The organism is Phycisphaerales bacterium, assembly GCA_020852515.1.
Taxonomy (GTDB): domain Bacteria; phylum Planctomycetota; class Phycisphaerae; order Phycisphaerales; family UBA5793; genus UBA5793.
Genome location: JADZAS010000030.1, coordinates 170,065 through 226,584, shown reverse-complemented (window position 1 = coordinate 226,584; position 56,520 = coordinate 170,065). Strand labels below are relative to the sequence as shown.

Sequence of the window (56,520 nt, the reverse complement as noted above, 5' to 3'; positions counted from 1 at the left end):
ATATCGAACGTGCCGCCGCCGAGGTCAAAGACGGCGATCTTGGCGTTCTTCTTCTTCTCGAGACCGTACGCGAGCGCTGCTGCGGTCGGCTCGTTGATGATGCGCTCGACCTTGAGGCCGGCGATCTCGCCGGCGTCCTTGGTCGCCTGGCGCTGGCTGTCGTTGAAGTAGGCGGGCACGGTGATGACCGCGCGATCGACCTTCTCGCCGAGGTAGTCTTCGGCGGTCTTCTTGAGATCCTGGAGGATCATGGCCGAGACTTCGGGCGGGGTGAAGGTCTTGTCGCGGACCTTGACCTTGACGAGTTCATCGCCGCCGCCGAACACTTCGTAGGGCACCATCTTCTCTTCATTGTGCACTTCGTTGTGCCGGCGGCCCATGAAGCGCTTGATCGAGTAGATGGTGTTTTTGGGGTTGGTGACCTGCTGGTGCTTGGCAGGCTGGCCGACGAGGCGCTCGCCCTTGTCGGTGAACGCGACGATTGACGGCGTAATGCGGTTGCCCGAAGAGTTGATGAGAACCTTCGGCTGGCCGCCTTCCATGACGGCGACCACCGAGTTGGTCGTGCCGAGGTCGATGCCGATGATTTTTGACATGACGGAGTTCCTTCCGGGTGACTTTTCAAACTGTACGAGCGGTCCGGCGGCGCGGGCCGAGGGAATCCGCTTGGGGGCAAACCGCAACCGCGATGCCACGGCTGAGCCCGCGTGAGGAGCCGCCATCGGCCCTGGCGGGGTCAAGAACGCCGAAATGCGGCACACGATCACGGCAGCGTCTGCCAGAATGGCGGTTGACCCCCGGTTTGGGGCCGGGCGTGCCCTGCTTCGCCCCGGCGACGGGCTGGAACCGATAAGAATCCCCGCATCGGCCTCAGACTCACGGGCGGGCGTGCCGATGTTCGTAGAATCCTCCGCCCAGTCACCTTTACTTGCCGCCAGCGCGGCGTGGACGCCCAGACATGCTTCGATCCGATCAGGCGCACATCCGCCCGTTCCGCGTCATTCCCTCCTTGCCCGAAGCCCTCCAGCCGCTGCTGGACATCGCGCGCAACCTCTGGTGGACGTGGAATCCCGAGGCCATTGCGCTGTTCGTGCGCCTCGACCCCGAGCAGTGGCACATCCACGGGCACAACCCCGTCAAACTCCTCGGCCACGTCAGCCAGGATCGCCTCGAACAGGCGTCGCGCGATGAGAGCTTTCTGCACGAGATCTACCGCGTCTACAGCCAGCTCGATCAGCACGTCTCGTCGCACGGCTGGTTCTCCAATGCGCATGCCGACGTGCGCGATGCGAAGATCGCTTACTTCTCAGCCGAGTTCGGCCTGACCGAGTGCTTCCAGATCTACTCGGGCGGCCTGGGCATCCTCGCGGGCGACCATCTCAAGTCCGCCAGCGAACTGGGCATCCCGCTGGTCGGCGTCGGCCTGCTCTACCAGCACGGCTACTTCATGCAGTACCTCAACGCCGACGGCTGGCAGCAGGAGACGTATCCCGATCTCGATTTCGCCAACCAGCCCATCAATCGCGTGCGCGACACCAACGGCGACTGGGTGAAGATCACCGTGCGTCTGCCCGAGCGCGATGTGCGGGTGGCGGTGTGGAAATGCCAGGTCGGCCGCGTGCCGCTCTACCTGCTTGACACGAATCTTCCCGAGAACCGGACCGACGATCGGCAGATCACGCGCAACCTCTACGGCGGCGACGTGGAGATGCGCATCCAGCAGGAGATCATCCTGGGCATCGGCGGCATCCGCGCGCTGGCGGCGATCGGCATCGAACCCACCGTGTGCCACATCAACGAAGGCCACGCCGCGTTCCTCGCCCTCGAGCGCATCCGCCGGCTCATCGAGAGCACCGACATGAGCTTTGTCGAGGCTGCGGCGATGCAGTCGGCCGGCCACATCTTCACGACGCACACGCCCGTGCCCGCCGGCATCGACCGGTTCCACTCCTCGCTCATGCAGCGCTACTTCGGCGAGTACGTCGCGGGGCTGAAGCTCGACATGGAGGGCCTGCAGGCGCTGGGACGCGAGAACGTCTTCGACCGCAACGAGTACTTCTCGATGGCGGTGCTGGCGATCCGCACGTCGAACTACTGCAACGCGGTCTCCAAACTGCACGGCGAAGTCAGCCGGAGAATGTGGCGCAACGTCTGGCCTGCCGTACCCGAAGAGGAAGTGCCCATCGTGCACGTGACCAACGGCGTGCACTCGCGCTCGTGGCTGTCGCGCAACATGGCCGAATTGTTCAACCGCTACCTCGGCTACCGCTGGCAGAACGATCCGGCAGACTTCACGGTCTGGAGCCGCATCAACGACATCCCCGACGAAGAACTCTGGGCCATCCACAACCAGCGGCGCAGCAAGCTCGTCACCTGGGCCCGCGCCCGCGTGCGCGAGCAGTGCGAAGCGTACGGCCGGAGCATGCAGGAAACGGATCGAGCCGTGGCGGCGCTTGACCCCAATGCGCTGACGATCGGCTTTGCGCGGCGCTTTGCGACCTACAAGCGGGCCACGCTGCTCATGCGCGATCCGCAGCGTCTCAGCCGCCTGCTCGCCGACGCCAATCGGCCGATTCAGTTTCTCATCGCCGGCAAGGCGCATCCGGCCGACTCAGCGGGCAAAGAATTCATCCGCGAACTCGCGCGCTTCTCGCAGGGTTCGAGCGACCAGAGCGCGCGAATCGTGTTCCTCGAGAACTACGACATGAACGTGGCGCGCTACCTCGTCACGGGCTGCGACGTCTGGCTCAACACGCCGCGCCGAGGTCTCGAGGCATCGGGCACGAGCGGCATGAAGGCGGCGGTCAACGGCGTGGTCAACTGCTCCATTCTCGACGGCTGGTGGGACGAGGGCTATGAGCCGCAGGCGGGCTTCGCCATCGGCCGGCGCGAACGCTACGTGAGCGACGAGCAGGCCGACGCGATCGAGTCGGCGAGCCTGTACGATCTCTTTGAGGGGCACATCCTGCCCGAGTTCTACGATCGCGATTCGGCGGGCGTGCCGCGCCGCTGGGTGGCGCGGATGAAGCGGTGCATCCAGTCGCTGGCGCCGATGTTCAACACCAATCGCATGGTGCACGAGTACGCCGATCTGTTTTACGTGAGCAGTCACCTGCGCACCAAGCGCCTTGCCGCCGACAACATGGCCGGCGCTCGCGGGCTGGCGGCGCAGATCGAGCGCTACCGCCGGCTCTGGCAGCGCATCCGCATCGAATCGGTCGTCGCCGACACGCACCGCCCGCTGCCGGTCCGCGCGCCGATGCCCGTCGAGGTGATCGTGCGCCTCGATGAATTCGCTCCGCAGGAAGTGTGCGTGCAGATCTACACCGGCTCGGTCGCAGCCAGCGGCGATCTCGTCAACGGCGTGGCGGAAAACATGACCCACGCGGCCGACCTCGGCGACGGACGACACCGCTACACCGGCGAGATCGTGGCCCAGCAGTCGGGCCGGCGCGGCCTGGCCGTGCGCGTCATCCCGGCCGACGACCGCCTGCACACGCCCTTCATCCCCGGCCTGATCACCTGGGATGCGCAAGGCGCGACGACCAGCAGCGAGAGCGCCCCGCGCGCCGCGCAGGTCGCCGCGCATTGAGCCGCCGGCGACTTACGCCACTTGCACCGCGGGTGCCGTGGTCTGGAGGGAGGCTCTGCGACCGAAGGCCACGTCGATGCGCGGGTGAATGAACAGGCTGACTTGATTGTCAATGGCGCGCCGCGTGGCCTGCGCTCCCAGAGCGTCGCTTAGACCACGGCACCCTGGCGCTTGCGCCTTCGCCGCCCCGTTCGCTCAGTTCAGGCTCACCGGCATGAGCACGTAGGTGAAGTCGTTGCCCGCGCGGATCATGCCGGGCTTGGTCGGGGCCTTGAGTTCGAACACGATCTGGTCCGCGTGAATCACCTTGAGCGCATCGGTGATGAACGTCGGGTTGAAGCCTACTTCCACGTCGTCGCCTTCGTACTTGGCCAGCGGCACCTTGATCTCCGCTTCGCCCATCTCGGGCGCGCGGCTCGAAATCGTCAACCCGCCCTCGCGGAACGACAGCCGCACGCCCTTTGATTCTTCGTTGGTCAGCAGCGCCGCCCGGCGCACGGCCGAGGCGAGCGTGTCGAGTTCGAACGTCACCTTCTTGTCGAGGTCCTTGGGAATGACGTCTTCGTAGGGCGGGAAGGAGCCCTCCACGAGATTCGTCGCCAGCATGGCCTCGCGACCGTCCTGCCCGACGATGAAAATCGCCTGGCTGTCGGTGATGTAGGCGCTGACCTTGTCTTCCGGGCTGCCGGTGAGTTTCATGAGGTGGTTGAGCGCTTTGCTGGGGATGATGCACTGGCTCTCGTTCTTGTCGCCGATGCTCGAGCACGTGCCGCGCGCCACCGCCAGGCGCCGGCCGTCGGTCGCGACGAACTCGACCTTCTTGGCCTTGCGCTTCATGAGCACGCCGTTGATCGCGTAGCGCGAGTTCTCGCGGGCGGTGGCGAAGCGCGTGCGCTCAATGAGCGTGGTGATCTGTCCGGCGTCGATGGTGAAGTCCGGCTTGCCGATGTCGGCCGTCTCGGGCAGCGGCGGAAAGTCGCCCACGGGATAGCCGAACACCTTGAAGCGCGAATCCTGCCCGCGGATGCTCGCCACGTCGTCCTTGACCTCGATGGTCAGCGTCGGATCGACCGACTCGCGACAGATCTGGCTGAACTTGTCGGCGGGGATGAGCGCCTCGCCGTCTTCGTGGATGTCCACCTTCTCGGTGGAGAGGCGCAGGGCGGCCTCGAGGTCGGTTGCGGCGAGGGTGAGCGCCCCGTCGCCGGCGGAGAGTTTGATGCACGTGAGCACGGGCTTGGGCGTCCGCAGCGCCACCGCCGCAGTCACGATGTTGAGAGCCTCAACCAGAGCCGCCCGATCGCAGATCACCTTCATGGACATCCTCCCGTTTGTGTCTGGCCGTAGTCTATGCCGCGAGTTGGGCGGGGCAGGGGCGAAGGCGGCGAGGAGTCACGCCGCGCCGGGGCAGCGGCGATGAGGGATTCCGCCTTGTTTCGTCAAATCTCTGGCGGTTTCGAGTGATCCTGAGGTATACTGAACCAGAGACGGGCCGCACACCCGCCGCAGGACCGGGGACTCCGCCGGAGACCCCGATGACAACCCACTGCCGAGGAGGCCTGTGATGAACACGAGGACTCTGTTCATGTACGCGCTGGCGTTGCCGGCGACGGTTGTGCTGTCTGTGACTGCGAACACTTCGGCACAGGATGAGGGCGCGCTCGTCGGCTGGGGCCAGCAGGTGCTGCTGCCACAATCTGAGCTGACGGGAATCGAGCACATTGCCTCGGGAGGCTGGCACACCCTGGCGCTGCGCAGCGATGGTCGCGCCATCGCGTGGGGCGCCAACGGCGGCGGGCAATCGCTCGTGCCCGCGCACGCGCGGCGGTTCGTTCAACTGGCAGGCGGCGTGCGCCACAGCCTCGCGCTGGATGAGGATGGGATGATCCTGGCGTGGGGCGAGAACGCCGACGGCCAGTGCGATGTGCCGCCGCCGAACACAGACTTCATCGCGGTGGACGGTGGCGGAGGCACCTTCGACTATCACGGCCACAGCCTCGGCCTCAAGCGCGACCATTCCATCGTCGCCTGGGGATACAACGCCGATGGCCAGTGCGATGTGCCCGACCCCAACGAAGGCTTCATCGCAATTTCCGCCGGCGGCGGGCACAGCCTCGGCCTGCGCTCTGACGGATCGATCGCTGCGTGGGGACGCAATGATGACGGGCAGTGCAACGTGCCCGAACCCAACAGCGGCTACGTCGCCATCGCCGCCGGTGTGCGCCACAGCCTTGCCCTGAGAGCCGACGGCTCGATTGTCGCCTGGGGCGATCACTCCTGGAGTGTCCTTAGCACACCGCCGCCGAGCGGTCGGTTCGGCGCGATTGCAGCCGGCAGTTCCATGAGTATGGGCCTGAGAGAGGACGGTAGCGTGGTCGTGTGGGGTGCCGTGAGCCCGAGTGTGCACGAGGTTCCCGTTCCGAACGCGGGTTTCGTCGCCATCTCAGCGACCCGGTCGAGTTGCATCGGCCTCAAGTCCGATGGCTCCGTGGTGTGCTGGGGCATCCGGCGCGAGGGCGAGACGAATCTGAGTCCGGACAACTCCGGCTTCGTCGCCGTCTCCGCTCGCGATCAGCGCGAATTGGCGCTTCGCGTGACCGGCTCGATCGAAACCTGGAACCACACGCAACCCGCGCCGTCTCCGAACTCCGGCTATGTGGGCATCGCCGCGGGACTGCGCCACAGTCTGGCGCTGCGCGGCGACGGCACGACCGCCGCCTGGGGATCGGACAACACCTATGGCCAGACGACGCCGCCCGACCCGAACGCGAACTTCATCTCCATCGCGGCAGGCCGCTACCACAATCTCGGCCTGCGGCGCGACGGCACGCTTCAGGCGTGGGGCACCTACGGCTATGGCCTGCGCCAGATTCCCGAACCGAATCGCGACTTCACCGCCATCGACGCCGCGGGCAATCACAGCCTGGCTCTGCGCTCCGACGGCTCCATCGCCGCGTGGGGCGAAAATCGATTTGGCGAGACCAGCGTGCCGCCGCCCAACACCGGCTTCATTGCGATGTCGAGCAGCGATTACCACTGCCTCGGACTCAAGTCGGACGGCTCGATCGTGGCGTGGGGACTCAACGACGTGGGTCAGTGCGATGTGCCCGAACCCAATACCGGATTCGCGGCTGTTGCCGCCGGGGGTAGATTCAACGACGGGCATTATTTCAGCGCCGGACTCAAACGAGACGGCACGATCATTGTGTGGGGTTCCGACTTCTACCATGTTAGGAGCGTGCCCCCGCCCGACACACGTTACACCGGGCTCGCGGCGGGTGACTTCGTTCTCTACGCCATCCTCGGCCAGGCCCAGCACTGCCTGAGTCTCTCGGTGGAGAACCTCGTGGGCGGACAGGACGCCACCGTGCGGATCGCGCGCGGCACTCCGGGACAGCGCTGCATCACCGTCTACGGCTTCGCGCCCGGAGAGACGAACATCAACAGCGAACTCACTCTATTCTGCGCGCGATTCGGCATCCAGGGCGTGAATGTCAATCGCATCATCGGCGGGACGGAGCAACACTTCGACGCCCGCGGAGAGGTGGCCTTCAGCATCCCCGTGCCCCAAGGCCTGTCCGGCCGCCGGCTGCTCCTCCAGGCCGCGCAGCAGCAAACCTGCCCGGCAGAGTGCATTTCCAACTTGGTCGATGAGACGGTGCGATAACAGGCCAGTCGCTCAATTCCCCGTCAACTTCAACCGGATAAATCGCGGCCTTCCCAGGTCGGCGATCCAGAACGCATCCTCGAAATCCCACGAGTTCACGCTGTAGGAAATCAGCAGTTCGCCTGGCTTGCTCAGGTGCGGATGCGCGCTGGCGTTGTACGCGTAGATGTCCGGGTCCTGGTCCGTCTCGGGGCAGTGGTAGATCTCGATCATCGAGCCCCAAGGCCCCGTCGGGCTGTCGCCGATGCGGATGGCCACCTCGGGCGCGATCGTGTCCTTCTGGAACACCATGATGTACTTGCCGCTGGGCATCGGGGTCACGCTGTAGACGCCCGAAATGCGGCCGGTCATCGGGGCGCTGTTCGTGATGCCCTCGACCCACGCGCTGCCATCCCAGTAGCGCCAGGCGCTGATGTCGGCGAACTGCTCGGGCAGCACGCGCGCCACGATTGCCTTCTTCACGAACGGATCTTCGCGGGCGCCGTAGATGTAGATGTATCCATCCGGGTGCGGCGCTCCGGCGGCCTGGGTGTTGGACATGATGCACGACGGGAACTGGTACGGCCCGATGTCGCCGTTGGGCGGCGCGTACAGCGGCACCTTGCGCTGCACCTGATCCTCAAAGGGCGGCCGGCTGTCCTTGGGGATCGTGATCATCGTGATGCCCTGGTTGCTCGGCCAGCCGCCGCCCGGCGGCGGACGCAGGTGGATGCCGAAAACGTGCACCCAGTCGCCCAGCGCGAGGCCATCCATCAGCCAGAAGTAATCGCCCGGCTGGGCGTCGGGTGTGGTCGGAATGAACGCTGAGCGCGGATGGCCATTGCCGTCGTTGCGGACGTAGATGAAATCCGACCTGGCGGGATCGGGTTCGAGTCCATCGACATAGAGCATCGAGTTGTTGATGAACTCGTTGCCGGGCAGGCGCCGGCCGTCGGGCCCGACGTCGCCGATGATCGAATCGCCGAACGTGAAGAGTGTGCGCGGCTGCGGATCGAGCCCGGGCGCCTCGATGCCGTTGAGCGGGATCGAGATGCAGCCATCTGCGGCGTTCCAGCCGTGGTCGCGGTCGAGCAGTTGAATCCAGCCGGCGTCGCGCATCACGCGGAACGGCGGGCTTTGCGCCACACAGTTGCCGCTTGTTGCGAGCGCGGCGGAGAGTGCGAAGGCGGACGTGATCGAACGATGGATGCAGTCATAGCCCACAGGAAGACTCCTCTCGGCGATATGTACCCGCCGAGGTGCAGCGCGGTTCCATGACATATCCGGGGAATCGACCTCGAACTGGCGCGAAAATGGAGAAAGCCCGTGGATTCTACAGCCGCGGCCGCGACATCTCCGGATGCCCGGCAATGGCAAAGCGGAGCGGCCAGAGCGCTGCCTCGCCCGCGTAGGCCACACCGATGCGCGGCCCGGTGGCGACGGCCGCATCGCGCACCGGGCGGCCGGCTGCCAGATGCAGGTGCGCATCGTTGACCGCCCGGCCGTCGAAGGTGCGGTCGATCTTGAGCGCCTTGCAGAGTCTGCCCGGGCCGCCGGCGAGATCGGCGGGGCGCGGCGGTCCCTTGAGGCCGCGATTCGCCTGCGCGAGTTCGACTCCTTCGACGATTTCCGCGGCGCGGATGAGAGCCGCGCCGCCCGTGTCCGTCTCGCCGGCCACGACGTTGAGGCAGAAGTGCATGCCGTAGATGAAGTACACATACCAGTGCCCGCCGGGCAGATAGAGCGACTCATTGCGCACCGTGCGGCGGCCGTTCCACGCGTGGCTGGCGCGATCGGGCCCGCCGAGGTAGGCTTCGGTCTCGACGATGCGCGCAACGATGCGCGTGCCGTCTTCGAAGATGCGCACGATGAAACGGCCGAGCAGATCGCGCGCCACGACCGTCGCCTGCCGCCGGGCGAAGTCGGCGCGGAGCAGTTGGTGCTGCCGCGGCATGGCTCAGCGGGCCGGTCGAGCCGTTTCGAGGAGGACTTCGATGGTCGCCTCGCGGCCGTCGCGATTGATGGTGAGTTCGATGCGATCGCCGACATCATGGCGGTCGATGATGGCCTCGAGCGCGCGCCGGTTGGGCGTGGCCGTGCCGTCGATGGCGAGAATGATGTCGCCCGGATCCAGCCGCCCCTGCACGATCCGCGCCGGCTGCAGCCCGGCCTTGTCGGCCGGCGATTCGGGCAGTACGGTGACGATCATCACTCCCTCGATGCCCAGGCGCGCCGAAACGTATTCATCGAGATAGACGCCGAGGTAAGGCTTGATCTCCCGGCCGTGCGCGATGAGTTGAGGCACGACTTCGTTGATGACATCCACAGGCGTGGCAAAGCCGATGCCCAGGTTGGTGCGCGTCGGGCTGAAGATGGCGGTGTTGACGCCGATGAGCCGGCCCGCCGAATCGAGCAGCGGCCCGCCGGAGTTGCCGGGGTTGATGGCGGCGTCGGTCTGGATCATGTCTTGGAGCTCGCGGCCGTTCTCGCCGGGAATCTCGCGGTGCAGAGCGCTGATGATGCCCGTCGTCAGCGTCTGGTCGAGGCCGAACGGGTTGCCGATGGCGAAGACCGTCTGCCCGACCTGCAGGTTGGCCGACTCGCCGATGGGAATAGGCCGCAGCGACGACGCCGGCGCCGACATCTGCAATACGGCCAGGTCGTAGCGCTCTGACCATCCCACGAGGTCGGCCTGCCAGGACGTCTGGTCGGGGAGGGTCACGATGAGCTGATCGGCGCCGGCCACGACGTGGAGGTTGGTCAGCACGTGGCCGAGGTCATCCCAGATCACCCCCGAGCCGCTGCCGGCCGGGACCGACATCACGTCGCGCGTGATGCGGTCGCGGGCGAGCTGGGCGTTAGTGATGAACACGACCGAGGGCGAAGCGGCGTTGAAGATGTCGATGGTGGTCTTTTCGGCGTCGGCGAGGTCGCCGCGCGGCGTGATCTCGCGCGGTCTGGCGTTCATCGCGCGGATGGTCGGCCACACCTTGTCGATGGCGATGTAGCCGGCCATAACAAAGAGCATCACCGCCAGCAGGCCGTTGGACACGCCGCTCCGCTTGTTCTCTGCCACTGCTGGTCCTCTCTGGCCGCCGGGCGCCGCCGGGAGCATCTGATTATTCGCGGCCGGGCCGCGGCGGTTTCCCATTCACCCGCTGGAGTTCACCGGCTGCGCGGCCGGTGCGAGGTTCGGCGCGGCCGGTGCGGCTCATCGGCTTCATATGGCTCGGCGTGCAGCCGCTGCCCCAGCCGCTCGCAAAGCTCGCGAGGGCAGCCGATGTCGCCGATGACAATCTCGCCGATCCAGGACTGGGCGTCAAGTTCGAGAAAGCCCGATTTCACGCCCACCAGCGCGACCGTCACATCCGCCTGCACGCACGCCGCGGCGGCGCAGCCGCTCTGCGCGTCCAGCCCGCTGGGCACGTCGATGCTCAGCACCGGCGCGGGCGAATCATTTATCCAATCGATGAGCCGATCGAGCGGCGGACGCGGCGCCGAGCGGGCTCCCGTGCCCAGCAGGGCATCGACGATCAGATCGGGCGCGGCAACCGAGGCGGTGAACTGGTCCACGGCATCGCTGGTCGCCGCATGGGTCATCGGCAGTTCCATGCGCTCGCAGACGCGCAGGTTCATCGCCGCTTCTTCGGAAAGTTTCGTCGCGGCGCGATCGAAGGCGAGCAGGATCTCGGCACTTACGTGTTCATTGTGCAGGTGTCGCGCCAGGGCCAGCCCGTCGCCCCCGTTGTTGCCCGGGCCGCAACAGATGAGCACGCGCCGCCCGGCCGCAGGCGGAGGCAGCAGCCGCATCACCTCGACGGCTACGCTCCGAGCCGCGTTCTCCATGAGCACCGCGCCCGTCAGGCCGTAGTGCTCCACGGCGAGGCGGTCGAGTTGGCGAATAGCCTCGACGGTGAAGAGGTAGAGCTCTTCGTGCGGCTGGTCGCGCGAACCCTGGCTGTCGCTCTCTGATCGAGACGGGCTCATACGATGATGATAACGTCAGGATTCCCGCCGAACTGTCCCGAGCAAAGCAGCCCATGCCCTCGAACGCCGTCACGATCACCCTTGGCTGGATTCTGGCGATCGCGTGCATGGGGCTGGCGGCTTACTGGTCGATGGCGATGTGGATCATCCACCTGGCCAACACAGCCATGCCGCGCGTGCGGGCGGGTCTGAAGGCGAGCGTGCCCGAAGGCGGCTGGCCGCTGGTGAGCGTGGTCATCCCGGCGCACAACGAAGAGCAGTTCATCGAGCACGCGCTGCAGACCTTGCGCGCGAGCCGGTATCCAGCGCTGGAAATCATCATCGCCGCCGACCGGTGCACGGACGGCACTGCGGCGATCGTCAAGCGCCACACTCAGGAGTCGGCCGGCGCGGTGCGGTTGGTGGAAATCAGCCAGTGTCCGGCGGGCTGGTCGGGCAAGTGCCACGCCTCGTGGACGGGCGCCAAGGCGGCGCGCGGGCAGTGGCTGCTCTTCGCCGATGCGGATACGACGTTCCATCCGGACCTCATTCGCGCGGCGATGGGCGTCGCCACCGAGCATCGCCTCGACTTCCTCAGCCTGCTCGGAACCCTGACCTGCTCGCGCGACTTCGAACTCACGCACCAGCCCGTCGCGGCGATGTCGCTCATGAAGATGTTTCCGATCCACCGGGCCAATCGCAACGACCGCCCCGGCAGGCGGCCGTTCGCCAACGGACAGTTCATGCTCTTTCGCGCCTCGGTCTACGAGTCGATCGGCACGCACGAACACATTCGCGACGCCATTCTCGAGGACCTGCGCTTTGCTCGCCGGCTGGACTTCAAGGGGCATCGAATGGGGCTGGTGCTGGCGGAGGAACTCTTCACCGTGCGCATGTACGAGACGCCCGAGGAGTTCGAGCGCGGGTGGACGCGCATCTTCGTCGAGGCGGCCAATCGCAACGCGGCCCGGCTGCAGGGGCACGTCTGGCGGCTGCGGACCCTGGCGGCGGGTCCGGTGGTTCAGGCGGCGGCACTCGGGCTGGGTATGGCGCTGATGCGCAGCAACCCGCCGCTCGCGTGGAGCCTGGTGGGGCTTTCGCTGGCTGCGGCGGCAGTACAGGTGGCGGCGCTGGTCAGGGCGTATGGCATGCAGGGCGCGCCGCGGATGAGCATCTGGCGCTTCCCGCTGGGGTGCATGCACGTGGCGCGGATCTTCGCCGACGCCGCGGCCGACCTGAGAAAAGGCCGCACCATCGAATGGGCGTCGCTGACCTACCGCATCGAAGACCAGCCCGAGTAAAAAAAAGTACTGGGCGCCTTTTTGGTGAGCCGCTTGGTACTGCGGCGGCCTGCGCGCGGATTAACTCACCGGTCGAACAGGCGCATCACGGATGCCGGGAGGATGCGGCGGCGGATGACCTTCCACGGCCGACGCCAGCCCATCTCGCGATAGAGCGCCGCGTACCGGCTCCACATCTGCTCACCCACGAGTTCCATGCCGTGGCGCACCGAGAGGCGCAGCGCGTGGTTGAGGAGCCAGTCCGTCTGTCGGCGCAGGCGATCATCGGCGCCGGGCACATCGCGGTGCTTCTGCACGAGACGCAGATGATCGCTGAGCCATCGCTCCATGTTCGCAGCGCCCGTCAGGTTGCGCCGCTGGGCGGTTTCGAAGAGGCGCACCGTCAAAAGCGGATCCGCCGAAACGAGCAGCGGCCCGTGTTCGAGGGCCCGGCAGGCGAAGTCGCGGTCCTCGCCGACCTGGAATTCGCGATCGAAGCGCACGCCTGCTTCGAGCACGCGGCGGGCCACGCACAGGCCCGATGCGCCAAAGAACGCGACCGGTTCAAAGACGATGGCGCGATCGGTCATCGGGGCGTTGGTCCACGGGGAATGGGGCGCGTTGCACCGGGCCGCCTTGTGCGTCCCGGGATAGATCTCCATTCGCGCCGCGACCAGCAGCGCCGCCTCCGGGCAGGCCGCGAAGCGTTCGTGCACGACCGAACCGGAATGTGCAAACCACGTGTCATCGGCGTCGAGAAAGACAACCTGCCTGCCGACGTCGAGTTGCAGCGCTTGCTCGATGCCGCGATTGCGCGCGGCGGAGACGCCGGCGTTGGGCTGGTCGATCAGGATCACGCGCCCCGGGTCGGGCAACTCGGCGCGGCACTGCTCGATGCAATCGCGCGTCGCGTCGGTCGAGCCGTCGTTGACGACGATGATGGTCTTGATGCACGCATCGGCCAGCAGGCAGCCGATGGCGTTGGCCACGAACTCCTGCGCGTTGTAGGCCGGCACCACGGCGAGCAGCGCCCCGTCGGGGTGCGCCGTGATCGTCGGAGACTCGGCATGTTCAATGTTGGGCATGGACGGTGGGCCGGCGGGAGCCGATGAGGCGAAGGTGCTCCCATCTATAATGACATCCATGTCGCACGCGGGCCAGTGGGAAAGCGAGCCGTTTTTCATCGTCGGCACCGGCCGCAGCGGGACGACGCTGCTGCAGGCGATGCTCACGAGCCATTCGCGGCTGGGAATCCCGCCCGAGACCAAGTTTTTCCAGCGGCACGACCCGGCCCAGTTCGGCGGCGACCCGCTGCCCGCCGACCGCTTCGACGCCTGGCTGGGCGACTATTTCGCCTCGCAGGACTGGCTGGACCTGGGCCTGGAGCGGGCCGAAGTCGAGTCGACGATGCGCGCGGGCGATCGCAGCGCGCGGGCGCTGTTTCTGAGCATCCTCAGCGCATGGCGATCGCGAAGCGGCAAAGCGCGCATCGGCGAGAAGAGCCCGCTGCACTGCAGGTGCGTGCGGCGCATTCTCGAGGTGTTTCCGCAGGGCAAGATCATCCACATCTACCGCGACCCGCGCGATGTGGTCGCCTCCATGCGCGGCATGGAATGGACCACCGGATCCGTGCGCGACCAGGCGCGCAACTGGCGCAAGATCCTCGATGAGCATCTGCGGCTCAGTGCTGAACTGCCCGCCGCGTCATACACCGGCGTGCGATTCGAGACGCTGGTCGAGCAGCCGGAGGAGCAGTTGCGGCGCGTGTGCGCGTTTCTCGGCGAATCGTTTGAGCCCGAGATGCTGCGCTTCCACGAGCGCGGCTCGAGGGGGTTCCACGAGCGCGAGGCGGCGTGGAAAGGCGGCACGCAGCAGCCGCTCAGCGGCGCCTCGATCGGGCGATACCGCGGGCAACTTTCGCCGCGGCAGATCGCGCTGGTCGAGCGCCTCGCCGGGCCGATGATGGTGAGACTCGGCTACCAGCCGGTGTCGGGCTGGCGGCGGCATCATCCGCTCTGGATGACGGTGGATGCGGCGAGCCACGCGGTGCGCAAGACGCGGCGGAATCTGGGAGGGTGAAGCGATTCGTCGCGAAACCGCAAGCGGCGGCGCGCTGCGCTTACCAGTCGCTGCGCTTTTCGTAGCCGAAGCGCACGAGGGCGTCGCCGGCAATCGATTTGAATTTCTCTTTGAGCGCCGGCGTGAAGTGGTTCACCCAGTCGCCGGCAATGCCCTTGCGGTTGAATGACTGGTCATCGGCCTGGCCGGGCGCACGGCCGGTGGCGCGCTGGAATGAATGGCGCTGCACGATCCGGCGCAACTGCGCTGTGGAGAGGTTCACTTCGAAGTGGTCGCAGATGCCCTGGAAACCTTCGAGCGGGTCGCGCAGCAGGTCTTCGTAGCGCATGACAAGCCCCCACTTGACATCCCGACCAGCGAGCCAGCCGTCGATCCACTGCACGCGATCGGCGAGTTTTTCATCCATCCACCGCGATATGCCTTCCTCCACGTCCAGGCCGCGATACGCCGCGGCTGACTCGTGCCCGTACACGCCGCGCAGGAAGAAATAGCCGCTCACTGCCGCATCGCGCAGGTCGCGGAAGAGAATGACGTAGGGTCGCTGCAGCCCGTTGAGCAGCGCGAGGTGCTCGGGCGTCGGCCGGCTGTGCAGTTTGGTGACCGTGTAGCCCACCGGCGGCTGCCGGAGCGACTCGGGCCGCAGCGTGTGGTCGGTTTCGGTGATGTACGGCGGGGCCCACTCGCGGTAACCCGGGATGGATGCAACCATGCGGGCCAGCCAGGTGCTGCCGGACTTGGGCATGGCGGTGATGAAGAGGTTGCGGTGGGGGTGGTCGTGCACGACGGCGCCGACAAGGCCCTGCAGCCGCCGCAGCGGCTTGCCGCGGTACCAGGGCTGGCGGTCGGGAATCGCGTGTCCGGACACTGCGGGATCCTGGTTCACATCTTCGGTGGCCTGCATGCGCTTTCAGGATAGCGCGGCGCGGCGGCGCGGCACTTCGGCAAAGCCGCCCTAGCCATCCAGCGTAACCGCGCCGGGGTGGTGGCGGATGATCGGCTCGCCCTGGTCCCGCCAGACAATGACGACCACGTCGATGCGCAGCCGCCGGTCGAGCCAGCGCCGCTTTCGCGCGATCATCTGAGCGAGCCGGATCAGCCGGCGGCGCTTGTCGCGGTTGATGGCGAGTTCGCCTCGATAGACATCGCCCGTGCGCGTCTTGACCTCGACGAATACGACCGTGCGGTCGGCCGCTTCGCAGATGAGATCGATCTCGCCGGCGCCGAGGCGGACGTTGCGTTCGATGCAGCGCAGGCCCAGCGATGCAAGGTGAGCGGCGGCGAGGTCTTCGCCGCGCCGGCCGAGGTCATGGCGCGGATCGAGGCGGCCCCGAAGACGTAGCGAGCGCCAGCGCCCAGCGAGCCATGAGCCGAGCGCCATTACTCCGGCGCGGCCCAGCGCTGCATGGCGATGTCGAGCAGGAGGATGGCCATGTTGTCGAAATCGTCCATGTTGCCGCGCGCGAAGAGGTCTGCGAGATACTTCCTCTCCTCCTCGCGGTAGCGCTCGTCGTAGAGCTTCTTCTGGATTTCGAGTTGCACGTCGTAGAGCGAGCGGCCGGCGCCGTCGGAGTGATTCTCGACGTAGACCCAGATGGCGCGTCCGCCGCCGACGACGGGCCCGCCGTATTCGCCCGTTTGCAGCGTGCGGGCGATCGCATCAACCTGCGGCCAGGCGGTCAGGGCCGTGTCGGCCAGACCGCTGCTGAGCAGGGTCGGCTCCATGAGGCCGCCGCGGCTGGCGAGGATGGTGCTGTACTGCTCGGCGAGCGAACTGAAGAGGTAGCCGTCGGCGAGCGATTTCTCGATCTCGGCCCGCAGCGCCGCGTCATCGGCGGCCACGGCAAGCAGGCGCAGTTGGATCGAAGCCGGCGGATTGAACTCGGCCTGGTGGTCGCGGTAGTAGCGCTGCACATCGCGCCAGGAGATGATGACGCGTTTCTCGATCTCCGACTGGACCTTATAGCGGATGAGTTGCCGGCGGCGTTCGAGTTCGATGATTTCATCGACGCCCAGGCCCTTCTGCTCGCGGAAGCGCCGGTCAGCCGCCCCACGGCCGTTGTCACGCGTCAGGTCGCCTTCGAGTTGCTGAAGAAAATAGGTGAGGCCGACTCTTTCGTTTTCCGTCAAGGCCGATTGGGCTTCGGCGTAGATGAGTTCGTTCTTGATCAGTTCGGCGAGCCGGCGCTGGATGACGTCGTACGCGCCGATGATGAATTCCTCGCGCGTCTTGTCTCGGCCGAGGATGCGCAGTTCGTTTTCGATCGGTGCGAAGAATTCGGAAACGTAGATCGGCCGGCCGTTCACCTGCCCGACCAGACCCGCATGGCTGACGACGGCGGGTACGGTGTCAGACTGGTGATTCGGATCTGCCGCGGCATTGCCGGGCGCAGTACCGGCGGGCGTCGCTTCCGCTCCGACGGGCTGGGCGCCGTTTGGTCCGGTCGGGGCGCCGTTTGATTGGCCAGTGGTGGCGGGCGCCGGCCCGGCGTGCGTGGCGACCGCCTGCGGATCGTGGAACTGGCTGGCGGTGAGCGTCACTTTGGCTTTGGGCCGCGGCGGCTCATCCATCAGCCCTGTGGAATGCGAGATGCACCCGGCGGGCACGGCAGCCAGCAGGAGCGCCAGCACTGCGGCGCGAGCGGGCAGGGAACCACCGCGGATTGGTTTTTGAGTCATGTCGTGAAACTCCCGGGAATCCGGAGTGAACATGGTACGCGCGGCTCGCTGCCGCTGCGCCCGATGGGAGCCGGGGTCTTGCCCTGAGCCGGGGTGAGCCGCGCGCGGGCCTATACTGCCCTTTGCACTCCACTTCTATCAGCAAAACCACGCAAGGAACGTGATCAAATGGCAGATCAAGGCGAGACGCCCAGAATCCAGATTGACAGCGACTGGAAAAGCCAGGCCCAGGCGGAAAAGGAGCGCCTCTCCAGTCTCGAACAGGAAAAAGCGAGCGCAGGCGGCGGCGAGGCGGGGCCGGGCCAGTTGCCCCCGGCCAACTGGGACACGCTGGTTGGCATGATGGCCACCCAGGCGCTGCTCTACATGGGCGGCTACGTCGATCCGCAGACCAACCGGCCGATGGTCGATCTCGACGCGGCCCGGCACCAGATCGACCTTATCGGCGTGCTCGAAGCCAAAACCAAGGGGAACCTCAACGAAGACGAGTCCAAGCAGCTCGCGGCGGTCCTGTATGAACTCCGCATGCAGTACGTGCGCATCGCCCAGGCCATCTCGGGCGGCGGCGCGGGTGGCGGCGGCATCCAACCTTGAGAACTCGCATCGGGGTTTTCACCCTGCTTCCGGATACCCGCGGCGCGGCGATATAATGCCGCCCTCGATCAGCCGCTCGACCGGCTGACGAGGACTTGAGCCCTGTGTCTCCTGGCTGGAAAGGCGATTCCGTGTCTGAACCCTCCCAAGGCTTCATGGATCGGCACTACTTCCTGCTCCGCCGCCTCCACTCGCTCAGCGGGATCGTCCCCATCGGCGCCTTCCTCATCTTTCACCTCGTCACCAACTCATCGATCATGTGGGGACGCATCTTCGCGCCAAAGGTGCACGGCGACGCGGGCGTCGAGGTGTTCGTCCACGAGGTGAACTGGATTCACAACCTGCCCGCGCTCCAGCTCATGGAATGGTTCGTGCTGTTCGTCACCATCGCGTTCCACGCGCTGCTGGGCATCTACTACGCGACCACGGGCAAGGGAAACGTCAAGGCGTACAACTACCAGGACAACTGGCGCTACTCGCTGCAGCGCCTCAGCGGCTACATCGGCGTCGTCTTCATCATCATGCACGTCACGTCGTTGCGCTTCGGCTGGACATACGGCGGGCTGATGCCCGCCTTCGACGCCGAACATGCCGCCTCGACCACCGCGGTGCACTTCCAGACCAGCGGCGGCGGACTGCTCATGCCAGTGTTCTATCTCGTGTGCGTGCTGGCGCTGGTCTACCACTTCGCCAACGGGCTGTGGACGGCCGCCATCACCTGGGGCCTGACGATCAGCGTCGAATCGCAGCGGCGCTGGGGCTACGTGTGTGCCGTGGTCGGGTTCCTGCTGGCGGGGGCGACCGTGGCGGCCGTGGTCGGTTTTGCGACGCTGGACGTGGACAAAGCCCGCGCAATTGAGACCGCCATGCTCCAAGGGCACGCCGCGCCCCCGCCCACGAGCATTCCGCCCGAGGCGAACCCTGGCCACTGAACTGCACCCCCGCGGCGCTGGCGACCGCACGACTTCGATTCGAGGACTGACCGAGCATGATTCCCAAGAAGCGCGTCATCGTCGTAGGCGGCGGGCTGGCCGGACTGGCCGCAGCCATCAAACTCGCGGAAGAAGACATCGCCGTCGATCTCATCTCGATGGTCCCCGTCAAACGGTCCCACTCGGTCTGCGCCCAGGGCGGCATCAACGCCTGCAACGAAGTCGCGCGCCAGCAGGGCTTCACCGAGTGGATCCACATGGATGAGACGCTCTACGGCGGGGACTTCCTCGCCCACCAGCCGCCCGTCTATGAAATGACCCACTGGGCGCCGCGCATCATCGATCTCTTCGACCGCATGGGCGTGCCCTTCAACCGCACGTCGGAGGGCAATCGCGACCTGCGGCTGTTCGGCGGTTCGCTGTTCAAGCGCACCTTCTTTGCCGGCGCCACGACCGGCCAGCAACTGCTCTACGCGCTCGACGAGCAGACCCGCCGCGCCGAAGCCGAGGGCAAGGTGACCAAGTACGAGTTCTGGGAATTCCTCTGGCCCATTCTCGATGACGACGGCGTGTGCGTCGGCTGCGTGGCCCAGGACATGCGCACGATGCAGATCCGCGCGTTCCGCGGCGACGCGGTCGTCATGTGCACCGGCGGCAACGGGCTGATCTTCGGCCAGTCCACCAATTCCATCGTCTGCACCGGCGGCGCGGCAAGCCGCTGCTACCAGGCCGGGGCGTGGTACGCCAACGGCGAGTTCATCCAGGTGCATCCCACGGCTATCCCCGGCGCGGACAAGTGCCGGCTCATGTCCGAATCGGCGCGCGGCGAGGGCGGGCGCATCTGGGTGCCGCGCAAGGCCGGCGACACTCGCGATCCGCGCCAGATTCCCGAGAAAGAGCGCCTCTACTTCCTCGAAGAGAAGTACCCCAAGTACGGCAATCTCGTGCCGCGCGACATCGCTACGCGCGAGATCTTTGACATCTGCGTCAACCACGGCCTCGGCGTGGGCGGCGGGAACATGGTCTATCTCGACCTCACCCACAAGCCGCGCGAGTATCTCGAAGGCAAGCTCGGCGGCATCCTCGAGATCTACCGCAAGTTCGCCGGCGACGATCCGTGCGAACTGCCCATGAAGATCTTCCCCGCCGTGCACTACACCATGGGCGGCATGTGGGCGACATACACCGCCAACAGCGATGGCAAGGGCATGGTCTTCGGCGCGCCCAACACGATGATGACCAACATTGAAGGCCTCTACGCGCTGGGCGAGGTGAACTACCAGTACCACGGCGCCACGCGCTTGGGCGCCAACGCGCTGCTCTCGTGCACGTTTGACGGCCTGTTTGCCGGCAAGGGCATCGCCGAGCGCGTGCGCGGCCTGCCGACGGCGGCGGCGGACATGGAGACGGGTGTGTTCGACGCGGCCGTGGACGCCGAGACGCGCAAAATGCAGAACCTCATCGACGCCAGCGGCAACGAAAACCCCTACGAGATCGCGCGCGAGATGGGCGTCGAGATGACGGCCGCCTCGACGGTGGTCAAGACCGAGCAGCGCATGCAGCAGGCGATGAACAAGCTCCACGAGCTGCAGGACCGCTACACGCGCATCAGCCTGAGCGACCACGGCCTGTGGACGAATCAGAACCTCAGTTTCGCGCGAGCCACGGGCGACATGCTCAAACTCGCCGAGGTGATCCTGCTCGGCGGGATCATGCGCAAGGAAAGCCGCGGCGCACACTACCGCACCGACTACCCGGACCGCGACGACGCAAAGTTCCTCAAGACGACGGTGGCCCAGTGGGACGCTTCCTCGGGCCGCCCGACGATTCGCTACGAAGAGGTCAACATGCCGCTCGTCAAACCGCGGGCCCGGACGTACGGCAAGGTCGAGGGAGACGAGAAGAAGCCGCCGGTGAAGGAGAAGGTCGCGGCGAGCGTGTGATCGGCGAGGTCAGGCGCGGTGCGCGCTGGCGCTTCACATCTGAATCCGCGCGTGGCCACGGCGCCCGCCGAATGCAACTTCACCGCAGAGATCGCGGAGTGATACAAAGTTTAAGTTTGGCTCTTGGGCCAGGGCCGCCTCAGCGCCCGTCGATGTAGATGCGGTCGTCCCAGGAGTTGATGTCTTCCATATTCTCTTCGATGAGCGTGGCGGCGTGGCCGTCCACGAACAGCGCGTTGCTGCCTGACTTGTGCCGCAGCGGCTCGAGGCGCTGGCCGCTGAGCGGGTTGTTCGGCTCGCCGTTGATGTTCGACTCCTGCCAGGCGTCGTAGTAGATCGAGAAGAAGCTCTCGGGCGTGTTCTGCCCGTTGGGATAGTTATTGCGATACAGAATGTCATCCGGATCGTCGGTGTAATCGGCCATGTAAAGGGTATCACTGGGCGTGAGAAAGCCGTTGATCTTGCAGGCGCGCTGCACCGGGTTCTGCGAGATGCGCCCCTTGGCGATGAAGTTCAGGCCGTTGGAGAGGTACTGCACGCGGTGCTTCTGGTTGGGGTGGCTCGGACATCGATACACCGGAACCGAGTCGAAGTGATCGTTCTTGATCTGCGTGAAGTAGTCGCGAAAGGCGATCGGCCACGAGATGTCCAGCGGGTGATTCGTGCCGTGATTGGCGCGCGGGATAAGGTCCTTCTCGGTCATGTAGGCGTGCAGGCCAAAACCGATCGAGCGCAGGTTGTTGAGGCACTGCGCTGTGCGCGACAGCTCGCGCGCCTTGGACAGGGCCGGCAGCAGCAGGCCGATGAGCAGCGCGATGATCGAGATCACCACGAGCAGTTCGATGAGCGTGAAGGCGCTTCGGTCGGATTGGTTTCGATTCATGGGTGCGTTCGTTTTCTGTAAGAGCGGCCGACAGGCGCAGATACGCTATCTCTGCGAGCCGAAGTACACTCGGTCATCCCAACTCTCGAGGTCCACGGTCGTCCTTGATCTGCGAAAAGTACCGGCGGAACGCGAGCGGCCAGGCAATGTCCCACCGAGGGTCCTCGCCGCCGTTGGCTTCGCGCGGAATCTTGTTGGCGTCGTTCATGTACGAGTGCAGGCCAAAGCCGATCGAGCGCAGGTTGTTGAGGCACTGCGTCGAGCGCGCCACCTCGCGGGCCTTGGACAGGGCCGGCAGCAGCAGCCCGATGAGCAGCGCGATGATCGAAATCACGACGAGCAACTCAATGAGCGTGAAGCCGCCTTTGCGGGCGAATTGACGTTGGGTCATAACAGGAGATCTCCCGACGGGCCGCCGTGCCCCCGGCGATATCTACAGAATGTACCCTAGTCATCGCCTCGCTGCAAGCGCTTTCTTGCCGCATTGCACACTTCTTCCACGCATTTCTCGACCCGTTCATTGACGAAAAACAGGTCGTATGCTCCGGAATCGCGGGCCAGGGCGATCTCCTTCTTGGCCTCGGCGAAGCGGCGGTTGATCTCATCCACCCCCTCCCGGGCCCGCTTTTTCAGCCGCTCCAGCAGGGTCTGGTCGTCGGGCGGCAGCAGGAAGATAAGCAGAGCCTCCGGCAGGTTCCGCCGGATCTGCAGCGCCCCCTGCACATCAATCTCCAGCAGAACCACCCGCCCCTGGGCCAGGGCCTGCTCGACAGGCCGGCGGGGCGTGCCGTAACAGTATTTCCCAAAGACCGTTGCGTGCTCGAGCAGTTCCCCGGCGGCGATCATCCGGTCGAACTCGGCCCGATCGACGAAGAGGTAGTCCCGCCCGGGCACATCGGCGCTCGTCGGCGGGCGCGTCGTGGCTGAGACACTGAACACCGCGTTCATGCACTGCACGACCTGCCGGGTGATGGTGGTCTTGCCCACGCCCGAGGGGCCGGAGATGACCAGCAGCAGCCCTGCTCCGTTGCCCGCCTGCTTGTCTCCACCCAGTGTCATGAGGCACAAGCGTAGAATGCGCCGCGCGGTCAGTGAAATCCGCCGCGCCCACCGCCCAATCAAGGGCGGGAGAGCACTTCGATGGACGCCGCCATGAACGCCAGTGAGATGAGTGCCGGTTCGAGCGATCGCATCCGCGTCGTCGAGCCCAACGCGACCGACGACGACCGCCTCTGGGCGACGTTCATTCATCTCTCAGGCCTGGCCGGCTACCTCATTCCCATGGCGTCGATCATCGCTCCGCTGGTCCTCTGGCTCATCAAGAAGAGCCAGTCGCCGTTTCTCGATGACCACGGCCGCGAGGCGCTCAACTTCCAGATCTCGATGGTGGTGTGGGGATTGGTCGCCGGCGTGCTCTGCTTTGTCTGCATCGGCGTGGTGCTGTTGCCGGTGGTCGTGATCGTGCAGGTCGTGTTCTCGATCGTCATGGCGGTGCGCGCCAATCGCGGCGAGTACGTCCGCTACCCGATCACCATCCGCTTCCTCTCCTGATCGAATCAATCCTGCGGCGATCGCGGCTGGATCTCATGCGCGCGCGTCGGGCGGCGCCGGCGGTACATCCAGCGCACGGCGAGGCAGTCGAGCAGGCCCGGGATCGCGCGGTTGAATACGCCGTACTTCGCCTGGCCCGCGGTGCGTGGCCGATGCGTCACGGGCACTTCGATGACGGTGTAGCCCAGGTGCCGCGCCGTCACGGGGATGAAGCGGTGCATGCCGCAGAACTCAAGCGGAATAGCCAGCGCCACCTCGCGCCGCACGACGCGCAGCGAGCAGCCCGTGTCGCGGATGGTGTCGGCGAGCAGGGTGCGTCGGATCGACCGGCCAACCCAACTGGCCACGCGTCGCCCGGCGGTGTCGCGCCGATTGGCCGAGCGGTCGCCCTGGACCATGTCGGCTCCCGTCTGCCGCATGACTTCGAGGATGCGCAGCAGGTCGGCCGGGTCGTTCTGCAGGTCGGCATCGAGCAGGGCGATGAGTTCGCCGCGAGCCGCGCGGAAACCCGCGTGAAACGCCGCCGATTGCCCGTGCCCCCGGCCCGCGGGCGTGTCGGCCATGCGCAGCAGCCTCATCCACGGGCGTTCGGGCATGAGCGCCACGAGCCGCTCGTGCGTGCGGTCGGTTGAGCCGTCATCGACGATGATGACCTCAAAGCGGCCGGCCAGGGCGGCGAGCGCGGCGTCGATCTCGGCAATCAGCGGCCCGACGTTGTCCTCTTCGTTGTGCGCGGGCGCGATGACGGTCAGTTCGATCTGGTCGCCTTGCCATTGGGCCATGAGGATCATGAGCATAGGGTGAGAGCCGCAGAGGATCGCGGCTGAGGGCGCGGCTCGATTCCCGCCGCCTAACATCCATTTTGGCAACGCCAGTCGAGCACCGAGGACCGCTGAGCATGCACCTGAAGCGCGATGATCACGAACACGGCCCCAAGGAGATCCCCATCCGGTTCATCCTCGAGAACCCGGCCGAACTCGTCACACCCGAGCACGCCGGCCAGAAGGAATGGGTCGTCAAGGGCGGCATCGGCGAGAGCCTGCTCGAAGTCGCGCTCGACGCAGGCATCAACATCGAGCACTCGTGCGGCGGCGTGTGTGCCTGCTCGACCTGCCACGTCTACGTCGAAAAGGGCATGGAGCACCTGAGCGAAGCGACCGAGGCCGAAGAGGACCGCGTCGAAGAAGCCCCCGCGCTGCAGCGCAACAGCCGGCTGAGCTGCCAGTGCGAAATCCTCAGCAAGGGCGAGATCCAGGTCCGCGTCCCCGCCTGGAACCGCAATGCGATCAAGGAAGTGCCGCACTGAGGCAGTGCGACGCCGGCTGATGTCCGCCGGCAGGGATTGAGTTGGCGCCGCAGGGTATCGCCCCCCGGCCCCGCATGCCCCGCAGCGGGCCGCACGACCAAACCAGTTGCCGATAAATGACGGGATTTGCCTTGACATCTCCCCTGATTCAGGGCATGCTGTGGCGTGAATTGGTGTTGGCGGCAGTCTGAGGGTAACGCTGCGGCGTGTCGACACGGCACGGTGTATCTTTTTGCCGGCGGCGAGCAAGCCGAGGACAAGTTTGGCCAGTCGCCGGCCTCAGGCGGGGACATCAACGGCGACGGCACGACGGACATCGTCATTGCGAGCAGTCTGTTTGCGGGCGAGACAAACACAAACGTCGTCGCGTCTGCGTGTTCCTGAACCCTCCTTATCGTCCGTCGGTTGCCCGCAAGTGAGTACAAGCGGCTGCCCAAACGGAAGTGACACCAATGCATCCATGTCTCAACCTCATCGGCGCGACTGCCTGCACCGTGTTGTGCGTGGTGCACGACAGCGTACTTGCGCAGAACTTCTGTCCGGCGGAGCAGAAACAGCGCCTCATGCCGGCCTGCAACGAGTCGACGTTCTTCCGAGCGATTTCGGCTCTCAACGATCGATTGGCCGTCGGCCGGTACAACTCGGCTGGTGGGCGCGTCACGACTTATGTGCTCGATTCACAAAGCGGTGAGTGGCAGTTTGAGGCCCATATCATCCCTCCCGGGCTCCAGCGATCGGACTCGTTTGGTCGCGCCGTTGAGTTCTTGTACGATGCGCATTTGAACGTCTGGCAACTCGCAGTCGGGAGTCAGAGTAGGAGCACTTCCGAGCCGCGATCGGGCATGGGGCACGTGTTCACTTTGAATCCACAGGGCGTCTGGGAACTTGAGCAGGAGATTCTCCCTGATCCAGTTATCCCCTACGGCTGGTTCGGCACCGATGTCTCCTGGGCCACGTACGACGGCCGGACGTTTCTGATTGTCGGCGCTCCGGGTTCCGAGTCCCTGGAACTTCCAGGACAGACGTACATCTACGAGCGTGACGGCAACGGGACGTGGCAGCAGCGACACGTTCTCACGTCGCCCGATGGTCCGCACCCGGACGGCGCCTTCGGACGATCCGTGGATGCGGTGGAGAGCGCCGGCGTGACCGTGCTTGCGGTCGGCGAGCCGGTCTACAACTACGTGCGCCACATCGCGCCCGGCACCGTGTTCTTCTATCGCTTCGAGCCCTCCACCGATGAGTGGGTGGTCGAGGCGCAGTTCCAGGCGCCCGATCCATACGAACAGGATCTCTTCGGCTGGTCGCTTTCGGTCGGTGCCGTGAATGATGATCCGAACCTCACGCATCGCGTCATCGTGGGCCGCGCCAATGACGGCGGTTTCGGCCTGGATCTCGGGCCGGGAGCCGCGTTTTCCTACGTCAGAGACCTGTCCGGAGAGTGGACCCTCGAACAGCGAATCGAGGCGCCTTATCCGAATCCGAATGTTCAACAGTTCGGCTGGTCGGTTGATCTTCAGAAGGTCGGCGCTTCGACGCTGGCAGTCGGCGGGCCGAACGACACCACGTATGGACTTTACTCAGGCTCCGCGTTTGTCCTTGTCCGCGATTCCAACGGCCTGTGGGTGCCATCGCAGCGCCTGTATGGGCAGGACGTTGATGTCGGGGACGCGTATGGCTGGGATATCACTCTCGGCAACGGCGAATCGGCGGGATTGGCGATGGTCGGTGCGTCCGGCACGCACTGCCCCGGCGGATCACAAGAGGATTCAGTCGGCGCTGTCTACTCCTTCGACCTCAACCCCGGACAGCCCGGCAACTGTCCGCCGCCGGTGCTTACCTTGCAGAAGGTTCCCGACTGCTTCAGCGGACCCGGCGGCGAGATCGAAGTGCGCTGGTTCCAGGCCACGTCCGACCAGCGGGCCCGCATCGCGCTGCTCTACGCCAAGCGCACCGGCAACTTCGTCATCCCCAACGGCAACCCATGTTCAGGCACGGCGCTGGAACTCGGCCAACTCGGTCTGCAGGTCGCCCACACCGGCTCGGCCGGCCAGTTCGGCGCCGGCCGCATCAAGCGCACCGTCCCCCGCAGCGTCTGCGGCGGCTATCTCCAACTCGTCGACATCACCCGCTGCGCGACGAGCAACGTCGTGCGCATTGAATAGCCCTAGGGCCTGAGGGTGAGGATCGCCGGGGCGGCAAAGTCCTAGCATTGGCCAAGGACATGGACGACACACTGCACTGGCTCGATGTCGAAGAGATCGCCGAGGAACTGGATGAGGCGCATCCGGAGGTCGATCCGTTGCGCCTCGGCTTTCCCCGGCTCCGGGCGCTGGTCGAAGCCCTGCCCAACTTCCGCGAGCAGGCGGGCCACCCGTGCAACGAGCGCATCCTCGAGACGATCCAGGCGAACTGGATCGAGTTGCGTGGCGAAGCCGGCGCCGGTGACGACGGCGACTGATCGCCGCGATGACGCCATACCATCCCGCTGATGCTTCCGGTTCGATTCACGATTCTCGGCTCGGGCACGTCTGCGGGCGTGCCGGTCATCGGCTGCGATTGCGAGGTCTGTACGTCCAGCGACCCGCGCGACCAGCGCACGCGCAGCGGAGCGTGCATCGAGTACGTTGACTCGCGCGGGCAGCAGCGCGTCGTGCTCATCGACGCCTCGCCGGACCTGCGCTTCCAGGCGCTGCGGCACCGGCTGCAGCGGTGCGACGGCATCCTCTTCACGCACCACCACGTCGATCACTCCTTCGGCCTCGACGAAGTGCGCCGCTTCAACGCGGTGATGGATGCGCCCATCGACATCTACGCCGAAGAGCACACGCTCGACAACCTCAGGCGCGTCTACGCGCACATCTTCGACTCGCACAAAAACGTGAACGCGAGCTTTGTCGCCACGCTCATTCCGCACCTCATCGGGCCGAGCCGGGCGATCGACCTGCACGGCCTGCGCTTCACGCCGCTGCGGCTCATGCACGGCCGGCTGCCGATCGTGGGCTTTCGCATCGACCGCGAGGCGGGGCTGGCCGCGCCGGCTGACGACCCGCTGCCGCTGGCGTATTGCACGGATGTGTCGGCGATCCCGCCCGAAACCTGGCCGGCGCTCGACGGGCTCAAGACACTTTTTCTCGATGCGCTGCGCTACCGGCATCATCCGACGCACTTCACCGTGGACCAGGCGATCGAGACGGCCCAGCGCATCGCGGCGCAGCAGACGTATCTCGTGCACATGACCCACGACATCATGCACGGCGATCTCGACGCCCGCCTGCCGGACTCGATTCGTTTGAGTTACGACGGCCTGCAGGTGGGTTCGCTGGCGTGAAGCGGCGCGTTCAGCGTCGTACCCCCCGTCCGCAGTTGACGAAGACCCTCCCTCACGGTCGGGGCTCGGTTCATCGCAAAGTCTGCGCGGGAGTGACTGGCGCCACCCTCACCGGCGTGAGTTGAGTTCGGCCAGCGCGATGTCAATCTGCTCGAGCAGGGCGGCGTGGTGGTCGGGGTCGGCGGCGGCGCGGGCGCGCTCGAGCAGGCGGCGGGCCGTGGCGGCATCATCGAGCGGGCCGGCGTACAGGCGGGCCGCCTCGAACAGGCTCGGCGGCGCAGAGGAACTGCCGGCGAAAAGAATCGCGCACTGCATGAAGCGCACCGCCGCATCGCGCGGGCTTGATGCCGCCAGCACCTGGCCGTACTGGTAGAGCAGGCGGTCCAGTGGGTAAGACTTCGTGTCGGCGACCCACTGCTCGATCTGACGGCGCGCTTCGCGCGTGCGGCCGGCTTCGATGAGACCGTCAATCTCGTCGGCGACGTCGCCGCTGCCCGCCGGCGGCGCGGGCCGCTCGATCGGCTGCGCGGCGTCCGGCTCGGCCGGAGCCTGAACCTCCTCGGGCGCTTCGCCTGTCTGGTAGCGCTCAGATGTTTCGAGATTGGAGATGATTCGCACGGTTTCGTCGAGCATCTCCGCCGCGACAGAATCCGGCTGGGCCTGCTCGAGCGCTTTGCGCAGTTGCACGAGGGCCGCATCGCGCGTCGCCGCGTCGGGTCGATCGGGCCGGCTCGCGGGCATCGCGTCGAGCCAGCAGGCGTCGACGCTGGTGAGCAGCAGCGTTGCCCACGCCTGGCACGCGGGCGTGTAGCGCCCGGCGGCGTCGAGCAGGCGCGTGCGGCGGTAGTGGACCCACGTCTTGTGCCACGGCTCGCTCGCCTGCGCGTACGCCTCGTCGAAATGATTCATGGCTTCGTCGAGTCGCCCCTCGGCCGCGGCGGTTTCTGCCTTTTGGAGCGCGGGCATGGCGTCGAGGTGGAGGATGACGCGGTCGATGGGCCGGGTGGAGAGGCGTCCGGCCATGGTGTAGTGCACCTCGCACTCCGTCACGCCGCGCACTTCCACACCCGAGATCGGGATGCGGCCGAGCAGGATCTCATCGCCGCGCGCCGACGACGCGACAGCAGTGAGCATCAATGTGATGGTGCAGAGGCGATGGATAGTCATCGATCGAGCCCCAGTTCCTCGCGGCTCAGGAAGCGATAGCCATCCGGCCCGCCGTTGTCGGCGGCGATGCGCTTGAGCGTGCCCAGTGGATCTTCGTAGACAAACTGGATGGCTTTGATGACGCTGCGCAACTGTCCGCTCGCGTTGTGATTGAGCCGCTCAATCATCCGGAGCAGTTCGCCCTGATCGACTTCGAACTCGCCCAGGCCGGTGATGTCGGTGCTCAGAATGAACACGACGTCCGGTGGGGGATTCATGTCGCGCAGCGCCAGTTCGATGGCTGCGATGGGGTTGGACTGGCTGGTGGCGCGGATGTTGCGGTTATCGAGATTCATCCAGTCGAAGACGAAGAGCTTGTTCTCGTTGGTCGCGGGCAGGAGTTTGACCGTGCCGCGCCGGCGCTTGGTCGCGATGTCCTTGGGGTCGTGCGGCCCGGGCACGAGCACGGCCTCGTTGCGCTGGAAGAAGATGACGCGAAAGTTCTGCGACTCGTTGAGCTTGTCGATGCTGCGCACGAGTTCGTCGATGAGGATGGGTAGGTACGCGATCATCGAGCCGGACGCATCGACGACGTAGACGATGTTGCGCGCGTTGCTGCCGCGCAGACCGCCGAAGGTCACGTCGTTGCTGCCGGCCTTAGGCGCGAAGCCCGCCAGCGCTTCCTCGCTGCCGCTGGGCCCGATGAGCGAAGCCGGGTCCACCCGATTGGCCTCGAGCACTTCCGACTTGCTCCGATCGAGCGGGGCCCGCTCCTCGAAGACCATGTTCTCGCTGACCGACTCATCGGGGCTGATCGTGGTAAGCGGCTGGAAGGTGAGATCGTTGAACTCGGCCACGACGGCCGGCGGCGCGGCCTTGTCGGCGAGCAGCTTCGCCGTCGTCCAGGGAATGAGCAGGCCGAGCACGACCATGCCCGCGTGCGCGGCGAAGGAAGCAACCCACGGCACCACACGCTGCGCGACGCTCGGCTCGGCCTCGGCGGGCCGACCCTCGCGCACCACTTCGCTGAGCGATTCGACGCTCGGTCCATTGCGGCGGGGTGGTGCAGGGCTCATGCTCATGCGCAGGGCCGTTCGCTGGAATCAATCAGGGGTGTGGCGCGATCGGAACAACAGGTAATCAAGACTCGAAGCGCCCGGCCCACCAATGAAGATGCACCACGCGGCAAGGAAAAGCATTAATTGGAAGAAAGCGCCGCTCTGCGCCGATGGGTCGAGCGACCGCAGCGCCTGGAGGAACGCCACCAGGCCGCCGGACCCCGGCCCCATCGCGTTCTGGATCGCTGGTAGTGTCGCCAGCGCGAAGGCATAGCTCATCGCCACGGCGAGCCCCAGGCCCCACACGCGGCTGAACAGGCCGATGAGCAGCAGCCCGGCGCCAATGGTCTCAGTGAACACCGCGATCCACGCGAAGATCCGCGGATAAGGATGACCGGCCCGGCTCAGCATGATCGTAATGTGTTCAGCGGTCTTGGCGTCCACTTCGTACTGCACGCCCGGCTCGGCGACGAGCGGCTCCGATTCCTCAATGGCCTTGGCTTCTTCGTCAGTCCCAGGCTGCGCCGGGGCATCGGCGGAGGGTTCGGTGCGCTGTTCGGATTCGGGCTCGGCGACGTTGCCCTCGTCGGGTTGATCCGACTCTCCAGCCGGTTGATCCGACTCTGCAGCGGGTTGGCCCGCTCCCTCGTCCGGCTCATTGGCGGGCGGCTGCTCTGAGTCTGGCTGTGCTGAGTCGGGCGGCTCTGAATCAGGCGGCTCATTGGCTGCCGGTTCGGCGGCGTCGTTCTGATCTGCCGGCGCCTGTTCCCGCGCTGAATCGGGCTGCCTGGCGGCGCTGCCGCCGACGACCTTGGCGCGGCCGATGCCGAGATTGACCAGCGTTGCCGCATTGTCTCCCGTAAACGTGATTGTCTCGAACTTGGGGATGCCGAACCACAGGAAGGTGGCGGCCAGGCCGATGCGCAGCAGCAGCGGGCAGGTGTGCAGCGCGATGGCGTCGCGATGTCGCATAGGGGTGAACTCCTTCAAACTCGCTGCGCGACGGCGTCGCACAGGGCCGATCGGGGGCGGAAAGCAATGATACGGCCCGCCGCGCCCGGCCGCATGGGCACCGGCCGCAGCGGCCCCGGGTACACTTGTTGGGCATCGCCGCCGGCCTCATGCGGGCGTGGCGAAATTGGCAGACGCGCCAGATTTAGGTTCTGGTGTCGCAAGACGTGGAGGTTCGAGTCCTCTCGCCCGCACTTGGTTCGCTTGCACTGGTCTCTGCGCCGCCTTTGACGACCGCCGCGCCCGCCGCTACGCTGCAACTTCGGCTGGCGGGGGCGGTAGTCTCGCCGTTGGCTGCCCGGTTGGTTGGGTTCATCATTTCCCGTTCGCACGCGCTGCGCCCGCGGCGGCGCCAGGCGAGGAGGTTCGGAGTGGTTCATCGCTTTCCGCTCGCTGCTGCATTGTGCGCCGGTCTGGCGCTGCTCGCTCCCGGCGTCTCCACCGGCCGGCCCGCGCTGGCCCAGGATGCTTCGCCGAGTGCGTCCTATCGCAGTTACGACGAGTTCACCGCGGCGCTCAAGGCCCTCGCGGCCGAACACCCGCAGGCGCTCCAGCTCACCTCGATTGGCGAGAGTCTCGAGATGCGCCACCTCTGGGCCCTGCGCGTTGCGCTGCCCGGATCCGTCGAGGCCGACAAACGCCCGGCGCTGCTTCTGGCCGCCAACATCGACGGCGATCATCTCGTGGGCAGCGAAGTGGCGCTGCGGGCCGTGCGCGAACTGATCCGGCGGGCCGGCGAAGACGGCGAGTCTCCTGCGGCCCAACTGCTCGCCCGCTACACGCTCTACGTCGTGCCGCGCGTCAATCCTGATGCCGCCGAACTCTACTTTGCCCAGGTGAAGCAGGAGATCAACCGCAACCGCCGGCCCGATGACGCCGACCGCGACATGCAGGAAGATGAAGACGGGCCAAACGATCTCAACGGCGACGGCCTCATCACCATGATGCGCGTCTATGACCCCGAGAAGGCCAATCGCACGGCTGATCCCGATGAGCCGCGCCTCGACATCGCGCCCGACGCCGAGAAGGGCCAGCGGGCCGAGTTCTACATGCTCATCGAGGGCGCCGATGACGACGGCGACGGCAACTACAACGAAGACGCCGAGGGCGGAGTCGATCTCAACCGCAACTACATGCACGACTGGCGTGAGCACGACGACGGCGTGGGCCGCTACCCGGTCTCCGAGCCCGAGTCGCTGTCGCTGCTGCGCTACGCGCTGTCGCACCAGAACATCGCCATCGCGCTGACTTACGGCCGGCACGACAACCTGAACAACACGCCCAACGGGCAGGGGTCGATCAACGGCGGCGCGCCGGTCAACATCGACGGCGCCGACGTTCCCGTGTATCGCGCCATTGGAGAGTCGTATAAGAAGATTGCGGGTCTGCAGAACGTGAGCAGCCCGCCGGTCGATGGCTCGTTCCACGCGTGGGCGTACGCGCAGTACGGCATTCCGTCGTTCGCCACGCCGGTGTGGAGCCGGCCCAGCGAGGCGCCCAAGGAAGGCGAAGGCGAGGGAGACAAGGCCGAGGGCAATGAGGGCGGAGGCGGCGGTGCGGCCGAGCCGAAGGAAGACGATTTCAGCGACATCCTCGAAGCCGCCAACGCGCGCGGCATGCAGGTCACCATCGAGCAACTGCGCGAGATGCCGCCCGATCGCATCGCGTTCTTCCGTCAGATGATCGCCACCGGCAGCGCCCGCCCGACGGGCGAAGGCGCAGCGCAGCCTCCGCCGGGCGGCGGAGGCGGGCGGGGCGGGATGCGGCGCGGCGGCGGCGGCGGCTTCCAGCCCGGCGGCGGCGCTCCGCCGGCCGGCGGCAACCGCGGCTCGCGCAACGGCGGTCGCAACACCGAGGGCGACAAGGGCTGGCTCGAGTACAGCACCGAAAAGCGCAACGGTGAAGGCTTTGTCGAGTGGACCGACTTCGAGCATCCCCAACTCGGGCGCGTGCAGATCGGCGGCTTCGTGCCCTACTTCCGCGTCGATCCTCCGGCTGAAGAACTCGACGCCCTCGCCGGCAAGCAGGCGGACTTCATCCTCGATCTGCTCGGCAAGATGCCCGAGGTTTCGCTCACCACGCCGGAAGTGACGAGGCTCGCTTCGGGCTTGTACGAAGTGAAAGCCGCGCTCGTCAACGACGGCTTCCTCCCGGCCGGCACGCGCATGGCGGTCCGCAACCGCAGGGCTCTGCCCTTTGTGGTCCGCGTCGATGTGCCCGAGGATCAGGTTGTGTCGGGTCAGCGTATTAACAAGATCTGGTCCGTCGCAGGCAGCGGCGGGCGCAACGACTTCCGCTGGCTCATTCGCGCTGAAGATGGTTCGACGATCACCATCACGCTCTTCAGCGCCAAGTACGGCTCGTCGGAAACGAGCGTCACGCTCGCCGGTCCGGGCAACTGACTTCCACCATCACCCTCGTCTGCTGACGGGAGCCATTCGATGATGCACTCGATCCGATCCCTGTTCACGACTCGTGCTCTTGGCGTTGCGATCGGCGCTGCGGCGCTGTGCAGCGCGCCCCGGGCCGCGCTGGCCCAGTGGCAGTATCCCAGCAAAGTCGACATCCAGTTCAACCGCTTCTACGACCATGCCGAGATCACGCGGCTTCTGCATGAACTGGTCGCGGCGTACCCCGATCTGCTCACGATCCAGTCGATCGGCAAGAGCGTCGGCGGGCGCGATGTGTGGCTCGTCACCCTCAACAACCCCGAGACGGGGCCCGATACGAGCAAGGCCGCGATGTTCATCGACGGCAACATCCACGGCAACGAGATTCAGGCTGCCGAGACCATCCTCTATTCGATCTGGTATCTCACGAAGAGTTACGGCCACGTCGAGGCGCTGACCGAGCTTGTGGACGAGCGCGCGTTCTACTTCGTGCCTATGGAGAATCCCGACGGACGCGACGCGTGGTTCCACCAGGCCGCCACGCCCCACTGGCTGCGCGGCGGCATCGACCCGATGGACGATGACAACGACGGCCTGTTCGACGAAGACTCCTACGACGATCTCGACGGCGACGGGCACATCACCCAGATGTATCGCCGCGACCCGCTGGGCCGCTTCAAGCCCGATCCGAAGGATCCGCGCTTCATGATCCGCGTCGAAGAGGATGAAGAGCCGGGCGGCTGGAACCGCGCCGGCTCCGAAGGCATCGACAACGACGGCGACGGCGACATCAACGAAGACGGGCCGGGCGGTTACGACCCCAATCGCGACTGGCCCAGCGACTGGCAGCCCAGGTACATCCAGGGCGGCGCTCGCGATTATCCCTTCAGCGTGCCCGAGTCGCGCGCTATTCGTGATTTCCTGCTCGCGCACCCCAATGTCGCGGCGTTTCAGAGCTATCACAACAGCGGCGGCATGATCCTGCGCGGCCCCGGCGCCGACTACGTCCAGTACCCCTTCCAGGACATTCGCGTCTACGACCAGCTGCAGGAAGCGGGCGGCTTCATGCTGCCGGGCTATCGCAAGATGGTCCTCTGGTCGGATCTCTACGTCGTGCACGGCGGCGAGGTGAACTGGGCCTACGAAGGCCTTGGCATCACCGCGTTCACCAATGAACTTTGGAGCGATTGGAAGGCGAACCAGACCGACAACCCCGGCCCCGATGCCGACAAGCGCTTCACCGAGCTGCTGCAGTTCGACGAGCCGCTGGTGCCGTATCGACCGTTCAACCATCCGACGCTGGGCGAAGTGCTCATCGGCGGGAGCAAGAAGTGGTCCAGCCGCGTCCCCCCGCCGTGGATGAGCGAGGAAGACTGCCACCGCAACTTCGCCTTTACGATGTTCCACGCGCGCGAGATGCCCAAGGTGGAGTGGGGCGTCAAGCAGGTGCAGTCGATGGGCGGCAACCTGTGGGACATTCGCGTTGAAGTGAAGAACGACAAGATCATCCCGAGCATCACCGCCCTGGCGCGCCAGAAGGGCATCGGCCAGCGCGATTTCCTCACGTGCACCGCTGTTAACGGCCAGTCGCGCGTCGTTGCTGGCGGCGGCGTGAATTCGCTGCTCGAGGATGCCCGGTTCAACCCTGTCGAGCACGAGCCGCAGCGGCTGTGGATCGACGGCGGCATCGGCGGCAAGTCCGCCGAACTGTTCCGCTTTATCGTCGAAGGCTCAGGCGACGTCGAACTGGTCTACAACAGCCAGAAAGGCGGCGTGATCAGCCAGACGATCAACCTGTCAGAACAACTCCTGCCCCCGGCCGAGCTGCCCGAGGAGATGCTGGAGAAGAAGTAATCCGGACCTCGAAAAAAAAGGTGCCAGGTACCTTTTCCGGCGCGGCCTGGTCTCAGCCCTTTGGATTTGGGCCGTAGGCGTCGGTCCCCGGCTCGCTGTCGAGCACAAAGAACACGAGCAGTGCGAGCCCGCCGACCACCGGGATGAACGCGATCAGCAGCCACAGCCCGCTGCGGCCGGTGTCGTGCAGCCGCCGCACGCCGACGGCGATGCACGGCACCAGTACGGCCAGCATGTACAACGTGCCGAGCACGCCGCAGCCGGATTTCGCTTCAGAACGGCCGCATGATCAACAGGTACATCCAGTTCGCCGCGAGGAGCAGTCCCGCGGCGATCCAGAGCCGCATGACGATCCGATGTTCGAGACGCGGCCGCCCGCGCTGCTTGCGCCGGTGCAGCCAGGCGCCGGCGAACGGCGCGGCGAGCCACGCCGTGGTGACCAGCGGGTTGAACTGCAGCGCTGCGGTAACTTCGCCGCGCACGAGATGCATCGTCGCCCGCGTCCCGCCGCACATCGCGCACGGCTGTTCCGTAAGGCGGCGAAAGATGCACGAAGTTGTCTCTGTGCCCGCGTATGCGTTGAGCCCCGCGAGCGCGACCACGAGCGCGACCCACACCGCCGCGACGAGCGCGGGCCATTGCCACGGCGCACGCCGTTGTTCCGGATGCAAACTGAGAAACTTCAGCGCCGTCACGGCCCTGCGCCGGAGCCCGCGGCAACGCCGCCGATGATCGCCAGCCCTGCAATCAGCACCCAGACCACGATGACGAGAATCGTGAGGCCCACCGAGACCATCCCGAGAATGCGCCCCGCCTGCGTCAGTCCGCGGCCCGACGGGTCCATCAATCCGGCATCCATCTCGCGCAGATCGCCATTGCCCATGACCCACGAGGCGACGCCAAAGAGGACGCAGATGAAGAAGCTCAAGATGCCGAACACCAGGATGAGCACGCCGCGATGCGGCTTCATGTGCCCGCCCTGATAGCCGCCGGGGTTCACTTGTGGTGGAAACTGGGTCATGCCGTGGTTCCTTGATTGGACGGATGGCGCGGCGGGATTGACAGACTGCCAGTCCCGTTTCCGGATGTATCGGCGCAGCGGGGCTCGATCATCGACAAATCACCCCTTGACGAGGCGGTCGCGGTCTGCCATACTCACACCATGGCCGACTCGCCGACCTACATGCTGCGCCTGGGGGACGGAACCGAATTCGGCCCGGCCGATCTCGACCTGCTCGAGCAGTGGACGCGCCAGGGCCGCGTGCCGCGCGACGGGCTGCTCGTTTCCACGGCCGATCCCGCCGAGGTGCGCAGCGTGTTCAACGAGCCGCGCCTCGCCCGTGTGCTGGGCGCGCCGCCGACCACGCGCGTGCCTGTCACGGCTCAGCCGCTGCCCGCCGGCGGTCTCGTGCCGTATCACAATCCGGCAGCGCTCACGGCCTACTACATGGGCATTTTCTCGCTGTTGCCGTTCATTGGCGTGGTGCTGGGCATTCCCGCGTTCATTCTGGGCATCATCGGCTGGCGGAACTATCGCCGCAAGCCCGAGATCCGCGGCGGCGTGCACGCATGGATCGGCATCATCATGGGCGGCCTGCTCACGCTGCTCTGGGGCGGGCTGGGCGTCGCCATACTCATCGCGGATAGCGGTTATTGAACGGGCCGATGGAATAGGCCCGCCTGCCCTGCGTCACCTCGGAAAGGCGCTGCGCTGTCGGCGCATCCGTCCGTTTCGGGGAGGTTACGCCATGAATGTCGAGATTCCGTCCACCCATTCATCCATCTCGCGCATCAGCCGCCGGGCCGCGCTGGTCGCGGTGCTGCTGGGCACGGTGCTGCTGGGCGGCTGCACGACGAGTTCGTACTTCGTCGTCCGCGACACGCACCGCTATCGCGGCCACCACTACGAACGGCATCACCACCACTATCGCCACCACGACCACTGCAGGTGGTGAGTTCCGGGTGGCGCTCGGGATAAACGCGGCGCGAGTTGCCGATCAACACCGCGTCGCGAGCGTCAGGCGGCACTCCTGGTTGATCTCGACGAAGCCGTGCGACTGGTGCTGCTCGAACGCCTGCGCGAGGCGCTTCAGCAGCGCATCGGCGGCCGCAGGCTCGCGCGGGAAGTACGAAGCGCTCGCCGCCTTGCCCAGCAGGGTCGGCAGCGTACAGGTCTGCGGGTTGGGCCAGGCGAGTTGCCGCCCGTCGGTGAACAGCGGGCCGAGTTCATCGAGATCGACGCCGTAGTTCCGCCGCAGCACCCGGCCTTCGCCCTTCGCCTTCTTCTGCGCTTGGGCGACGCACTTCGCGTAGATGCGGTCCATCTCCGTCCGCGGCACGCGCACGTTCCACATCAGCGCCAGGCGCCCGCCGGGCGCGAGAATGCGATGGAATTCTTTGAGTGCCGCGTCGAGGTCGAACCAGTGAAACGACTGGGCGCAGAGCACGGCGTGCACGCTGCCATCATCGAGCCCCGTCGCCTCGGCCGTCGCTTTGCGAAACTCGACAGCGCAGCACCACTGCGGCGGCAGGTCGCTCATGGCCCGACTGCGCATTTCGTCGTTGGGTTCGATGCCGATGACGAGCGCCCCGGCCTGCGCGAGCAGGGTTGTCGCGATGCCGGTGCCGCAGCCGACGTCGGCAATTCGCGGCGAGTCGGGCAGGTCGTGCAGGATCGCTTCGATCGCCGCGGGCGGATAGGACGGCCGATTGGCGGCATAGCGATCGGCCAGGCCGGTGAAGTAGGTCAGAGGATCGACGGGCTGGCTCACGACGGGAGCATATCAGCCGGGCGAAATGGTGTCAGGTGCACAGAGGAAGGGACCGCGAGCTTTTCCTCTGCTTGTGGATTTCGCCGGTAGGTTCATGGCGGATGCGAAGCCGGCGATGCTGATGCAGCCAGGCGATGCTGCGCTCGACGACCCAGCGTGTCACGTCCAATCCGCTGCGGTGCGGTGCATCGTGTTCGGGGATGATTGGTTCAATGCCGCAGATCCACATGTTGATGCGCTCGCGATGCGAGCAATAGCCGCAGTCGGTCTGGACGGTGTCAGGGGCGCTCCAGCGTCGAGGCCAGGCATGCGTTGAGAGGGTCGTTGACTCAGCCCGCGCCCTTCTCTATCCGATCGCACGCGATCGTGGCCGCGTGGGCGATTTCAACCGGTGTCTCCGGGTTGTCGCGGATGGTCGTGAGCGCGTCCATCGCTGCGGCGCAGCGCTTTTCGCCAAGGTAGTCGATGAGGCGCAGCAGGGCCCTTTCATCCGTCTCGCGCGGCAAGTGCGCGATGAGCGCTTCGATCGCCTCGGGTTCGTTGCGGCGCGTGAGATCGCTGATGGCAATCCGCCGGGCCATCGCCTGCGGCAGTTTGAGCCGGTTTATCAGGCCCCGGATGGATGGCTGGTCGGCCACGGATCACCGTCCGTCTGGCTTTACCGGCCGAAGCGGCTGCAGCGTGCGCTGGTCGGCATCGCTTTGCGGCGCGGGCTGCGGCTCGCTCGTTCCATCGCTCTGCTCGCTCGGCGGCGCATCAGACGGCGAAGCCGGCGCCAGCGGCCGCAACACCGACTCGTCGCTCGCCCCGGGTGCGTACTGGCCACTCGACTCGCGCTGCTCAATCACGCTCGCCGGCCAGTGGCGCACGGAAGTCACCGTCCAGCCGGCAAAACCGCCATCGAGGCGCAACTCGATGAGACGCCGATTGTCCACCGTCTCCGGCACGACGATGTCCACCCACGCATCGCGGCCGCGGATGCGGATCGAGCGCACGTCGTAGACGGGCACATCGGCCTGGTCGGGCGCGTAAGCGGCAGCGCCCTCGCGGCCGGCGAGCACCTTGCCCCACGTCGATGGATCGGCCTCGACGGGCAGGCGCACGGCGTAGGGCTTGCTCGGCGGCGGATTGATGGTCAGGACGTAGCCAAGCGCATCGCCGATGAGCCGGGGCGTCGGCGGCGCGTTGATCGCGTTGATGGCGATGTCCTTGTTCGAATCCGGCGGGATATTCACGTAGGATGCGCAGCCGGCGAGCGCGGCGGTGCAGACGGCGGCGGCAAGGCGAAGGTTCATTGGAGGACCCCGTTGGTTGAGAGTGAGCGGCCGAGGCGGCGGCCGGTTTCGTATACTATTCAACCGGTGCGGAGCGCGACTGAATGAAGCGAATCGTGGTTGGAATCAGCGGGGCCAGCGGCGCCATCTACGCGCAGGGGGTCATCCGCGCGCTGGTCGCCGCCGGGGTCGAGGTCCATCTCGTGGTTTCGACCTACGGCCGGCGGCTGCTGCGCGATGAACTGGGCATGGAGCAGGTGAACCTCGAAGCGCTTGCCGGGCGCAGTGACCACGGCATCACGCTGCACAACAACAACGACGTCGGGGCGGCGATCGCCTCCGGTTCGTTCCGCCACGACGGGATGATCGTCGTGCCCGCATCAAGCAACGCGCTGGCGTCGATCGCCAACGGCCTTGGCGACACGCTGCTTTACCGCGCCGCGGCCGTGACGCTCAAGGAGCGGCGCAAACTGATCGTCTGCCATCGCGAGATGCCGCTCACGCACATCGACATCGAGAACATGCACCGCCTGAGTCTCGCGGGCGGCATCATCGCGCCGGCGAATCCGGGCTGGTACTTCCTGCCGCAGCAAACGCAGGACATCGCCGACTTCGTGGTGGCGCGGCTGCTCGATCTGCTCGGCGTCGAACACACCATCGGCCAGCGCTGGGGCGAGCGGGCCCCCGTAGGCGATTGAGTGATTCGCTCCGCCGCATGCCTGCGCCGGCAGGCATCCAGTCGGTCGAACATGGACTTGGCTGCCCCCTTGATGAATCGATCTTCACTGCACGTTCGTGGATACCCGCCTTCGCGGGTATGACGGGCTTGGGTGCGCGCCGACGCCACACATCACGCCGTGAATTCATCCGCGAGTTCTTCGCGCACCTTTTCGAGCAGGCGTTTCGTCGCGTGCGTGCCTTCGATCTCGCTCAGGCGGTCGCCTTCGTACTCCACGCCGATGCGCCCGCGATAGCCCGAGTCAAGGACGATGCGCAACATGCGGCGGTAATCCGTCTTCGTCTCGTTGCCCGCATCATCAAAGTCGTGGCTCTTGGCGCTGACGGCCTTGGCGAAGGGCATCATCTCCGCCACGCCCTTGTAGCGGTCGTACCACGCGCTCGGATCACCCTGCTTCGACCAGTCGAAACAGAAGTTGCCAAAATCCGGCAGCGTACCGCAGCGCGGATGGTTGACCATCTTCATCACGCCCGCCAGCCACTGGCCGTTGGATGACAGGCCGCCGTGGTTCTCGACGATGACGTTGAGCCCGAGCGGCGCTGCATAGGCGACGAGGCGCGAGAGGCCGTCGGCGGCGCGCTGCTGCTGCTCCTCCCACGTGCCCGACGAGGCGGCGTTGACGCGGATGCTGTGGCAGCCCAGCGCCCTGGCTGCGTCGGCCCAGGGCTTGTGATTGTCGATCGAGCGGGCCCGCTCCTTCTCGTCGGCGTGACCGATGTCGCCCTCGCCGTCGATCATGATGAGCAGATTCGTCACGCCGGCGTCCTTGGCGCGGCGATCGAGCTGCGCGAGGTACGCGGCGTCGCGAGCCTTGTCCTTGAAGAACTGGTTCACGTACTCGACGGCATCGATGCCGAACGTCTGCCTGCTGTAGGCCGGGAAGTCGAGGTTGTCGAGATTGCCGGATTGCAGCATCCGGTGCAGCGACCACTGGGCGAGCGAGATCGCGAAGAGAGGCTGATCGGGTGTCATGTCGCGATTCTCGCTGGTTTGAGTGGCGGCGCAGGCGGGCAGAATTGAGCCGGCAAACAGCGCAGCCGAGCCCGCAAGAAAGCGGCGGCGGGAATGATCTCGATTCGAGTCCATGTAGCCAACTCCTCGCTCGCGCTTCCGGCCTGCTCTGGCCGCGCGCCCATCCGGTCACCTGCTCGCGCTGAGCACGCCGTCGGCAAAGCCGCGGGCGCGCTCGAGGGCGTCGTGAATCTTGCCGGGCTCGCGGCCGCCGGCCTGGGCCATGTCGGGCCGCCCGCCGCCCTTGCCGCCGCAGACCATCGCCACCTCGCGCACCCAGTCGCCGGCCTTGAGGCCGCGCTTGATCATCGCTTCAGGCACGATGGCGATGATGGCGACCTTGCTCTCCTCGGCATTGGGAGACGCGAGCAGGATGGCGCGATCGCCATGATGCGAGCGCAGCACGTCCGCCGCCGTGCGCAGCGTCTCGGCGGTGGCGCCGGCGATCTCGGCGACCACGACCGGCTCATCGCCCGCAGCGTGCGCGATGCTCTTTGCCTGATCAACGATCGCCTGCTGGTCGGCCTTGGCCGCCTGCTTGCGCAGCTCCTTGACCTTCTCAAGCCACTCCTCCAGTTGGCCGCGCAGCCACACGCGATCGGGCAGCGGAATCGTGGAGTCGTTGATCCGCTCGGCGACCTGGCTGACGTTGAGCGGCAGCCGATCAGGAGGCATGGTCTCGAGTTCGCGCAGTTGCGATTCGATCTGGCCCGCGATGCCGCGCGCCTGAATCGCCGCAGCGCCGGTGAGCGCGGTGATGCGCCGCACGCCCTTGGCTACGGCTTCTTCACTGAGGATGACGAAATCGCCGATCTCTTTCGTGCGGCCGACGTGCGTGCCGCCGCAGAACTCGATCGAGTACTCGCGCCACTGCGGCGACTCGGGCGTGTCGAGCAGTTGATCGACGGGCACGCCGATGCTCACGACGCGCACGGGGTCCGGATAGCGCTCGCCGAACACGGCGCGCAGGCCGTTGATCTTCTTCGCCTCTTCGAGAGGCGAAGGCATGGCGAAGACTTCGAGATCGCGGTCGATGCGGGCCTTGACGCGCTTGCTCACTTCTTCGATCTGCTCAGTCGTTACGGCGTGGTTCGCTGAGAAGTCGAAGCGCAGGCGATCGGGCGCGACGAGCGAGCCTTTCTGGTCGGCGTCGATCTTCAGCGTCTCGCGCAGGGCGAGGTTGAGCAGGTGGGTGCCGGTGTGATTGGCGCGGACCTTGCTGCGGTGCGAGTTGGTGACGTCGAGTTCGACCGTGTCGTTGAGCGTGAGCTTGCCGCGCGTGGCCCGGCCGATGTGCAGCACGTAGCCGCCGAACGCCTGGGTATCGACGACGTCGAACTCGGAGCCGTTGTTGTTGAAGATGCGCCCGGTGTCGCCGACCTGGCCGCCCATCTCGGCGTAGAAGTTCGTGCGGTTGGTGATGACGGCGAGGTATTCGGGTGAGCCGGCGGCGTGGGTGTGGTTGTCGAAGTCGGTGCCGTTCCAGATGGCCTTGATGCGCGCGCTGATCGAGCGGCCGTGAAATTTGTCGACGTCGTCCGTCGGATCCACGCCCATGTGCTTGAGGCGCGCGATGGCGTCGCCGGTGAGGGCGATCTGCGTGCCGCTCTTGCCCTTGCCGGCGCCGGCGCGGGCCGTCTCGCGGGCCTGCTCCATCAGTCGGCTGTAGCCTTCGAGATCGACCGACATGCCGCGCTCAAGCGCCATCTGCTCGGTAAGGTCGATGGGAAAGCCGTAGGTGTCGTGCAGTTTGAAGGCGTCGTCGGCGGCGATGATCTTGAGATTCTGCGACTGTGCGCGGTAGAGCGCATCGGAAAACAGTTCGAGCCCGCGATCGAGCGTGCGGCCGAATGACTCTTCCTCTTCGAGGATGATGCCGGCGACGTGGCGCGGGTTCTTGCGCAGTTCGGGAAACGCATCGCCCATCGCCTCGACCACGGCGGGCACGAGGTGATGCAGCAGCGGCCCCTGCACGCCCAGGCGCTGTCGCGCAAAGCGCGCCGCCCGGCGGAGAATGCGCCGCAGCACGTAGCCGCGCCCTTCGTTGCCCGGCACCGCGCCGTCGGTGATCGCAAAAGTGAGACAGCGGATGTGATCGGCGATCACGCGATACGCGACGTCGGTCGGATCATCGAGCCGGCCGCGGTACGCCCGTGCGCCGCTGCGCTGCTCGATGGCCTGAAAGATGGGAATCCACAGGTCGATGTCGTAGTTGCTCGAACGGTTCTGCAGCACGCGGCAGATGCGCTCGAAACCCATGCCGGTGTCCACGTGTTTGGCCGGCAGGGGGCTGAGTTTGCCATCTTCAGCGCGGTTGAACTGGATGAAGACGAGATTCCAGATCTCGATGGTCTCTTCGCGGCCCTTGTTGACGAGATCGCCGCCCGTGCAGTCGGGCGTCAGGTCGTAGTGGATCTCGGTGCACGGGCCGCACGGGCCGGTGTCGCCCATCTCCCAGAAGTTGTCCTTGCGGCCCCAGCGGCTGATGTGGCTCGGGTCGATGTCGGTGACTTCTTTCCAGAGTCGCTCGGCCTCGGTGTCGGCGGGCAGGCCGTCGGCCTCGTCGCCGGCGAACACCGTCGCGTAGAGACGGTTCTTGTCGAGGCCCCAGACCTCGGTGAGCAGTTGCCACGCCCACGCGATCGCTTCCTTCTTGAAGTAGTCGCCAAACGACCAGTTGCCGAGCATTTCAAAAAAGGTGTGGTGGTACGAGTCGCGGCCGACGTCATCGAGGTCGTTGTGCTTCCCGCCGGCGCGGATGCACTTCTGTGTGTCCACGGCACGGGTAAACGAGCGGCTGCCCGTGCCGAGGAAAACATCCTTGAACTGGTTCATGCCGGCGTTGGTAAAGAGGAGCGTCGGGTCATCAAGCGGGACGACCGGCGAGGAATGCACCTCGGTGTGGCCGTGGCGCTGCTCGAAGAACTCGATGAACTGCCTGCGAATGTCTGAAGCCTGGCGTGACATGTCTTCTCCGGCCCGACGGGCGGGCGCGTTCGTACCATCGGGAAAGCGCGGCGAGGCCGAAGGCGGCCGGAACCGCGCGGTCGAGCGAATCGTAACACCCTGGCGGATCGAATCCGGAGCACACATGACCTGGCCCCCCACAAGACCGGTGCGAAAACGGCTCTTCGGGGCCGCGTTCCTGCTGGTGTGGCTGGCGGGGATGTACATCGTTTGGGGAAGAGCGAGCGAATTCGTTTTCGACGGAACGAGCTTCGGCCTTGTGTCTGGATCGGACGTCACAACTTACGGCTGGAGTGGCTGGTTGGTGCGGTCAATCCAGTACGAGGAGACAGCACCGGGGAACACTGTCTATGGGGAGAGTTCCTTCGAAGTTCAGTCGTATGGCCTGATGAAGGCGCTAGCTGCTTCGGGTGTGCTCGCCGTAGGCTTTTTTGTCAGTTGGCGTGTGCTGATTGGCAGGGCAGTCCCGTCGGAGCGCACCTGCGATCATTGCGACTACGACCTGCGCGGATTGACGTCATCACGCTGCCCGGAGTGTGGCACGGAGACTGCGGCATCATGACCTGGCCCCCCACAAGACCGGTGCGAAAACGGCTCTTCGGGGCCGCGTTCCTGCTGGTCTGGCTGGCGGGGATGTATGTGATGTGGGGCTGGCGTGTCAGCGTTCGCATGGGCTTGGACTATTCGATGACTTCGCACTGGTCACAAAGGGTCACCTACGGCGTCGGCGACTGGCTCGCCTATCACCGCCACGAAACTCAGTCGATGTTGGGTGGGCCAATGCACCTGGAGGACGAAGGCTTTGAGATCAGCCCTCGCGGCATTACCGCTGCGCTGATCATGACGGCTGTCTCGAGTCTGATCCTCTACGTCGTATGGCGGGCGCTCGTCGGCGGCTTCACGTGCGCTGCGGGCACGTGCGACGGCTGCGGGTACGATCTGCGGGCGCTCGATGGCGTCCGATGTCCGGAGTGCGGGATGGAGTTTGCCGCTTGCTAAGACCGCCGCCCATGACGCCGACTCGCGCGCGATTGCTCGGCCTGGTGCTCCTGCTGCTCTGGGGCGGCGCGATGTACCTGACGTGGGTCCGGCCGCGGTCCATCGATGACTTCAGTCAACTCTCGCTCACTTCCCACCGGCTGCAGATCGAGTCCTACGGCATCACCGGCTGGCTCACGTATCACCGCGAAGAGGAGCAATCCAGGAGCGGAGGCATGGCCCGCGTGGTGGATGAAGCGACGACGATTCAGCCCGCCGCGACGGCGCTGGCAGCGCTGATCACGGCGGTGGTGAGCGCGATTCTGTACCTTGGTTATCGCGAGGCGGTCGGTCGAGTGGTGCCTGTCGCGATTTCTTGACGATAGATCATCCAGCAGTCCGAAAATCGCCGTTGATCGAACAGCGAATCACTCGTCGGAGGCGCCAGTCGTGAAGTGCAGACTCTCGGTCGTTCATCTGCGGCGCCACCCGCCAGTCGCAGCGTGCCTCACGATCACGGCCGCGACAGTGCTTATGGCGTCAGGAGTCGCCCGGGCGCAGGAACGATGGGTGCAGACGCGCAAACTCCTTGCCGAAGATGGTCATCCGAATGCGTATTTCGGGTGGTGTGTGGGTATGTCAGGCGATTCGACCGTCATCTCAGCCCCGCAGGATCACGAGAGCGGCCTCTTCTCGGGTGCGTTCTATGTGTTCGATCAGGAGTCGGGGAGGCAACTGCAAAAGGTCTCCGGGCATCCTCCGCGAGTGGAGGGGAGGTTTGGCTGGACGCTTGCGGTGGATCATGATCGAGTCGTAGCGGCCGATCCTTATGGCAACTCGTACGCCGATCGCGGCTCGGTTGTCGTGTTCGATCTGCCCACAGGCAAGGCGCTGCGCAGGCTTGAATGCACCAACTCAGATGATCCCTTTCCGAACTTCTGTGAGATCGCTTTACAGGGTCGGATCGCCGTGGTCGGCTGCCCGTCGGGGGTTGAGTTCAAGAAGTGGACTGGCGCCGCGTACGTCTTTGACATTGCCACAGGTGAGCAACTCTTAAGAATCCTCGCTCCCGACGCCCACGATGGGCAGGCCTTTGGGAGCGCGGTGGCGATCGGTCGCGATCGGATCGTGGTGTCAGCCTACTTCGACGAAACCGAATCGCTTCGCACCGGATCGGTGTACGTATTCGATTCGCCAACCGGCGAGTATCTGTACAAACTGCAGCCTCCCGATCCTGTCGAAGGGATGTCCTTTGGCGAGTGTCTGGCGGTGTCGGGTGATCGCCTGGCGGTGAGCGCGTATCACGATGACGTGAACGGCCCGCTCTCGGGGTCGGTCTACATCTATGACATCAACGCGGGCCGGCTGCTTCACAAAATCGCGCCTGCTGATGGGATCGAAGGGCAGAGCTTTGGATGGGCGCTTGCGATTGACGGCCAGCGACTGGTGGTCGGCGCATCGTATGACGACGACATGGGCTTCCGGTCCGGATCGGCGTACGTCTATGACTTGAGCACGTTTGAACTGGTCGCCAAACTCTCGGCCTCGGATGGCGAGGAGTTTGAGCAATTCGGCAACGCCGTTGCCATCCAGGGGGGGCGCATCGTCATCGGGGCCCGGGCCTGCGACGACCTGGGAGGCACCTCCGGGGCGGCGTACGTCTTCGAAAGTTCGAATCTCCTGCGAATTTCCCCGGATCCGCTCATCGCTGGGGAAGCGGGCACGTTTGACGTCTTCGGTGCTCTCCCCGATCGGTCGATATGGCTGCTGTACTCTTTGCGGGGCGTGGGTTCGACATATATTCCACACTTGAATGTGACGGCTGATCTCTGTCTGCCGCGGCTTGCATCCGAGCGCGGGTTGACCGATTCGGCGGGAGACTGGACGACGACGCTTGTGATGCCGCGCGTGGAGCAGATGACCAGCGTGTGGTTCCAGGCCGTGCAGCGAGAGAGTACGACCAACGTGGCGAAGATGTTGATCATATCTGATTGACCTGCTCAGCCGCCCGCCATCGCCACCGCCAGTCGGGCTGCGAGTGCGGCGTTGGATTCGAGCAGGGCGAGGTTGGCGCGCATCGAACGGCCGGCGGTGAGATCGGCCACGGCATCGAGCAGAAACGGCGTGAGCGCCTGGCCGCGGATGTCTTGTGCCGCGGCGCGATCAATGGCGCTGTGTATCGCGCGATCCATCTCCTCCTGGTCGATTGCCGCCGCTTCAGGCACGGGATTGGCCAGCAGCACCGCCGACGTGCGCCGCAGGCGGCGCCAGTGCATCTCGCAGACCCGTGCGGCCTGCTGCACATCATCTACGCGATGCGCCGACCGGTACTCATCCGACCCACGCGAGTAGAACTGCGGAAAGCGATCGGTCTGGTAGCCGAGCACGGGCACGCCGAGCGTTTCGAGGTGTTCGAGGGTGGCGGGAATGTCGAGAATCGCCTTGGCGCCGCTGCACACGACGCAGCAGGGGCACTGCGCCAGTTCGGCCAGATCGGCGGAGATGTCGGCGCTGCTCTGCCAGCCGCGATGGACGCCGCCGATGCCCCCGGTGGCGAAGATGCGCACGCCGAGGTTGCGGCAGACGGCCAGTGTTCCGGCGACGGTGAGGCCCGCCGAGCCGCCGCGCGCCATGATGGGCGCCAGGTCGCGCGCCGACGCCTTGCCGACATCATCCGATGCGGCAAGGTGTTCGAGTTGTTCATCGCTCAGTCCGACGATGAGATGACCGTCGATGATGCCGATCGCCGCGGGCGTCGCGCCATTTTCGCGCACCGTCGCCTGTATCGCGCGCATGGTCTCGATGTTGATCGGGTGCGGCAGGCCGTGAGTGAGCACGGCCGTTTCGAGCGCGACGATCGGCTGGGCGGCGCGCAAGGCGTGGCGGACATCGTCGCGGCCGAAGGTGTGCATGAGAGATGGTATCGCGCGAGGCGCGATGCTGAGCCGTCGATCGCAACGGCTGGGCCGGCGCTATCTTCCGCGGCGGGTCTTCATGCGACCGCCGAGGCGGCGCTTGGGCGGGCCAGACGGGACCACGCCGCCGGGAAACTTCTCTTCGTCGATCGTCGAGCGCTCGTCTTCCCACACGGCGTCAGGGCCTGCGGCCCGGCCGAGCGGCGCTTCCGCTTCGGGGATGGGCTTGGCGATCTGGGCGCGCTTGTCTTCGGGAATCGGCCCGGGCACGAAATCCGGGTAGTCGAGTTTGGCGATCTCGATGTTGGCGAGCATCTCGATGGCCGTGAGCAGCTTGCCCTGGTCGGGCGCCACAAAGCTCCACGCGATGCCGCTCTTGCCCGCGCGGGCGGTGCGGCCGATGCGGTGGATGTAGACCTCCGGATCCTCGGGCAGGTCGAAGTTGATCACGTGCGAGATGCCGGTGACATCGAGACCGCGCGCGGCGAGGTCCGATGCGACGACGACGCTCAAATGGCCGCTGCGCAGCTTGCGCACGATCGAATTGCGCTTGCTCTGGGGCATGTCGCCGTGCAGCGAGTGCACTTCGATCTGGTGCCGGGCCAGGAACTGCGCGAGGCGGTCAACCGTGTCCTTTGTGCGGCAGAAGACAAGCGTCAGATCGGGCTCTTCGTGCTTGAGCAGGTGCAGCAGCAGGGCCCGCTTGTCCCAGGGCTGGACGGCGAGGTACTTCTGCTCCACCTGGCGAACCGTCAACGCGCCCTCGGCGGTGACGATCTTGACCGGGTCGGTCATGTACTTGCGCGCCAGCGTCTCGATCTCTTCGGTGATGGTGGCGCTGACGAAGACAAACTGGGCCGGGCGCTTTACGCCGCCGAGGATCTTGCGGATGTCCTCGCGGAAGCCGATGTCGAGCATGCGATCGACTTCGTCGAGCACGACGCGCTTGATGTTGTCATAAGAGAGCACGCCGCGCTGGTGGAGGTCCATGACGCGGCCGGGCGTGCCGACGATGAGATTGGGCCGGCGCTTCTCGAACTCGGCGATCTGGCTGCGCAGGCGTTGCCCGCCGTAGATCGGCTGCGAGCGGATGGGCGTGTAGCGGCCGAGCTTTTTCAGCTCGGTGTCCACCTGCATGGCCAGTTCGCGCGTGGGCACGAGGATGAGCGCCTGGCTGGGGACGTCGGGATCGCCCAGATGCAGCAGGGGCAGGCCGAAGGCGGCGGTCTTGCCGGTGCCGGTGCGCGCCTGGCCGAGCACGTCGCGCCCGGCGAGGATCGGCGGGATGATCTGCGCCTGGATCTCGGTGGGCTGTTCAAAGCCGGCTTCGGCCACGCCGCGGCTGACGCTGCCGCGCAATCCGAGGTCCGAGAATGGGGTTTGGACGGTCTGGGTCTGGTCGGTCATCTGTGCAGTCTTACTCTCGACGGGCCTCTCGAACACCACGCTCGGGGGGACGGCGGAGGCCTCGTCGAGGCGGCAGGACCGCGCCAGGCGGCGGCCCTGAGAATGCTTGATGATAGAACGCGGCGATGTACGATACAAGTGAGCGGACTTCCGCCACCGCCTGCCGCCACGAAAGCCCCCTTGTCCATCGCCAGCGAAATCCAGGTCGATCTGCAGCGCCTGGCGCACAACGTCGGCGTGCTTCGCCGCGTCATCGGCCGCAACGTCGAACTGTGCTGCGTTATCAAGGCCGACGCCTACGGCCTTGGGGCGACGCGCATTGCCCGCTGGATGGACCACCTGCCCATCGATCTGCTGGCCGTCTACACCCTTGAGCAGGCCGAGCAGCTCTGCAAGGCCAACGTCGGCAAGCCGCTGCTCGTGCTCATGCCCATCCACGACGTGCCCCGGCCCGGGCCGGTGTATCGCGCCGTGGTCTCGGGGCGGCTGCACTTTGTCGTGCACGATCTCGCCCATCTCAACCACCTCATCGCCCTGGCCGACAGCATCGGCTGCCGCCTGCCGATCCACGTCGAAGTCGATACGGGCATGAGCCGCGGCGGGGCCAACGTCGCTGACGTGCGTGAGATGCTCGAACGCGTCGCCTCCACCCGAGCCGTCGAACTGCACGGTTTTTTCACGCACTTCGCCAGCGCCGAGGGCGACGAGCGCGCCACGGCCGCACAACTGGACGCCTTCAACGCCCTCGCCGCGGAGATGGATGCGCTCATTCCCGAATCCTGCCGGCTGCACGCGGCCAGCACGCACGCGGTGCTGCGCGATCCGAAGTATCACCTCGACATGGTGCGCATCGGCCTCGCGTGGACGGGCTTTGGCTGTGAGGCGCTGCGCGAAGAAGTGCACCTTGCGGCCGGCGAAGCGCTGCTGCCCATCGTGACCTGGACCAGCCGGCTCGTGCACACCAAGTGGATCGAGCCGGGCACGACCGTCGGCTATGGCCGCACGTGGCGGGCACGCCGGCGCACGCGCGTGGGCCTCGTGCCCGTGGGATACGCGGATGGTTATCCGGTCACGCTGTCGAACAAGGCGGTGGTCCGGGTGCAGGCGGGTTCACAGTGGTGTGAGGCGCCGGTGATCGGGCGGGTGAGTATGGATCAGCTGACGGTCGACCTGACGGACCTCGCCGTAGCGGTGGGAGTGGGGGCGAGCGTGGAGCTGATCGGCAGCGACCCGGCCGCGGGCAATCATCTGCCGACGCTGGCGGCGCAGGCGAACCTGCAGCCGTACATGCTGCTGTGCGGCCTCTCGCCGCGCATCAGCCGCATTTACCGGAACCAGGTGCTGCCGCAGCCTCAGGTCGAAGCGCCCAGCCAGCCCGCGCAGTCGGCCCGCCCGGCTGCCGGCGCATAGACAAAAAGAAAGGTGCCAGGTACCTTTTCCGGAAAAGGTACCTGGCACCTTTTTTCGACGCCGATCCTTCAGCGGGCCGCACAGGTGGCCCCGGCCGGGCCGGGTGTGGCGGCGGCCGATCATCTCCCGCGTGCGGATGTTCGATCTGATAGTTGGATGGAACTTGGCGACGCAGAGTCCCGCGCGCTCCGCCGCGCCGAGCCTCCGCGTCGTCATTCGACCCTGAGGCTCATGACCCCCGCGATCCTCCATGCCTCGCTGCCTTCCAAACCCCGGAGACCCTTGTGTTCAAAAGAATGGGCGAACTGCTGGTCGAGTGCGATGAGTTGACGGCTGATCAACTCGAGAACATTCTCATCGAGCAGCGCCGCCGCTACCAGCCGTTCGGCCGGATCGCTTCGAAGATGTTCCACGTGCCCACCGAGGCGATCTGGAACGCATGGGCTCTGCAGTACGCGCGCTTCTGTCCTCGCATCGCACTGCCGGGCGAGCCGCGCAATCGTGAAGCGTTGAGCAATCTCAGCCCGCACAACGCGTGGAACCTTCGTCTGCTGCCGCTGCGCTGGCACGATGGGGATCTGGTGCTCATCACCTGCGCCAGCCGCCTGGCGCACTCGCTGCAGTTCGTCGATGAACACGTCGATGCGCCTGCCGTAGTCTGGTTGACCGACAGCATCCACGCGCTCGAAGATGCGCTGCGCGCTGCGTATCCGAACTGTGACCGCCAGCCACCGGCCCGCCGACACGCCCCGCGCGTCGACGTGGCGTGATTGACTCTCTCAGTATCTCCAAGATCCGAGCCCCGACCGTAAGGGAGGGTCTTCGACGGCCTGCGTTCTTCGCGCTGCATCTCGCCAACCGCGCAGCGCACGCTCAACCCCGTGCTGACGCGTGGGGCTCGGCTTCCGGTCGTCGGCGGGCGCGGCTTGCCTTATCATTGCCGCGATGCACATGCGTCTGGTCAAGACGTTCACCTTTGAAGCGGCGCACTTCCTGCCGTCCTTTCCGCAGGGGCACAAGTGCAGGCGCATGCACGGGCATTCGTTCAGCGTTGATGTCGTCGTCGAAGGCGAGATCCCCGCCGGTCAGTACCACCTCATCGACTACGGCGATCTGAGCCAGATCATCGAGCCCCTGCGCAAACAGCTCGACCACTACTGCCTCAACGAAGTCGACGGCCTCGAGAATCCGACGAGCGAGATGATCGCCGTCTGGCTGTGGGATCGCCTCAAGCCGAACCTGCCGATGCTGGCTGAGATCGTCGTGCGCGAGACGTGCACGAGCCGGTGTGAGTATCGCGGAGAATAGTGTCAGTGCCGGCACGCGGATCAACCAGCACGATCATGACCGCATCACAACTGAACGCGCTGGCGCGACTCATCCGCGGGAACGATGGCTCCGCAGCGCACTCACATCAGATCGCCAGCGCCATCAGCCAGCTCGAACGGCGAGCCGCGCCCACGAGCGCAGTGCTCCGGCGCTACCACAGCCTGCTGCTGTTCCTCAGTGCATTCGGCAGGGCGGCTGCAACCGTCAGGGCCGCGCGCGCTGCGCTGAAGCGCTTCGAGCAACGTACATCCGCGCTGACGCCGCGCCAGCGCGCCATGCTCATCGACACCGGCATCATCGGCGCCCGCACGCAGTACACGTTCGGCTACGAGTCGCTGCGCACGATCGCCCAGCGCTGGCCGGGCGAGTGTGAGATCGACTGGAGCGGATACGACGAGCCCGAACGTCTTGACGGCCTGCTTTATCGCATCGCGCTCAATGCTGAGCAGCAGACGCTCGATGACGGGAACGTGAGCACGCAGGAATGGATCGACCACGCCCGCGGCCGGCGCGGCGGCACGGCCGTGGACTGGCTCGTGCGCGAAGTCGAAGCGCGCGGACGCGACCGCGACGCGGCCATCGCCCTCTTTGAAGACGCCGAAGTTCCGGTGGTCTGGAACCTCCATCGCTCGACCGGCTCGACAACGCTGCTGCGACTGCCGGGCCGGGAGAAGCCCGCGGGGCGGGGCCCGTTTCGCAGACCCGGTGATGCCGGGCCGCTGATCGCCGACCCGCTGCACATTCCGCCGCCGCTGCCGCGGGCGCAGGCGGCGCAGGTCAGGGCGGTCACCGTCGCGGCCCTGGCGGCGCGCGGCCGGGAAGTGCACGCGATGCGCTTTGCCAACCTCGATGAAATCTACCTGATCGATCTTGGAGAGAGCGTGCTGCTGGCCGTGCTGGGCGTCGTGCCCGAGCAGCGCCTCCCGCTCGAAGGCAACTACGGGTACATGCTGTTCGCAGGCGGCGTGCCGGTCGGCTACGGCGGCGTGAGCCCGCTGTTCGCGCAAGGCAACACGGGCATCAACATCTTCGAGGAGTTTCGCGGCAGCGAGGCGGCGATGCTCTTTGCGCTCACGCTCCGCGCGTTCCACTCTCTCTTTGACATCAGTCACTTCATCGCCAGCCCATACCAGTTCGGCGATGACAACGATGAGGCCATCGAAAGCGGCGCATTCTGGTTCTACTACCGCCTCGGATTCCGGCCCGCATCACGCGCCATCCGCACACTCGCCGCGCGCGAATGGAGGCGACTGAAGGCAAACCCCTCGCATCGAACCACGCCGCGCAACCTCCAGCGGCTGGCGCGGAGCGATCTCGTGCTCTCGCTGCCTGGCCGTGCGGCTGACGAACTGTTCGCCGAGTCCAATCTCGGACGCTTGGCGACGGCTGTCGGCAAAGCGATCGCCGAGCGCGGCCCGCGCGACCGCGTGGCGGTGGCCGAAGAGATGGCGGCGCGAGTGGCCGGCCGGCTGGGCATCACGAAGCGACATCTCGTCGACAGACATCGCCGCGAGAGCCTGCGGCGGATGGCGCCGATCCTGTCCCTGCTCGGTCCCGCCGTAGCGCGCTGGAGCGCCGCCGAGCGGGCGGCCCTGCGCACCATCGCGCTGGGCAAGTGCGACGGATCGGAGCGGGGCTACGTGCAGGCGATGGCCCGGCACGCGCGATTTCGCAGGGCGCTCGATCGAGAGTTGAATCGATAGCCGCGGGGCGGAACTGCTTCGGCGCTCGCGCACGGCATCCCGGCCTCTGAAGTGCATCGCGGTGTGGCATCCGCCCCAGTCCCGTGCCGCCGCAGAAAACGGCTGCGACGCCGACTGGTGTGAGTCAGCGTCGCGAGCCAGGAGTGACGTTCAGTTGAATACAGCGCCTGCGGCGGAAAAGGTGCCTGGCACCTTTTTTTCAGCGATGTGTCATTTCGTCGCGGCCGCAGTCTCGATCGTCGGCAGCACGGAGCCGTCGGTGATCATGATGCGCGTCGGCGAGAGGCGATGCACCTCCAGCGGCAGGTCGCGCGTGCTCTTCTTCTCCGGCTTGGGGATGATCATGATCGGCTCGGGCAGTGCGCCCTGCTCCACTTCCTCCACGACGGGCGCGGGAATGGCGCGGCGGACGAGGCGGGCCTGGTTCACGAGACCCTGCTCATCGAGCCAGAGGTTCTGGGCGCGGCGAAGCTGGCCGGGCGCGTACTCGGGCAGTCGGTCGAACGGATCGAAGACGATGGGCACTTCGCCGACCCACGCGTGGATGCGGGCGAAGGCGCCGGGCACGCCGTACCAGTCCGGCCCGGGCTGCGAGCAGTTGTCGAGCATGGAGTCGCGCGACAGAATGCGCACGCCGGAGATCTCAAAGTCGGGCGCTGCGGAGAACTCGCGGGTGACGAGTTGCGCGTGGCCGTGGTAGGGCGGCGGGCACTCGAGCAGCACGCCGCGCGTCGAGCCGCGCCACTGCGGTTCGTTGAGGATGTAGTTGGGTTGAGCGGCGTTGAGCGCAAACGCCGCGCCGAGAAGCAGGATGCTCATGGTCGTGCCTTTCTTCAGATGTTGAGACCGCCGGACGGAAAGCAAGGCCCGTGCCGCGCGTGGAATCCGAAGCCAGAGGCGGCAAAGCGGACGTTGGCTTTGCGGCCTGTTGCCGGCACGCCACACGCAAGTGTGGTGCAGTAGCGACGTTACGGGCGTTTCGTTCTCACTGGTCGCTCAGCGCGTGCCGATGGAATATGGTACACCGCCCTCGCAAAGCAGAGCCGGCCGGCGGAGCGGTTCGCGTTATCAGACCTACAGCAACCCGCCTCGCCGACGACCTGCCCGGCCTTTCATCCGCCTCGCCCGCCTCGGTGCCTCATGCCCAACCACCTCGACTCCCCCAGGCCGACCGCCAACATCCCGCTCCCGGCCATCAAGCGTCTCAGCCTGTATCTGCGCGAGGTTGAAGATCTGCTCGAAGCCGGCCGCACGACGGTGTCATCCAAGCAGCTCGGCGAAGCGCTGAGCCTGACCGATGCGCAGGTGCGCAAGGACCTGGGCTACTTCGGGCAGTTCGGCCAGCCGGGCATCGGCTACAACGTCTCGCAACTGGCCGCGGAACTGCGCCGGCTGCTGGGCAGCGACCAGGTGTCCAACGTGTGCCTCGTGGGCGTGGGCAACATCGGCCGCGCCCTTCTCGATCACGGCGGCTTTCGGCGCAAGGGCTTTCACATCGTGGCTGCGTTCGACGTGAGCGACTCGGTCGTGGGCCAGAGCGTGCACGGCGTGAAGGTGGCGCCGATGGCCGACCTGGCGCGCGTGGTGCAGAGCCGTTCGGTACGCTTCGGCATCGTCGCCGTACCGGCCGCGGCGGCGCAGAGCGTGTGCGATCAACTGGTCAAGGCGGGGGTGACGGGGATTCTCAACTTCGCCCCCAAGCGCCTGCAGGTCCCGCCGCACGTGTCGATCAGCAGCGTGGACCTGGCGGTTCAGCTCGAACAACTCGCGTTCCAGGTGATGCTGGCGCAGCGCGAGTAGTCGTCGGAGGTCGATGATGACCGACGAACGTGCAGAGAAGATCAGGCAGCGCAGGCTGTGCTCGATTGGTGTGGGTGTGTTCGCGTGCTTATGCCTGATGATGATGTGTTGGAAGCAGGCTTCGAACGCGCATGCATGGTGGTTGTACCGCCACAGTCGCGATTATCAGTACAGCGGACGCCACAGCTTCGACTTCCTCTCATTTGGCGTGTCGGCGGGCGATACGGAGTTGATCGTGGATCAGAAGCTTGCAGCCATGGGCAGCGCCTCCGTACCGGGAAGAGCCAGCGCAAGCAAGTTCTACTCATTTACCTACGGTCACGACTTCTTCATCCAATCTGCGGGTCCGGTGTTGACGGAGTGGATCACCGTCTACTTTGACGAGGATGGAAAGGCCGACAAGATCATCTATCACTTGTCCGGCGATGGGAAGTCAGATGAGTACATGCTGAATCTGCATGCCAAGACGGTGAACAAGTCGCGGTAGTCCTCATGATCCAACGGCCGGGTGCCGTGGTCAAGCGAGGCTTTGCGAGCGCAGGCCACGCGAGTGCGCGAATGATGGACGAATCACATTGAGCGCGCCGCCCGCAACCGCGTGGCCCGCCGGTCCCAAAGCCGACCTCTGGATCACGGCGCCTGGATTGGTTATCACCCGCTGCCGGTTGTTCGGCCCCATCGTCGCAACGAGAGACGGCGGCGGCGGTACCGAATCCGAAAGAACGACGGCACGTGCCGCGAGGATCCGCCATGAAACGACTTTCCCGTCGAATGTTTATGTCCGCCACACCCGCGGTAGCGCTTTCGGCCTTGCTGGCGCCTGAACAGCGGGCGGCCGCGCACCTGCTTGGCCGCCTCGAAGGCGGGCCTTCCTTTGGCGAGTCCTATCCGTCGCAGGATCCGCAGATCGTCCAGATGATCGTCGGCGCTGCGCACACGAAGCTCGATGAAGTGACTTCGCTGGTCAAGCAGCGTCCG

The 56,520-nt window shown here is 66.0% G+C and carries 57 protein-coding genes and 1 tRNA gene (2 of these 58 cut by a window edge); 30 read left to right on the top strand and 28 right to left on the bottom strand.

The window, feature by feature from the left end; genetic code table 11:
• A protein-coding gene (dnaK, locus tag IT430_18520; GenBank protein MCC6909934.1) for a molecular chaperone DnaK crosses the window boundary here: on the bottom strand, positions 1-596 show its 5' end (the start). Its footprint begins 1,315 nt before the window's first position; the window shows 596 of its 1,911 coding nt (coding positions 1-596); its start codon is at positions 594-596; its stop codon lies off the left edge, out of view.
• Positions 597-958: 362 nt separating this feature from the next.
• On the opposite strand from dnaK, the gene glgP reads away from it, so the two are divergent.
• A complete protein-coding gene (gene glgP, locus IT430_18515; GenBank protein MCC6909933.1) occupies positions 959-3,592 on the top strand; it encodes an alpha-glucan family phosphorylase in 2,634 nt (877 codons plus the stop codon).
• A 195-nt stretch (positions 3,593-3,787) separates the two neighbouring features.
• On the opposite strand, the gene dnaN is transcribed toward glgP, so the two are convergent.
• On the bottom strand, positions 3,788-4,909 hold the full coding sequence (gene dnaN, locus IT430_18510; protein ID MCC6909932.1) for a DNA polymerase III subunit beta: 1,122 nt from the start codon (positions 4,907-4,909) through the stop codon (positions 3,788-3,790).
• 247 nt (positions 4,910-5,156) lie between these two features.
• On the opposite strand from dnaN, the gene IT430_18505 reads away from it, so the two are divergent.
• On the top strand, positions 5,157-7,259 hold the full coding sequence (locus IT430_18505) for a hypothetical protein (protein MCC6909931.1): 2,103 nt from the start codon (positions 5,157-5,159) through the stop codon (positions 7,257-7,259).
• 12 nt (positions 7,260-7,271) lie between these two features.
• On the opposite strand, the gene IT430_18500 is transcribed toward IT430_18505, so the two are convergent.
• From IT430_18500 to IT430_18485, 4 genes are all read right to left on the bottom strand, one after another.
• Positions 7,272-8,384, bottom strand: coding sequence for a DUF4185 domain-containing protein (locus tag IT430_18500; protein MCC6909930.1), 1,113 nt, complete (start codon positions 8,382-8,384; stop codon positions 7,272-7,274).
• A gap of 187 nt (positions 8,385-8,571) precedes the next feature.
• The gene (locus IT430_18495) at positions 8,572-9,192 is read right to left on the bottom strand and encodes a DNA-3-methyladenine glycosylase (GenBank protein MCC6909929.1); all 621 of its coding nucleotides are present in this window, start codon (positions 9,190-9,192) and stop codon (positions 8,572-8,574) included.
• Between the two features lie 3 nt (positions 9,193-9,195).
• Complete coding sequence (locus tag IT430_18490) at positions 9,196-10,314, bottom strand: trypsin-like peptidase domain-containing protein (GenBank protein MCC6909928.1); 1,119 nt, start codon at positions 10,312-10,314, stop codon at positions 9,196-9,198.
• A gap of 89 nt (positions 10,315-10,403) precedes the next feature.
• Positions 10,404-11,225, bottom strand: a complete 822-nt coding sequence (locus IT430_18485; protein MCC6909927.1) for an NAD(P)H-hydrate epimerase — start codon at positions 11,223-11,225, stop codon at positions 10,404-10,406.
• Between the two features lie 53 nt (positions 11,226-11,278).
• Here IT430_18485 and IT430_18480 point away from each other — a divergent pair, with 53 nt between their 5' ends.
• Positions 11,279-12,505, top strand: a complete 1,227-nt coding sequence (locus IT430_18480; protein ID MCC6909926.1) for a glycosyltransferase — start codon at positions 11,279-11,281, stop codon at positions 12,503-12,505.
• A 65-nt stretch (positions 12,506-12,570) separates the two neighbouring features.
• Here IT430_18480 and IT430_18475 read toward each other — a convergent pair whose 3' ends face one another.
• Positions 12,571-13,569: a glycosyltransferase gene (locus tag IT430_18475; GenBank protein MCC6909925.1), complete on the bottom strand. Its 999-nt coding sequence runs from the start codon at positions 13,567-13,569 to the stop codon at positions 12,571-12,573.
• Between the two features lie 58 nt (positions 13,570-13,627).
• Here IT430_18475 and IT430_18470 point away from each other — a divergent pair, with 58 nt between their 5' ends.
• The gene (locus IT430_18470) at positions 13,628-14,563 is read left to right on the top strand and encodes a sulfotransferase (GenBank protein ID MCC6909924.1); all 936 of its coding nucleotides are present in this window, start codon (positions 13,628-13,630) and stop codon (positions 14,561-14,563) included.
• Positions 14,564-14,603: 40 nt separating this feature from the next.
• Here the strand turns inward: IT430_18470 and IT430_18465 are convergent, their stop codons facing one another.
• The 3 genes from IT430_18465 to IT430_18455 are packed head-to-tail and all read right to left on the bottom strand — an operon-like array spanning position 14,604 to position 17,239.
• The gene (locus IT430_18465; protein MCC6909923.1) at positions 14,604-15,464 is read right to left on the bottom strand and encodes a sulfotransferase domain-containing protein; all 861 of its coding nucleotides are present in this window, start codon (positions 15,462-15,464) and stop codon (positions 14,604-14,606) included.
• A gap of 51 nt (positions 15,465-15,515) precedes the next feature.
• Positions 15,516-15,941: a YraN family protein gene (locus IT430_18460; GenBank protein ID MCC6909922.1), complete on the bottom strand. Its 426-nt coding sequence runs from the start codon at positions 15,939-15,941 to the stop codon at positions 15,516-15,518.
• Complete coding sequence (locus IT430_18455; protein MCC6909921.1) at positions 15,941-17,239, bottom strand: hypothetical protein; 1,299 nt, start codon at positions 17,237-17,239, stop codon at positions 15,941-15,943. Before IT430_18455 ends, IT430_18460 begins: the two co-directional genes overlap by 1 nt.
• A 168-nt stretch (positions 17,240-17,407) precedes the next feature.
• On the opposite strand from IT430_18455, the gene IT430_18450 reads away from it, so the two are divergent.
• From IT430_18450 to sdhA, 3 genes are all read left to right on the top strand, one after another.
• Entirely contained in the window at positions 17,408-17,833 is a 426-nt protein-coding gene (locus tag IT430_18450) for a DUF1844 domain-containing protein (protein MCC6909920.1), read from the top strand.
• Between the two features lie 131 nt (positions 17,834-17,964).
• Positions 17,965-18,765 carry a hypothetical protein gene (locus tag IT430_18445; GenBank protein MCC6909919.1) on the top strand — a complete coding sequence of 267 codons (801 nt, stop codon included), beginning with the start codon at positions 17,965-17,967 and terminating at the stop codon, positions 18,763-18,765.
• 56 nt (positions 18,766-18,821) lie between these two features.
• Complete coding sequence (gene sdhA / locus IT430_18440) at positions 18,822-20,708, top strand: succinate dehydrogenase flavoprotein subunit (protein MCC6909918.1); 1,887 nt, start codon at positions 18,822-18,824, stop codon at positions 20,706-20,708.
• Positions 20,709-20,847: 139 nt separating this feature from the next.
• Here sdhA and IT430_18435 read toward each other — a convergent pair whose 3' ends face one another.
• The 3 genes from IT430_18435 to gmk form a co-directional block, all read right to left on the bottom strand.
• A complete protein-coding gene (locus IT430_18435) occupies positions 20,848-21,591 on the bottom strand; it encodes a DUF1559 domain-containing protein (GenBank protein MCC6909917.1) in 744 nt (247 codons plus the stop codon).
• Between the two features lie 73 nt (positions 21,592-21,664).
• Complete coding sequence (locus IT430_18430) at positions 21,665-21,982, bottom strand: DUF1559 domain-containing protein (GenBank protein MCC6909916.1); 318 nt, start codon at positions 21,980-21,982, stop codon at positions 21,665-21,667.
• 56 nt (positions 21,983-22,038) lie between these two features.
• The gene (gene gmk, locus IT430_18425) at positions 22,039-22,650 is read right to left on the bottom strand and encodes a guanylate kinase (protein ID MCC6909915.1); all 612 of its coding nucleotides are present in this window, start codon (positions 22,648-22,650) and stop codon (positions 22,039-22,041) included.
• Between the two features lie 93 nt (positions 22,651-22,743).
• On the opposite strand from gmk, the gene IT430_18420 reads away from it, so the two are divergent.
• Positions 22,744-23,142: a DUF4870 domain-containing protein gene (locus IT430_18420; GenBank protein ID MCC6909914.1), complete on the top strand. Its 399-nt coding sequence runs from the start codon at positions 22,744-22,746 to the stop codon at positions 23,140-23,142.
• A gap of 5 nt (positions 23,143-23,147) precedes the next feature.
• Here the strand turns inward: IT430_18420 and IT430_18415 are convergent, their stop codons facing one another.
• Positions 23,148-23,924 carry a glycosyltransferase family 2 protein gene (locus IT430_18415; protein MCC6909913.1) on the bottom strand — a complete coding sequence of 259 codons (777 nt, stop codon included), beginning with the start codon at positions 23,922-23,924 and terminating at the stop codon, positions 23,148-23,150.
• Between the two features lie 116 nt (positions 23,925-24,040).
• Here IT430_18415 and IT430_18410 point away from each other — a divergent pair, with 116 nt between their 5' ends.
• The 5 genes from IT430_18410 to IT430_18390 all read left to right on the top strand — a co-directional run bounded on the left by IT430_18410 (position 24,041) and on the right by IT430_18390 (position 27,779).
• Positions 24,041-24,448 carry a 2Fe-2S iron-sulfur cluster binding domain-containing protein gene (locus IT430_18410; protein MCC6909912.1) on the top strand — a complete coding sequence of 136 codons (408 nt, stop codon included), beginning with the start codon at positions 24,041-24,043 and terminating at the stop codon, positions 24,446-24,448.
• Between the two features lie 165 nt (positions 24,449-24,613).
• Positions 24,614-24,832 (top strand): FG-GAP repeat protein, encoded by a 219-nt coding sequence (locus IT430_18405; GenBank protein MCC6909911.1) that lies wholly within the window; start codon positions 24,614-24,616, stop codon positions 24,830-24,832.
• Between the two features lie 68 nt (positions 24,833-24,900).
• Positions 24,901-26,613 carry a hypothetical protein gene (locus IT430_18400; protein ID MCC6909910.1) on the top strand — a complete coding sequence of 571 codons (1,713 nt, stop codon included), beginning with the start codon at positions 24,901-24,903 and terminating at the stop codon, positions 26,611-26,613.
• A gap of 59 nt (positions 26,614-26,672) precedes the next feature.
• On the top strand, positions 26,673-26,909 hold the full coding sequence (gene iscX, locus IT430_18395; GenBank protein MCC6909909.1) for a Fe-S cluster assembly protein IscX: 237 nt from the start codon (positions 26,673-26,675) through the stop codon (positions 26,907-26,909).
• Between the two features lie 30 nt (positions 26,910-26,939).
• Positions 26,940-27,779 carry an MBL fold metallo-hydrolase gene (locus IT430_18390; protein ID MCC6909908.1) on the top strand — a complete coding sequence of 280 codons (840 nt, stop codon included), beginning with the start codon at positions 26,940-26,942 and terminating at the stop codon, positions 27,777-27,779.
• A gap of 108 nt (positions 27,780-27,887) precedes the next feature.
• On the opposite strand, the gene IT430_18385 is transcribed toward IT430_18390, so the two are convergent.
• The 3 genes from IT430_18385 to IT430_18375 are packed head-to-tail and all read right to left on the bottom strand — an operon-like array spanning position 27,888 to position 30,955.
• Positions 27,888-28,946 (bottom strand): hypothetical protein, encoded by a 1,059-nt coding sequence (locus IT430_18385; protein ID MCC6909907.1) that lies wholly within the window; start codon positions 28,944-28,946, stop codon positions 27,888-27,890.
• Entirely contained in the window at positions 28,943-30,001 is a 1,059-nt protein-coding gene (locus tag IT430_18380) for a hypothetical protein (protein MCC6909906.1), read from the bottom strand. Before IT430_18380 ends, IT430_18385 begins: the two co-directional genes overlap by 4 nt.
• Positions 30,002-30,028: 27 nt before the next feature.
• Positions 30,029-30,955 (bottom strand): DoxX family membrane protein, encoded by a 927-nt coding sequence (locus IT430_18375; GenBank protein ID MCC6909905.1) that lies wholly within the window; start codon positions 30,953-30,955, stop codon positions 30,029-30,031.
• Positions 30,956-31,106: 151 nt separating this feature from the next.
• Here IT430_18375 and IT430_18370 point away from each other — a divergent pair.
• The 3 genes from IT430_18370 (at position 31,107) to IT430_18360 (ending at position 35,238) form a co-directional block, all read left to right on the top strand.
• Positions 31,107-31,188: transfer RNA gene (locus tag IT430_18370), tRNA-Leu, on the top strand.
• Positions 31,189-31,365: 177 nt separating this feature from the next.
• The gene (locus IT430_18365) at positions 31,366-33,396 is read left to right on the top strand and encodes a hypothetical protein (protein MCC6909904.1); all 2,031 of its coding nucleotides are present in this window, start codon (positions 31,366-31,368) and stop codon (positions 33,394-33,396) included.
• 39 nt (positions 33,397-33,435) lie between these two features.
• Complete coding sequence (locus tag IT430_18360; GenBank protein ID MCC6909903.1) at positions 33,436-35,238, top strand: hypothetical protein; 1,803 nt, start codon at positions 33,436-33,438, stop codon at positions 35,236-35,238.
• Positions 35,239-35,290: 52 nt separating this feature from the next.
• Here the strand turns inward: IT430_18360 and IT430_18355 are convergent, their stop codons facing one another.
• From IT430_18355 to IT430_18345, 3 genes are read right to left on the bottom strand one after another with little or no spacing between them, the layout of a single operon-like run.
• Positions 35,291-35,473 (bottom strand): DUF805 domain-containing protein, encoded by a 183-nt coding sequence (locus IT430_18355; protein ID MCC6909902.1) that lies wholly within the window; start codon positions 35,471-35,473, stop codon positions 35,291-35,293.
• Between the two features lie 37 nt (positions 35,474-35,510).
• Complete coding sequence (locus IT430_18350) at positions 35,511-35,933, bottom strand: DUF2752 domain-containing protein (protein MCC6909901.1); 423 nt, start codon at positions 35,931-35,933, stop codon at positions 35,511-35,513.
• Entirely contained in the window at positions 35,930-36,259 is a 330-nt protein-coding gene (locus IT430_18345; protein MCC6909900.1) for a hypothetical protein, read from the bottom strand. Before IT430_18345 ends, IT430_18350 begins: the two co-directional genes overlap by 4 nt.
• Positions 36,260-36,400: 141 nt before the next feature.
• On the opposite strand from IT430_18345, the gene IT430_18340 reads away from it, so the two are divergent.
• Both IT430_18340 and IT430_18335 read left to right on the top strand, forming a co-directional pair.
• Complete coding sequence (locus IT430_18340; GenBank protein ID MCC6909899.1) at positions 36,401-36,895, top strand: DUF4190 domain-containing protein; 495 nt, start codon at positions 36,401-36,403, stop codon at positions 36,893-36,895.
• 91 nt (positions 36,896-36,986) lie between these two features.
• Positions 36,987-37,193: a hypothetical protein gene (locus tag IT430_18335; GenBank protein ID MCC6909898.1), complete on the top strand. Its 207-nt coding sequence runs from the start codon at positions 36,987-36,989 to the stop codon at positions 37,191-37,193.
• A gap of 42 nt (positions 37,194-37,235) precedes the next feature.
• On the opposite strand, the gene IT430_18330 is transcribed toward IT430_18335, so the two are convergent.
• From IT430_18330 to IT430_18320, 3 genes are all read right to left on the bottom strand, one after another.
• On the bottom strand, positions 37,236-38,009 hold the full coding sequence (locus IT430_18330; GenBank protein MCC6909897.1) for a class I SAM-dependent methyltransferase: 774 nt from the start codon (positions 38,007-38,009) through the stop codon (positions 37,236-37,238).
• 329 nt (positions 38,010-38,338) lie between these two features.
• Entirely contained in the window at positions 38,339-38,647 is a 309-nt protein-coding gene (locus tag IT430_18325; GenBank protein ID MCC6909896.1) for a hypothetical protein, read from the bottom strand.
• A 3-nt stretch (positions 38,648-38,650) separates the two neighbouring features.
• Positions 38,651-39,304 carry a hypothetical protein gene (locus tag IT430_18320; protein MCC6909895.1) on the bottom strand — a complete coding sequence of 218 codons (654 nt, stop codon included), beginning with the start codon at positions 39,302-39,304 and terminating at the stop codon, positions 38,651-38,653.
• A gap of 83 nt (positions 39,305-39,387) precedes the next feature.
• Here IT430_18320 and IT430_18315 point away from each other — a divergent pair, with 83 nt between their 5' ends.
• On the top strand, positions 39,388-39,981 hold the full coding sequence (locus IT430_18315) for a UbiX family flavin prenyltransferase (protein MCC6909894.1): 594 nt from the start codon (positions 39,388-39,390) through the stop codon (positions 39,979-39,981).
• Between the two features lie 152 nt (positions 39,982-40,133).
• Here the strand turns inward: IT430_18315 and IT430_18310 are convergent, their stop codons facing one another.
• Together IT430_18310 and alaS are read right to left on the bottom strand one after the other, a co-directional pair.
• Entirely contained in the window at positions 40,134-41,108 is a 975-nt protein-coding gene (locus tag IT430_18310) for a sugar phosphate isomerase/epimerase (GenBank protein MCC6909893.1), read from the bottom strand.
• A 54-nt stretch (positions 41,109-41,162) separates the two neighbouring features.
• Entirely contained in the window at positions 41,163-44,000 is a 2,838-nt protein-coding gene (alaS, locus tag IT430_18305; protein MCC6909892.1) for an alanine--tRNA ligase, read from the bottom strand.
• On the opposite strand from alaS, the gene IT430_18300 reads away from it, so the two are divergent.
• From IT430_18300 to IT430_18285, 4 genes are all read left to right on the top strand, one after another.
• Positions 43,978-44,562: a hypothetical protein gene (locus tag IT430_18300; GenBank protein MCC6909891.1), complete on the top strand. Its 585-nt coding sequence runs from the start codon at positions 43,978-43,980 to the stop codon at positions 44,560-44,562. The genes alaS and IT430_18300 overlap by 23 nt on opposite strands.
• The gene (locus IT430_18295) at positions 44,559-44,999 is read left to right on the top strand and encodes a hypothetical protein (protein MCC6909890.1); all 441 of its coding nucleotides are present in this window, start codon (positions 44,559-44,561) and stop codon (positions 44,997-44,999) included. Before IT430_18300 ends, IT430_18295 begins: the two co-directional genes overlap by 4 nt.
• Before the next feature lie 11 nt (positions 45,000-45,010).
• Positions 45,011-45,358, top strand: a complete 348-nt coding sequence (locus IT430_18290; GenBank protein MCC6909889.1) for a hypothetical protein — start codon at positions 45,011-45,013, stop codon at positions 45,356-45,358.
• A gap of 70 nt (positions 45,359-45,428) precedes the next feature.
• On the top strand, positions 45,429-46,973 hold the full coding sequence (locus IT430_18285; protein MCC6909888.1) for a hypothetical protein: 1,545 nt from the start codon (positions 45,429-45,431) through the stop codon (positions 46,971-46,973).
• 5 nt (positions 46,974-46,978) lie between these two features.
• Here the strand turns inward: IT430_18285 and IT430_18280 are convergent, their stop codons facing one another.
• Positions 46,979-47,890, bottom strand: coding sequence for a pseudouridine-5'-phosphate glycosidase (locus IT430_18280; protein ID MCC6909887.1), 912 nt, complete (start codon positions 47,888-47,890; stop codon positions 46,979-46,981).
• Positions 47,891-47,950: 60 nt separating this feature from the next.
• A complete protein-coding gene (locus tag IT430_18275) occupies positions 47,951-49,300 on the bottom strand; it encodes a DEAD/DEAH box helicase (GenBank protein ID MCC6909886.1) in 1,350 nt (449 codons plus the stop codon).
• A 180-nt stretch (positions 49,301-49,480) separates the two neighbouring features.
• Here IT430_18275 and alr point away from each other — a divergent pair, with 180 nt between their 5' ends.
• From alr to IT430_18255, 4 genes are all read left to right on the top strand, one after another.
• Entirely contained in the window at positions 49,481-50,710 is a 1,230-nt protein-coding gene (alr, locus tag IT430_18270) for an alanine racemase (protein ID MCC6909885.1), read from the top strand.
• 284 nt (positions 50,711-50,994) lie between these two features.
• Complete coding sequence (locus tag IT430_18265) at positions 50,995-51,480, top strand: hypothetical protein (GenBank protein ID MCC6909884.1); 486 nt, start codon at positions 50,995-50,997, stop codon at positions 51,478-51,480.
• Positions 51,481-51,655: 175 nt separating this feature from the next.
• A complete protein-coding gene (gene queD, locus IT430_18260; GenBank protein ID MCC6909883.1) occupies positions 51,656-52,018 on the top strand; it encodes a 6-carboxytetrahydropterin synthase QueD in 363 nt (120 codons plus the stop codon).
• Between the two features lie 35 nt (positions 52,019-52,053).
• Entirely contained in the window at positions 52,054-53,742 is a 1,689-nt protein-coding gene (locus tag IT430_18255) for a hypothetical protein (GenBank protein MCC6909882.1), read from the top strand.
• Between the two features lie 210 nt (positions 53,743-53,952).
• Here IT430_18255 and IT430_18250 read toward each other — a convergent pair whose 3' ends face one another.
• A complete protein-coding gene (locus IT430_18250) occupies positions 53,953-54,561 on the bottom strand; it encodes a hypothetical protein (protein MCC6909881.1) in 609 nt (202 codons plus the stop codon).
• Between the two features lie 321 nt (positions 54,562-54,882).
• Between IT430_18250 and IT430_18245 the strand changes: the two genes are divergently transcribed.
• The 3 genes from IT430_18245 to IT430_18235 form a co-directional block, all read left to right on the top strand.
• Entirely contained in the window at positions 54,883-55,542 is a 660-nt protein-coding gene (locus IT430_18245; protein ID MCC6909880.1) for a redox-sensing transcriptional repressor Rex, read from the top strand.
• A 16-nt stretch (positions 55,543-55,558) separates the two neighbouring features.
• Positions 55,559-56,029, top strand: a complete 471-nt coding sequence (locus IT430_18240; protein MCC6909879.1) for a hypothetical protein — start codon at positions 55,559-55,561, stop codon at positions 56,027-56,029.
• Between the two features lie 263 nt (positions 56,030-56,292).
• Positions 56,293-56,520 carry the 5' end (the start) of a hypothetical protein gene (locus IT430_18235; protein ID MCC6909878.1) on the top strand. 597 nt of this gene lie beyond the right edge of the window, so 228 of the gene's 825 nt are visible here — the first part of the coding sequence; its start codon is at positions 56,293-56,295; its stop codon lies off the right edge, out of view.

Coding starts and splice junctions, on each gene's coding strand:
- glgP (MCC6909933.1), top strand. CDS start 959: ATGCTTCGATCCGATCAGGCGCACATCCGCCCGTTCCGCGTCATTCCC.
- dnaN (MCC6909932.1), bottom strand. CDS start 4,909: ATGAAGGTGATCTGCGATCGGGCGGCTCTGGTTGAGGCTCTCAACATC.
- IT430_18505 (MCC6909931.1), top strand. CDS start 5,157: ATGAACACGAGGACTCTGTTCATGTACGCGCTGGCGTTGCCGGCGACG.
- IT430_18495 (MCC6909929.1), bottom strand. CDS start 9,192: ATGCCGCGGCAGCACCAACTGCTCCGCGCCGACTTCGCCCGGCGGCAG.
- IT430_18485 (MCC6909927.1), bottom strand. CDS start 11,225: ATGAGCCCGTCTCGATCAGAGAGCGACAGCCAGGGTTCGCGCGACCAG.
- IT430_18480 (MCC6909926.1), top strand. CDS start 11,279: ATGCCCTCGAACGCCGTCACGATCACCCTTGGCTGGATTCTGGCGATC.
- IT430_18475 (MCC6909925.1), bottom strand. CDS start 13,569: ATGCCCAACATTGAACATGCCGAGTCTCCGACGATCACGGCGCACCCC.
- IT430_18470 (MCC6909924.1), top strand. CDS start 13,628: ATGTCGCACGCGGGCCAGTGGGAAAGCGAGCCGTTTTTCATCGTCGGC.
- IT430_18465 (MCC6909923.1), bottom strand. CDS start 15,464: ATGCAGGCCACCGAAGATGTGAACCAGGATCCCGCAGTGTCCGGACAC.
- IT430_18460 (MCC6909922.1), bottom strand. CDS start 15,941: ATGGCGCTCGGCTCATGGCTCGCTGGGCGCTGGCGCTCGCTACGTCTT.
- IT430_18455 (MCC6909921.1), bottom strand. CDS start 17,239: ATGACTCAAAAACCAATCCGCGGTGGTTCCCTGCCCGCTCGCGCCGCA.
- IT430_18450 (MCC6909920.1), top strand. CDS start 17,408: ATGGCAGATCAAGGCGAGACGCCCAGAATCCAGATTGACAGCGACTGG.
- sdhA (MCC6909918.1), top strand. CDS start 18,822: ATGATTCCCAAGAAGCGCGTCATCGTCGTAGGCGGCGGGCTGGCCGGA.
- IT430_18435 (MCC6909917.1), bottom strand. CDS start 21,591: ATGAATCGAAACCAATCCGACCGAAGCGCCTTCACGCTCATCGAACTG.
- IT430_18430 (MCC6909916.1), bottom strand. CDS start 21,982: ATGACCCAACGTCAATTCGCCCGCAAAGGCGGCTTCACGCTCATTGAG.
- gmk (MCC6909915.1), bottom strand. CDS start 22,650: ATGACACTGGGTGGAGACAAGCAGGCGGGCAACGGAGCAGGGCTGCTG.
- IT430_18420 (MCC6909914.1), top strand. CDS start 22,744: ATGAACGCCAGTGAGATGAGTGCCGGTTCGAGCGATCGCATCCGCGTC.
- IT430_18415 (MCC6909913.1), bottom strand. CDS start 23,924: ATGGCCCAATGGCAAGGCGACCAGATCGAACTGACCGTCATCGCGCCC.
- IT430_18410 (MCC6909912.1), top strand. CDS start 24,041: ATGCACCTGAAGCGCGATGATCACGAACACGGCCCCAAGGAGATCCCC.
- IT430_18400 (MCC6909910.1), top strand. CDS start 24,901: ATGCATCCATGTCTCAACCTCATCGGCGCGACTGCCTGCACCGTGTTG.
- iscX (MCC6909909.1), top strand. CDS start 26,673: ATGGACGACACACTGCACTGGCTCGATGTCGAAGAGATCGCCGAGGAA.
- IT430_18390 (MCC6909908.1), top strand. CDS start 26,940: ATGCTTCCGGTTCGATTCACGATTCTCGGCTCGGGCACGTCTGCGGGC.
- IT430_18385 (MCC6909907.1), bottom strand. CDS start 28,946: ATGACTATCCATCGCCTCTGCACCATCACATTGATGCTCACTGCTGTC.
- IT430_18380 (MCC6909906.1), bottom strand. CDS start 30,001: ATGAGCCCTGCACCACCCCGCCGCAATGGACCGAGCGTCGAATCGCTC.
- IT430_18375 (MCC6909905.1), bottom strand. CDS start 30,955: ATGCGACATCGCGACGCCATCGCGCTGCACACCTGCCCGCTGCTGCTG.
- IT430_18360 (MCC6909903.1), top strand. CDS start 33,436: ATGATGCACTCGATCCGATCCCTGTTCACGACTCGTGCTCTTGGCGTT.
- IT430_18355 (MCC6909902.1), bottom strand. CDS start 35,473: ATGCTGGCCGTACTGGTGCCGTGCATCGCCGTCGGCGTGCGGCGGCTG.
- IT430_18345 (MCC6909900.1), bottom strand. CDS start 36,259: ATGACCCAGTTTCCACCACAAGTGAACCCCGGCGGCTATCAGGGCGGG.
- IT430_18340 (MCC6909899.1), top strand. CDS start 36,401: ATGGCCGACTCGCCGACCTACATGCTGCGCCTGGGGGACGGAACCGAA.
- IT430_18335 (MCC6909898.1), top strand. CDS start 36,987: ATGAATGTCGAGATTCCGTCCACCCATTCATCCATCTCGCGCATCAGC.
- IT430_18320 (MCC6909895.1), bottom strand. CDS start 39,304: ATGAACCTTCGCCTTGCCGCCGCCGTCTGCACCGCCGCGCTCGCCGGC.
- IT430_18315 (MCC6909894.1), top strand. CDS start 39,388: ATGAAGCGAATCGTGGTTGGAATCAGCGGGGCCAGCGGCGCCATCTAC.
- IT430_18310 (MCC6909893.1), bottom strand. CDS start 41,108: ATGGACTCGAATCGAGATCATTCCCGCCGCCGCTTTCTTGCGGGCTCG.
- IT430_18300 (MCC6909891.1), top strand. CDS start 43,978: ATGTCTGAAGCCTGGCGTGACATGTCTTCTCCGGCCCGACGGGCGGGC.
- alaS (MCC6909892.1), bottom strand. CDS start 44,000: ATGTCACGCCAGGCTTCAGACATTCGCAGGCAGTTCATCGAGTTCTTC.
- IT430_18295 (MCC6909890.1), top strand. CDS start 44,559: ATGACCTGGCCCCCCACAAGACCGGTGCGAAAACGGCTCTTCGGGGCC.
- IT430_18290 (MCC6909889.1), top strand. CDS start 45,011: ATGACGCCGACTCGCGCGCGATTGCTCGGCCTGGTGCTCCTGCTGCTC.
- IT430_18280 (MCC6909887.1), bottom strand. CDS start 47,890: ATGCACACCTTCGGCCGCGACGATGTCCGCCACGCCTTGCGCGCCGCC.
- IT430_18275 (MCC6909886.1), bottom strand. CDS start 49,300: ATGACCGACCAGACCCAGACCGTCCAAACCCCATTCTCGGACCTCGGA.
- queD (MCC6909883.1), top strand. CDS start 51,656: ATGCACATGCGTCTGGTCAAGACGTTCACCTTTGAAGCGGCGCACTTC.
- IT430_18255 (MCC6909882.1), top strand. CDS start 52,054: ATGACCGCATCACAACTGAACGCGCTGGCGCGACTCATCCGCGGGAAC.
- IT430_18250 (MCC6909881.1), bottom strand. CDS start 54,561: ATGAGCATCCTGCTTCTCGGCGCGGCGTTTGCGCTCAACGCCGCTCAA.
- IT430_18245 (MCC6909880.1), top strand. CDS start 54,883: ATGCCCAACCACCTCGACTCCCCCAGGCCGACCGCCAACATCCCGCTC.
- IT430_18240 (MCC6909879.1), top strand. CDS start 55,559: ATGACCGACGAACGTGCAGAGAAGATCAGGCAGCGCAGGCTGTGCTCG.